Annotated in this window: 53 protein-coding genes and 2 pseudogenes (1 of these 55 running past the window's edge); 18 read left to right on the top strand and 37 right to left on the bottom strand. The window is 71.2% G+C overall.

Annotated features, from left to right (window positions below):
* Positions 1–318 carry the 3' portion of a MerR family transcriptional regulator gene (locus E6R18_RS10625; protein WP_136316617.1) on the top strand. It extends 414 nt beyond the left edge of the window, so 318 of the gene's 732 nt are visible here — the last part of the coding sequence; its start codon lies off the left edge, out of view; its stop codon occupies positions 316–318.
* Between the two features lie 58 nt (positions 319–376).
* Here E6R18_RS10625 and E6R18_RS10620 read toward each other — a convergent pair whose 3' ends face one another.
* The 4 genes from E6R18_RS10620 to E6R18_RS10605 are packed head-to-tail and all read right to left on the bottom strand — an operon-like array spanning position 377 to position 6,146.
* The gene (locus E6R18_RS10620; protein WP_136316616.1) at positions 377–2,548 is read right to left on the bottom strand and encodes a 3-hydroxyacyl-CoA dehydrogenase NAD-binding domain-containing protein; all 2,172 of its coding nucleotides are present in this window, start codon (positions 2,546–2,548) and stop codon (positions 377–379) included.
* A 38-nt stretch (positions 2,549–2,586) separates the two neighbouring features.
* Positions 2,587–3,801 (bottom strand): acetyl-CoA C-acetyltransferase, encoded by a 1,215-nt coding sequence (locus E6R18_RS10615; protein ID WP_136316615.1) that lies wholly within the window; start codon positions 3,799–3,801, stop codon positions 2,587–2,589.
* A gap of 51 nt (positions 3,802–3,852) precedes the next feature.
* Positions 3,853–4,995, bottom strand: a complete 1,143-nt coding sequence (locus E6R18_RS10610; RefSeq protein WP_136316614.1) for an acyl-CoA dehydrogenase family protein — start codon at positions 4,993–4,995, stop codon at positions 3,853–3,855.
* Positions 4,995–6,146: a CaiB/BaiF CoA-transferase family protein gene (locus E6R18_RS10605; protein WP_136316613.1), complete on the bottom strand. Its 1,152-nt coding sequence runs from the start codon at positions 6,144–6,146 to the stop codon at positions 4,995–4,997. Before E6R18_RS10605 ends, E6R18_RS10610 begins: the two co-directional genes overlap by 1 nt.
* A 214-nt stretch (positions 6,147–6,360) precedes the next feature.
* Here E6R18_RS10605 and E6R18_RS10600 point away from each other — a divergent pair, with 214 nt between their 5' ends.
* A complete protein-coding gene (locus E6R18_RS10600) occupies positions 6,361–7,551 on the top strand; it encodes a saccharopine dehydrogenase NADP-binding domain-containing protein (RefSeq protein ID WP_136316612.1) in 1,191 nt (396 codons plus the stop codon).
* Between the two features lie 13 nt (positions 7,552–7,564).
* Here E6R18_RS10600 and E6R18_RS10595 read toward each other — a convergent pair.
* Positions 7,565–8,224 (bottom strand): annotated as a pseudogene (locus E6R18_RS10595) (endonuclease V); the annotation flags it as partial.
* Positions 8,225–8,294: 70 nt separating this feature from the next.
* Between E6R18_RS10595 and E6R18_RS10590 the strand changes: the two are divergent.
* The 5 genes from E6R18_RS10590 to E6R18_RS10570 all read left to right on the top strand — a co-directional run bounded on the left by E6R18_RS10590 (position 8,295) and on the right by E6R18_RS10570 (position 13,352).
* Positions 8,295–8,588 carry a YciI family protein gene (locus E6R18_RS10590; RefSeq protein WP_136316611.1) on the top strand — a complete coding sequence of 98 codons (294 nt, stop codon included), beginning with the start codon at positions 8,295–8,297 and terminating at the stop codon, positions 8,586–8,588.
* A gap of 174 nt (positions 8,589–8,762) precedes the next feature.
* The gene (locus E6R18_RS10585; protein ID WP_136316610.1) at positions 8,763–9,176 is read left to right on the top strand and encodes an SsgA family sporulation/cell division regulator; all 414 of its coding nucleotides are present in this window, start codon (positions 8,763–8,765) and stop codon (positions 9,174–9,176) included.
* Between the two features lie 313 nt (positions 9,177–9,489).
* Positions 9,490–11,121, top strand: coding sequence for an ABC-F family ATP-binding cassette domain-containing protein (locus E6R18_RS10580; protein ID WP_136316609.1), 1,632 nt, complete (start codon positions 9,490–9,492; stop codon positions 11,119–11,121).
* A 126-nt stretch (positions 11,122–11,247) separates the two neighbouring features.
* Entirely contained in the window at positions 11,248–12,222 is a 975-nt protein-coding gene (locus E6R18_RS10575; RefSeq protein WP_136316608.1) for an acyl-ACP desaturase, read from the top strand.
* A 221-nt stretch (positions 12,223–12,443) separates the two neighbouring features.
* Complete coding sequence (locus tag E6R18_RS10570) at positions 12,444–13,352, top strand: chitosanase (RefSeq protein WP_136316697.1); 909 nt, start codon at positions 12,444–12,446, stop codon at positions 13,350–13,352.
* A 76-nt stretch (positions 13,353–13,428) separates the two neighbouring features.
* Here the strand turns inward: E6R18_RS10570 and E6R18_RS34795 are convergent, their stop codons facing one another.
* Positions 13,429–13,581 carry a GMC oxidoreductase gene (locus E6R18_RS34795; RefSeq protein WP_240799681.1) on the bottom strand — a complete coding sequence of 51 codons (153 nt, stop codon included), beginning with the start codon at positions 13,579–13,581 and terminating at the stop codon, positions 13,429–13,431.
* A 216-nt stretch (positions 13,582–13,797) separates the two neighbouring features.
* Complete coding sequence (locus E6R18_RS10560) at positions 13,798–14,052, bottom strand: WhiB family transcriptional regulator (RefSeq protein WP_018552499.1); 255 nt, start codon at positions 14,050–14,052, stop codon at positions 13,798–13,800.
* 358 nt (positions 14,053–14,410) lie between these two features.
* Here E6R18_RS10560 and E6R18_RS10555 point away from each other — a divergent pair, with 358 nt between their 5' ends.
* On the top strand, positions 14,411–16,621 hold the full coding sequence (locus E6R18_RS10555) for a DEAD/DEAH box helicase (protein ID WP_136316607.1): 2,211 nt from the start codon (positions 14,411–14,413) through the stop codon (positions 16,619–16,621).
* Between the two features lie 9 nt (positions 16,622–16,630).
* Here E6R18_RS10555 and E6R18_RS10550 read toward each other — a convergent pair whose 3' ends face one another.
* The 3 genes from E6R18_RS10550 to ligD form a co-directional block, all read right to left on the bottom strand.
* The gene (locus E6R18_RS10550; RefSeq protein ID WP_136316606.1) at positions 16,631–17,584 is read right to left on the bottom strand and encodes a multicopper oxidase domain-containing protein; all 954 of its coding nucleotides are present in this window, start codon (positions 17,582–17,584) and stop codon (positions 16,631–16,633) included.
* A 155-nt stretch (positions 17,585–17,739) separates the two neighbouring features.
* Positions 17,740–18,834, bottom strand: coding sequence for an ABC transporter permease (locus E6R18_RS10545; protein WP_136316605.1), 1,095 nt, complete (start codon positions 18,832–18,834; stop codon positions 17,740–17,742).
* Entirely contained in the window at positions 18,831–19,841 is a 1,011-nt protein-coding gene (gene ligD / locus E6R18_RS10540; protein ID WP_136316696.1) for a non-homologous end-joining DNA ligase, read from the bottom strand. The genes E6R18_RS10545 and ligD overlap by 4 nt, the downstream gene beginning before the upstream one ends.
* Positions 19,842–19,938: 97 nt before the next feature.
* On the opposite strand from ligD, the gene E6R18_RS10535 reads away from it, so the two are divergent.
* Entirely contained in the window at positions 19,939–21,003 is a 1,065-nt protein-coding gene (locus E6R18_RS10535; RefSeq protein ID WP_136316604.1) for an ATP-dependent DNA ligase, read from the top strand.
* A 34-nt stretch (positions 21,004–21,037) separates the two neighbouring features.
* Here E6R18_RS10535 and E6R18_RS10530 read toward each other — a convergent pair whose 3' ends face one another.
* The 14 genes from E6R18_RS10530 to E6R18_RS10465 all read right to left on the bottom strand — a co-directional run bounded on the left by E6R18_RS10530 (position 21,038) and on the right by E6R18_RS10465 (position 34,500).
* Positions 21,038–22,279: a lytic transglycosylase domain-containing protein gene (locus tag E6R18_RS10530; protein ID WP_136316603.1), complete on the bottom strand. Its 1,242-nt coding sequence runs from the start codon at positions 22,277–22,279 to the stop codon at positions 21,038–21,040.
* A 19-nt stretch (positions 22,280–22,298) separates the two neighbouring features.
* Positions 22,299–23,153 (bottom strand): hypothetical protein, encoded by an 855-nt coding sequence (locus E6R18_RS10525; protein ID WP_136316602.1) that lies wholly within the window; start codon positions 23,151–23,153, stop codon positions 22,299–22,301.
* A 32-nt stretch (positions 23,154–23,185) separates the two neighbouring features.
* The gene (locus E6R18_RS10520; protein WP_136316695.1) at positions 23,186–23,683 is read right to left on the bottom strand and encodes a hypothetical protein; all 498 of its coding nucleotides are present in this window, start codon (positions 23,681–23,683) and stop codon (positions 23,186–23,188) included.
* 111 nt (positions 23,684–23,794) lie between these two features.
* Positions 23,795–24,412 (bottom strand): hypothetical protein, encoded by a 618-nt coding sequence (locus E6R18_RS10515; RefSeq protein ID WP_136316694.1) that lies wholly within the window; start codon positions 24,410–24,412, stop codon positions 23,795–23,797.
* 23 nt (positions 24,413–24,435) lie between these two features.
* A complete protein-coding gene (locus E6R18_RS10510) occupies positions 24,436–24,957 on the bottom strand; it encodes a hypothetical protein (RefSeq protein WP_136316601.1) in 522 nt (173 codons plus the stop codon).
* Positions 24,954–26,213: an MlaD family protein gene (locus E6R18_RS10505; RefSeq protein WP_136316600.1), complete on the bottom strand. Its 1,260-nt coding sequence runs from the start codon at positions 26,211–26,213 to the stop codon at positions 24,954–24,956. The genes E6R18_RS10510 and E6R18_RS10505 overlap by 4 nt, the downstream gene beginning before the upstream one ends.
* Complete coding sequence (locus tag E6R18_RS10500) at positions 26,213–27,385, bottom strand: MCE family protein (protein WP_136316599.1); 1,173 nt, start codon at positions 27,383–27,385, stop codon at positions 26,213–26,215. The genes E6R18_RS10505 and E6R18_RS10500 overlap by 1 nt, the downstream gene beginning before the upstream one ends.
* Positions 27,382–28,494 carry an MCE family protein gene (locus E6R18_RS10495; RefSeq protein WP_136316598.1) on the bottom strand — a complete coding sequence of 371 codons (1,113 nt, stop codon included), beginning with the start codon at positions 28,492–28,494 and terminating at the stop codon, positions 27,382–27,384. The genes E6R18_RS10500 and E6R18_RS10495 overlap by 4 nt, the downstream gene beginning before the upstream one ends.
* A 1-nt stretch (position 28,495) precedes the next feature.
* On the bottom strand, positions 28,496–29,515 hold the full coding sequence (locus tag E6R18_RS10490; protein ID WP_136316597.1) for an MCE family protein: 1,020 nt from the start codon (positions 29,513–29,515) through the stop codon (positions 28,496–28,498).
* Positions 29,512–30,543 (bottom strand): MCE family protein, encoded by a 1,032-nt coding sequence (locus tag E6R18_RS10485; protein ID WP_136316596.1) that lies wholly within the window; start codon positions 30,541–30,543, stop codon positions 29,512–29,514. The genes E6R18_RS10490 and E6R18_RS10485 overlap by 4 nt, the downstream gene beginning before the upstream one ends.
* Entirely contained in the window at positions 30,540–31,847 is a 1,308-nt protein-coding gene (locus E6R18_RS10480) for an MCE family protein (RefSeq protein WP_136316595.1), read from the bottom strand. The genes E6R18_RS10485 and E6R18_RS10480 overlap by 4 nt, the downstream gene beginning before the upstream one ends.
* Entirely contained in the window at positions 31,847–32,650 is an 804-nt protein-coding gene (locus E6R18_RS10475; RefSeq protein ID WP_136316594.1) for an ABC transporter permease, read from the bottom strand. Before E6R18_RS10475 ends, E6R18_RS10480 begins: the two co-directional genes overlap by 1 nt.
* Positions 32,651–32,653: 3 nt before the next feature.
* Complete coding sequence (locus E6R18_RS10470) at positions 32,654–33,508, bottom strand: ABC transporter permease (RefSeq protein WP_136316593.1); 855 nt, start codon at positions 33,506–33,508, stop codon at positions 32,654–32,656.
* On the bottom strand, positions 33,505–34,500 hold the full coding sequence (locus tag E6R18_RS10465; protein ID WP_136316592.1) for an ATP-binding cassette domain-containing protein: 996 nt from the start codon (positions 34,498–34,500) through the stop codon (positions 33,505–33,507). Before E6R18_RS10465 ends, E6R18_RS10470 begins: the two co-directional genes overlap by 4 nt.
* Positions 34,501–35,411: 911 nt before the next feature.
* Here E6R18_RS10465 and E6R18_RS10460 point away from each other — a divergent pair.
* Positions 35,412–36,347, top strand: coding sequence for a hypothetical protein (locus tag E6R18_RS10460; RefSeq protein ID WP_168712316.1), 936 nt, complete (start codon positions 35,412–35,414; stop codon positions 36,345–36,347).
* A gap of 85 nt (positions 36,348–36,432) precedes the next feature.
* Here the strand turns inward: E6R18_RS10460 and E6R18_RS10455 are convergent, their stop codons facing one another.
* Together E6R18_RS10455 and E6R18_RS34790 are read right to left on the bottom strand one after the other, a co-directional pair.
* A complete protein-coding gene (locus E6R18_RS10455) occupies positions 36,433–37,902 on the bottom strand; it encodes a DUF6801 domain-containing protein (protein ID WP_240799680.1) in 1,470 nt (489 codons plus the stop codon).
* A 176-nt stretch (positions 37,903–38,078) separates the two neighbouring features.
* Positions 38,079–38,696: a hypothetical protein gene (locus tag E6R18_RS34790; RefSeq protein ID WP_240799679.1), complete on the bottom strand. Its 618-nt coding sequence runs from the start codon at positions 38,694–38,696 to the stop codon at positions 38,079–38,081.
* Between the two features lie 757 nt (positions 38,697–39,453).
* Between E6R18_RS34790 and E6R18_RS10440 the strand changes: the two genes are divergently transcribed.
* The 6 genes from E6R18_RS10440 (at position 39,454) to E6R18_RS10415 (ending at position 45,982) form a co-directional block, all read left to right on the top strand.
* Positions 39,454–40,668, top strand: a complete 1,215-nt coding sequence (locus E6R18_RS10440; protein WP_136316589.1) for a helix-turn-helix domain-containing protein — start codon at positions 39,454–39,456, stop codon at positions 40,666–40,668.
* A gap of 214 nt (positions 40,669–40,882) precedes the next feature.
* On the top strand, positions 40,883–41,146 hold the full coding sequence (locus E6R18_RS10435; RefSeq protein ID WP_136316588.1) for a hypothetical protein: 264 nt from the start codon (positions 40,883–40,885) through the stop codon (positions 41,144–41,146).
* Between the two features lie 105 nt (positions 41,147–41,251).
* Positions 41,252–41,725: an SCP2 sterol-binding domain-containing protein gene (locus E6R18_RS10430; RefSeq protein WP_136316587.1), complete on the top strand. Its 474-nt coding sequence runs from the start codon at positions 41,252–41,254 to the stop codon at positions 41,723–41,725.
* 4 nt (positions 41,726–41,729) lie between these two features.
* A complete protein-coding gene (locus E6R18_RS10425; RefSeq protein WP_136316586.1) occupies positions 41,730–42,944 on the top strand; it encodes an acyl-CoA dehydrogenase family protein in 1,215 nt (404 codons plus the stop codon).
* Positions 42,945–43,026: 82 nt separating this feature from the next.
* Positions 43,027–43,854 (top strand): hypothetical protein, encoded by an 828-nt coding sequence (locus E6R18_RS10420; RefSeq protein ID WP_136316585.1) that lies wholly within the window; start codon positions 43,027–43,029, stop codon positions 43,852–43,854.
* 55 nt (positions 43,855–43,909) lie between these two features.
* On the top strand, positions 43,910–45,982 hold the full coding sequence (locus E6R18_RS10415) for an MDR family MFS transporter (RefSeq protein WP_136316584.1): 2,073 nt from the start codon (positions 43,910–43,912) through the stop codon (positions 45,980–45,982).
* A 16-nt stretch (positions 45,983–45,998) separates the two neighbouring features.
* Here E6R18_RS10415 and E6R18_RS10410 read toward each other — a convergent pair whose 3' ends face one another.
* Genes E6R18_RS10410 through E6R18_RS10400 form a run of 3 tightly spaced genes read right to left on the bottom strand, consistent with a single transcriptional unit; the run spans position 45,999 to position 47,593 of the window.
* Positions 45,999–46,454, bottom strand: coding sequence for a YchJ family metal-binding protein (locus E6R18_RS10410; RefSeq protein ID WP_136316583.1), 456 nt, complete (start codon positions 46,452–46,454; stop codon positions 45,999–46,001).
* Between the two features lie 42 nt (positions 46,455–46,496).
* The gene (locus E6R18_RS10405) at positions 46,497–46,733 is read right to left on the bottom strand and encodes a DUF397 domain-containing protein (protein WP_136316582.1); all 237 of its coding nucleotides are present in this window, start codon (positions 46,731–46,733) and stop codon (positions 46,497–46,499) included.
* Positions 46,733–47,593, bottom strand: a complete 861-nt coding sequence (locus tag E6R18_RS10400) for a helix-turn-helix transcriptional regulator (protein WP_136316581.1) — start codon at positions 47,591–47,593, stop codon at positions 46,733–46,735. Before E6R18_RS10400 ends, E6R18_RS10405 begins: the two co-directional genes overlap by 1 nt.
* A 205-nt stretch (positions 47,594–47,798) precedes the next feature.
* On the opposite strand from E6R18_RS10400, the gene E6R18_RS10395 reads away from it, so the two are divergent.
* A complete protein-coding gene (locus E6R18_RS10395; protein ID WP_136316580.1) occupies positions 47,799–48,257 on the top strand; it encodes an ATP-binding protein in 459 nt (152 codons plus the stop codon).
* Positions 48,251–48,691, top strand: coding sequence for a hypothetical protein (locus E6R18_RS10390; RefSeq protein ID WP_136316579.1), 441 nt, complete (start codon positions 48,251–48,253; stop codon positions 48,689–48,691). The genes E6R18_RS10395 and E6R18_RS10390 overlap by 7 nt, the downstream gene beginning before the upstream one ends.
* A gap of 20 nt (positions 48,692–48,711) precedes the next feature.
* Here the strand turns inward: E6R18_RS10390 and E6R18_RS10385 are convergent, their stop codons facing one another.
* The 8 genes and pseudogenes from E6R18_RS10385 to E6R18_RS10350 form a co-directional block, all read right to left on the bottom strand.
* Complete coding sequence (locus E6R18_RS10385; RefSeq protein WP_136316578.1) at positions 48,712–50,052, bottom strand: 6-phospho-beta-glucosidase; 1,341 nt, start codon at positions 50,050–50,052, stop codon at positions 48,712–48,714.
* Between the two features lie 52 nt (positions 50,053–50,104).
* The gene (locus tag E6R18_RS10380; protein ID WP_136316577.1) at positions 50,105–51,682 is read right to left on the bottom strand and encodes a cytochrome P450; all 1,578 of its coding nucleotides are present in this window, start codon (positions 51,680–51,682) and stop codon (positions 50,105–50,107) included.
* An 87-nt stretch (positions 51,683–51,769) separates the two neighbouring features.
* The gene (locus tag E6R18_RS10375) at positions 51,770–52,384 is read right to left on the bottom strand and encodes an ATP/GTP-binding protein (protein ID WP_136316576.1); all 615 of its coding nucleotides are present in this window, start codon (positions 52,382–52,384) and stop codon (positions 51,770–51,772) included.
* Positions 52,365–52,736, bottom strand: coding sequence for a DUF742 domain-containing protein (locus E6R18_RS10370; protein WP_136316575.1), 372 nt, complete (start codon positions 52,734–52,736; stop codon positions 52,365–52,367). The genes E6R18_RS10375 and E6R18_RS10370 overlap by 20 nt, the downstream gene beginning before the upstream one ends.
* The gene (locus E6R18_RS10365; RefSeq protein WP_136316574.1) at positions 52,733–53,140 is read right to left on the bottom strand and encodes a roadblock/LC7 domain-containing protein; all 408 of its coding nucleotides are present in this window, start codon (positions 53,138–53,140) and stop codon (positions 52,733–52,735) included. Before E6R18_RS10365 ends, E6R18_RS10370 begins: the two co-directional genes overlap by 4 nt.
* Positions 53,137–54,765 (bottom strand): ATP-binding protein, encoded by a 1,629-nt coding sequence (locus tag E6R18_RS10360; RefSeq protein WP_136316573.1) that lies wholly within the window; start codon positions 54,763–54,765, stop codon positions 53,137–53,139. The genes E6R18_RS10365 and E6R18_RS10360 overlap by 4 nt, the downstream gene beginning before the upstream one ends.
* A gap of 343 nt (positions 54,766–55,108) precedes the next feature.
* The gene (locus tag E6R18_RS10355; protein WP_136316572.1) at positions 55,109–55,615 is read right to left on the bottom strand and encodes a MarR family transcriptional regulator; all 507 of its coding nucleotides are present in this window, start codon (positions 55,613–55,615) and stop codon (positions 55,109–55,111) included.
* Positions 55,612–56,469: pseudogene (locus E6R18_RS10350) on the bottom strand (FUSC family protein); the annotation flags it as partial. The pseudogene E6R18_RS10350 and the gene E6R18_RS10355, both read right to left, overlap by 4 nt.
* Between the last annotated feature and the right edge of the window lie 128 nt (positions 56,470–56,597).

Genomic DNA, 56,597 nt, shown 5'->3' with positions numbered 1-56,597 from the left:
GGGGACGGCGTCTACCGGCTGGATCCGGGGCTGCTGCGGCTCGGGGTGGAGCTGCTCGACGTGCCGATCGCGCACGAGACGATCCTCGCCGCCCGTACGGTCCTGATGGAGCACACCCGCTCGGCCGCGCAGGAGCTCAGCCGGCTGTTCCGGGACGAGGTGTGGAACCCGTACCGGGAGCGGGAGTCCGACCCCGAGCACGTCAAGGCGATGAAGTCGCTGTCCGCGCACATGCAGCCGATGGTGCTCCAGGCGCTGGTGACCGCCTTCCAGCGCTCCCTGAAGGAGGAGCTGCGGGCGGCGTTCACCGCACAGTGAGCGCACCGAGTGCCGTACCGCCCCGGGCGAGGGGTGGTACGGCACGCGGCGCGTCGGCTCAGTCGTGGAAGGTCTCGCCCTTCTCCGCCTTCTCCACGAGCAGCGCGGGCGGCAGGAAGCGGTCGCCGTAGCGCTCGGCGAGTTCCCTGGCGCGGGCCACGAAACCGGGCAGGCCGCCCTCGTAACCGTTGATGTACTGGAGCACGCCGCCGGTCCACGGCGGGAAGCCGATGCCCATGATGGAGCCGATGTTGGCGTCGGCGACGGTGATCAGGACGTCCTCCTCCAGGCAGCGGACGCTGTCCAGGGCCTCGGAGAAGAGCATCCGCTCCTGCATGTCGGTGAAGGAGATGTCCGTCTCCGACTTCGTGAAGTGCTCACGCAGGCCGGGCCACAGGCGGGTGCGCCTGCCCGTCTCGTCGTACTCGTAGAAACCGGCGCCGCCGCTGCGGCCGGGGCGGCCGAACTCGTCGACCATCCGGTCGATCACCGCGTCCGCGGGGTGGCCGGGCCAGGTGCCGCCCGCCTCCTCGACGGCCTTGCGGGTCTCGTCGCGGATCTTGCGGGGCAGGGTGAGGGTCAGCTCGTCCATCAGGGAGAGCACCTTGGCCGGGTAGCCGGCCTGGGCGGCGGCCTGCTCGACGGAGGCGGGCTCGACGCCCTCGCCGACCATGGCGACGCCCTCGTTGATGAACTGGCCGATGACGCGCGAGGTGAAGAAGCCGCGCGAGTCGTTGACGACGATCGGCGTCTTCCTGATCCGGCGGACCAGGTCGAACGCGCGGGCCAGCGCCTCGTCGCCGGTCTTCTCCCCCTTGATGATCTCGACCAGCGGCATCTTGTCGACGGGCGAGAAGAAGTGCAGCCCGATGAAGTCGGCGGGGCGCGCGACGCCTTCGGCCAGCACCGTGATGGGCAGGGTGGAGGTGTTGGAGCAGAGCAGCGCGTCCGGCTCGACGATGTCCTGGATCTCCTGGAACACCTGGTGCTTGAGCGCGGTGTCCTCGAAGACGGCCTCGATGACCGCGTCGCAGCCCGCGAGGCCGGCCGGGTCGCCGGTCGGGGTGATGCGGGCCAGCAGCTCGTCGCGCTCGGCCTCGGTCGTACGGCCCCGGGAGAGCGCCTTGTCGAGCAGCTTCTCGCTGTACGCCTTGCCCTTGGCGGCGGCCTCGGTGGAGACGTCCTTGAGGACGACCTCGATGCCGGCCTTCGCGCAGGAGTAGGCGATGCCCGCGCCCATCATCCCGGCTCCGAGGACGGCGACCTTGCGGACCTGGCGCTCCTCGACGCCCTTGGGGCGGCTGGCGCCGGAGTTGACGGCCTGGAGGTCGAAGAAGAACGCCTGGATCATGTTCTTGGAGACCTGGCCGGTGACCAGCTCGGTGAAGTACCGGGCCTCGATGGTCAGGGCGGTCTCGAAGTCGACCTGGGAGCCCTCGACGGCGGCGGCCAGGATGTTGCGCGGCGCGGGCATGGGCGCGCCGGCGAGCTGCTTCTTCAGGTTGGACGGGAACGCCGGCAGGTTCGCGGCGAACTTGGGGCTCGACGGGGTGCCGCCCGGGATCTTGTACCCCTTGACGTCCCAGGGCTGCTGGGACTCGGGGTTCGCGTCGATGAAGGCGCGGGCCTTGTCGAGCATCTCCTCGGGGGTGGCGGCGACCTCGTGGACCAGGCCGTTCTCCAGGGCGCGCTGAGGGGTGTACTGGGTGCCCTGGAGGAGGACCTTGAGCAGCGCGTCGGCGATGCCCATGAGGCGTACGGTGCGGGTGACGCCGCCGCCGGCGGGGAGCAGGCCGAGGGTGACCTCGGGCAGGCCGATGCGGGAGCCGGGCGCGTCGAGGGCGACGCGGTGGTGGGAGGCGAGCGCGATCTCGTAACCGCCGCCGAGGGCCGCGCCGTTGATCGCGGCGACGACCGGCTTGCCGAGGGTCTCGATGCGGCGCAGCGAGCTCTTGATCGCGGTGCCGGTGTCGAAGGCGGCCTGCGCGTTCTCGGAGCCGACCTTGATCATGTCCTTGAGGTCGCCGCCCGCGAAGAAGGTCTTCTTGGCGGAGGTGTAGATGATGCCGCGGATGGAGTCCTTCTCGGCCTCGGCGCGGTCGGCGACGGCCGCGATGGAGTCCTTGAACGCCTGGTTCATCGTGTTGGCGGACTGGTCGGGGTCGTCCAGTACGAGGGTGACGACGCCGGTCTCGTCCTGTTCCCAGCGGATGGTCGTGCTCTCGGTCATGGGTTCGTGTTCTCCGTAAGCAGGGGTGGCCGGGACGGTCAGAGACGCTCGATGACGGTGGCGATGCCCATGCCGCCGCCCACGCACAGGGTGGCGAGGCCGTAGCGCTTGTCCTGGCGCTCCAGCTCGTCGATGAGGGTGCCGAGGATCATCGCCCCGGTGGCGCCCAGCGGGTGGCCCAGCGCGATGGCGCCGCCGTTGACGTTGATCTTGTCGAGGGAGAGCCCCATGTCCCGGGCGAAGCGCAGGACGACTCCGGCGAAGGCTTCGTTGATCTCGACCAGGTCGATGTCCTCGATGGTGAGGCCGGCCTTGGCGAGGGCCTTGCGGGTGGCGGGGGCGGGGCCGGTGAGCATGATGGTGGGCTCGGAGCCGGAGACGGCGGCGGAGACGATGCGGGCGCGCGGGGTCAGGCCGTAGCGCTCGCCGATCTCCTTGGAGCCGATCGCGACGAGCGCGGCGCCGTCCACGATGCCGGAGGAGTTGCCCGCGTGGTGGACGTGGTCGATCTTCTCGACCCAGTGGTACTTCTGGAGCGCCACCGCGTCGAAGCCGCCCATCTCGCCGATGGTCGCGAAGGAGGGCTTGAGCGAGGCGAGGGAGTCGGCGGTGGTGCCGGGGCGCATGTGCTCGTCGTGGTCGAGGACGACGAGGCCGTTGCGGTCCTTGACGGGGACGACGGAGCGTGCGAAGCGGTCCTCCTTCCACGCCTCGGCGGCCCGCTCCTGCGACAGGGCGGCGAACTCGTCCACGTCGCGGCGCGAGAAGCCCTCGATGGTGGCGATGAGGTCGGCGCCGACGCCCTGCGGGGCGAAGCCGGTCTCGTAGTTGGTCATCGGGTCCATCGCCCAGGCACCGCCGTCCGAGCCCATCGGCACCCGGGACATCGACTCGACGCCGCCCGCGAGGATGAGGTCCTCCCAGCCCGAACGCACCTTCGCGGCGGCCAGGTTGACGGCCTCCAGACCCGAGGCGCAGAAGCGGTTCTCCTGGACGCCGGCGACGGTGTCCGGCAGGCCGGCCGCGATGGCGGCGATCCGGGCGATGTCGGAGCCCTGGTCACCGAGCGGGCTGACCACGCCGAGGACGATGTCGTCGATGGCGGCCGGGTCCAGGCCGGGGAAGCGGGCGCGGATCTCGTGGATCAGGCCGACGACGAGGTCGATCGGCTTGGTGCCGTGCAGGGCGCCGTTGGCCTTGCCGCGGCCGCGCGGGGTGCGGATCGCGTCGTAGACGAATGCTTCGGTACTCAAGACAGCTGCCTTTCGAGGGTGGTGGCGCGAGCCTGGTTCGGCGAGCGGGGGTCAGGCGAGCAGCGAGCGGCCGATGATCTCCTTCATGATCTCGGTCGTGCCGCCGTAGATGGTCTGGACGCGGCCGTCGGTGAACGCCTTGGCCACCGGGTACTCGGCCATGTAGCCGTATCCGCCGTGCAGTTGGAGGCAGCGGTCGGCGACGCGCTTTTGCAGCTCGGTCGCCCACCACTTCGCCATCGAGGCGTGCACGGCGTCGAGGGTCCCCTCGGAGTGGTCCACGATGCACCGGTCGAGGAAGCTCCGGGTGACCGCGCACTCGGTGGCCATCTCCGCGATCTCGAAGCGGATGTGCTGGAGCTTGGACAGCGGCCGGCCGAACGCCTCACGCTCCTTGACGTACGCGGTGGTGATCTCCAGGAGGTGTTCGGCGGCGGCGATCCCGGCGACGGCTATGCCCATGCGCTCCTGGGCGAGGTTGGTCATCAGGTGGATGAAGGCGCCGTCGCGCTCGCCGAGGAGGTTCTCCTTGGGGACGCGCACGTCGTTGAAGAACAGTTCGGCGGTGTCCTGGGACTTCTGGCCGATCTTGTCGAGGTTGCGGCCCCGCTCGAAGCCCTCCGCGCCGCGCTCCACGACGATCAGCGAGAGCCCCTTGGCGCCGCCGTCCGGGGTGGTCTTCGCGACGACGACCACGAGGTCGGCGAGGATGCCGTTGGAGATGAACGTCTTGGAGCCGTTGACCAGCCAGTGGTCGCCCTTGTCCTCGGCGGTGGTACGGATGCCCTGGAGGTCGGAGCCGGCGCCGGGTTCGGTCATGGCGATGGCGGTGATGGTCTCGCCGCTGCAGAAGCCGGGCAGCCAGCGCCGCTTCTGCTCGTCGGTGGCGAGGCCGGTGAGGTAGGGGCCGATGATGTCGTTGTGCAGCCCGAGCGCGAGGCCGGGGGCGCCGGCCCGGGTGAACTCCTCGGCCAGGACGGCGCTGTAGCGGAAGTCGGGATTGCCGCCGCCCCCGTACTCCTCGGGCACGGCGAGGCCGAGGAGCCCCTGCCGTCCGGCGGCCCGCCATGCCTCGCGCGAGACGATGCCGTCCTTCTCCCACTGCTCGTAGTGCGGAAGGACCTCCTTGGCGAGGAAGGTGCGCACGGTCTCGCGGAACGCGTCGTGCTCTTCGGTGAAGATCTGCCGCTGCATCAGTCGGTGGTGTCCTTCCGGGTGGTCCGCAGGCCGGGCACGTCCCAGTCGGCGGCGACGGCGTCGGTGTCCGCACCCGGCTGGGCCGGGCCGGTGCGCACCGATGCGGGGGTGGCCGAGAAACGGGGCGCGGGTGCGGGCTGGGTGAGTCCGCCGTGCTCGACGAAGGTGGCGCGGGCGGCGAGGTGGGGGTGGTGCGGTGCCTCGCGGAGCGAGAGGACGGGCGCCACACAGGCGTCCGACCCGTCGAAGACCTCGGTCCACTCGGCGCGGGTGCGGGTGCGGAACCGGTCGGCGACGGCGGTGCGCAGCTCGTCCCAGCGGGCGAGGTCGCCCCGGTCGGGGGCGGTGTCCGCGATGCCGAGGAGCCGGACGAACTCCTCGTAGAACCGCTGCTCCAGCGGGCCGACCGCCATGTACTGGCCGTCGGCGGTCTCGTACGAGCCGTAGAAGGGGCAGCCGCCGTCCAGCAGGTTGGAGCCGCGCCGGTCCTGCCAGCCGCCGGCCGCGAGCATGCCGTGGATCATCGTGGCGAGGTGGGCGGCGCCGTCGACGATCGCCGCGTCCACGACCTGTCCGGTGCCGCCGGGGGTACGGGCGTGCTGCAGGGCGGCGAGGACGCCGACGACGAGGTAGAGCGAGCCGCCCGCGTAGTCCCCCACCAGGTTGGCGGGGACGGTGGGCGGCTCGCCGGGCCTGCCGATCATGGAGAGGGTGCCGGTGAGCGCGATGTACGAGATGTCGTGTCCGGCACGCTCGGCCAGCGGCCCGTCCTGGCCCCAGCCGGTCATCCGCCCGTAGACGAGCTTCGGGTTGCGGGCCAGGCAGGCGTCGGGGCCGACACCGAGGCGTTCGGCGACGCCCGGCCGGTAGCCCTCGATGAGGACGTCGGCGCGCTCCACCAGGTCCAGGACGGTGGCCGGGCCGTCGGCGGCCTTCAGGTCGAGGAGCACGGAGCGCTTGTTGCGGTTGGTGAGGTCGCGGGCCGGGTCGATGCCGAGTCCGGCGCCGCCGGGGCGGTCGACCCGCACCACGTCCGCGCCCAGATCGGCCAGGAGCATCGCGGCGAACGGGCCTGGGCCGATGCCGGCGAGCTCCACCACCCGCAGCCCTGCGAGCGGGCCGCGCGGACCGTTCCCTGTTGTCGCCATCGAGCCCCCAGCGGTATGACACAACTGATGTAACATCGATGATGCTAAGAACGCGCCGCGCTCCGCACAACCCCTTGGGCCGAGCAAGCGCTTAGTTCTTCTCACGGATACTCATGGATACTCCCCCATGACCCCCCTCCCGCCCGCACACCGCCACGGCGACCGCGCTAACCTCTGCTCGCTCCGTCCGGCGCCGTCTTCCGTGGAGGCTTTCGTGAACAGGCAGAACGGGGCCGCGCGCCCCTATGACGTAGTTCTTTTCGGTGCCACCGGCTTCGTGGGCGAGCTCACCGCCGACCATCTGGCCGCCCACGCGCCGGACGGCTGCCGCTGGGCCCTGGCCGGACGCGACCGCACCAAGCTGGAGCGGCTGCGCACCCGGCTGACCGCCCTCCATCCGCACTGCGCGGGCCTCCCGCTGCTGGAGGCGGACGCGGACGACGCCGGTTCACTGCGCGCCCTGGCCGAGTCCGCCCATGTGGTGGCCACGACCGTCGGCCCGTACGTCTGGTACGGCGAGAAGCTGGTCGCCGCCTGCGCGGAGGCCGGGACGGACTACGCGGACCTCACCGGCGAGGCGGAGTTCGTCGACCGGATGTACGTGGAGCACGACACCCGGGCACGCGAGACGGGCGCCCGCCTCGTGCACGCCTGCGGTTTCGACTCCGTACCGCACGACCTCGGCGCCTACTTCACGGTCCGGCAGCTGCCCGAGGACGTGCCCCTGCGCATCGACGGGTTCGTCCGCAGCAACGCCGCCATCTCCGGCGGGACGTTCGCCTCGGCGCTCACCGCGATGGGCCGGGGCCCGCAGGTGCTGCGCGCCGCGCGGGAGCGCCGGCTGCACGAGCCGCGGCCGGTCGGCCGCCGCGTCCGCGCCCCGCTCGCCCGCCCCCGCTTCAGCGCCGAGACCGGCACCTGGGCGCTTCCGCTGCCGACACTGGACGCGCAGGTCATCGCCCGCTCGGCGCGTGCGCTGGCCCGGTACGGCCCCGACTTCCGCTACCGCCACTACGCCTCCGTCAAGCACCTGCCCGTGGCGCTCGGCGGGACGGCGGCGCTCGGCGCGCTGCTCGGGGCCGCGCAGGTGCCGCCCGCGCGGGACTGGCTGATGGGGCGCCTGGAGCCGGGCGCGGGTCCGGACGCGGAGCGCAGGCGGCGCAGCTGGTTCACGGTCCGGTTCGTCGGGGAGGGCGGCGGACGGCGGGTGTTCACGGAGGCGTCGGGCGGCGATCCGGGCTACGGCGAGACGGCGAAGATGCTCGCGGAGTCGGCACTGTGCCTGGCACTGGACGAGCTGCCGGCCACCTCGGGGCAGGTCACCACGGCCGCCGCGATGGGCGACGCGCTGCTGGCGCGGCTGCGGGCGGCCGGGCTGCGGTTCCGGGTGGCGGCGGTGCGCTGAGGTACGGGAGTCGGGCGGTCGCCTCGCGCAGGGCGCGGCGGCACAGCGCGTCGGCCCTGCGGGTGGTCTCCGGCTGGCGGAAGTCCCGGGCCAGCCGGAGGGTGTGCGCGACGGCGTTGTCCAGGCCGGTGCGGTGGCCGACGGAGACGTAGACCGGTTTGGTGCCGTCCTGGGTGCGCACCGCCCGGCCGACCTCCTCCTCCCCGTCCAGCAGCGGCGACTGGTCCCCGCGCCGGGGGCCCGGCTGCTCGTAGGTGAAGGTGAAAGGGTTCTTGGCGACGCCGATGACCGGGAGGCCGGTGAGGACGCCGAGGTGGCTGGCGAGCCCGAAGCGGCGGGGGTGGGCCAGGCCGTAGCCGTCGCAGACGACAAGACCGGGGTCACCCGGAAGCAACTCCAGGGCGGCCAGCACGGTCGGGATCTCGCGGAAGGCCAGCAGCCCCGGGACGTACGGGAAGGTGATGTGGCCTACGGCGGTGGCCTCGGCCACCACCTCCAGCGTGGCGGCGTCGAGCACGACGGCCGCCGCCGCCACGACGTCGCGCGCGTCGTCGTAGGCGACGTCGACCCCGGTCACCCGGCCGGTTCCCGGCGGCGGGCCCGGCTCGTCGAGGACCACCCGGGTGCGCAGGGCGTCCTGAACGGCCCGGGCCTCGGCCGCGTCGGCGGGCATCTGGAGTTCTGCCATGATGCCGCCAACCCTAAGCCGTGTCCCCGAACTCGCCTCCAGTAGCCTGGAGATCATGTTCGTACTTGAGCTGTCCTACACTGCCCCGCTGGACCGCGTCGACGCGTTGCTGAACGAGCACGTCGCCTGGCTCGACGCGCAGTACGCGGCGGGGGTGTTCATCGCCTCCGGGCGCAAGAACCCCCGGGACGGCGGAGTGATCCTCGCGGTGGGCGACGACCGGGCGGCGATCGAAGGGCTGGCGGCGACCGACCCCTTCGCCGTCGAGGGCGTCTGCGCGTACCGGATCACCGAGTTCATCGCCACGAAGACCTCGGACGCGCTCGCCCCGTACCGCCGGCAACTCTGACCTTTCGCACCGGAACGGACTCACCCCGGGTGCTCCGCCCGGAACGGGGCACGTGAACAGGCAGCGGTGTGCGGTGATGCAGCTCACGCCGCCTCCCGATGCACGGATCGGCGACTTCCGTCGTCTGTACGAGTGCCGGGAACCGTTCGTCCGGTCGCGAGAGGGAGCAGGTTCGTGTCCACGGTCATCGAACAGTCCGTAGAGGCCCGCATGGTGGCGTCCGCCCCGCAGATGGAGACCCTGCCCGCCGTCCTGAGCTACGACCGGGCGGACCCCTTCGCCGTGCGCATGGCGTTCCCCGCGCCGGCGACGCTGGAGGGGACGGAGGTGTCCTGGGAGTTCTCCCGGGAACTGCTCGCCGCCGGGATGGAGGTGCCGTCCGGCCTCGGCGACGTGCGGATCAGGCCGTTCGGCTACGACCGCACGGTGCTGGAGTTCCACGCCGCCGAGGGGATCGCCATGGTGCACGTGCGCACGGCGGAGCTGCGCCGCTTCCTGCGGCGGGCGCAGCAGTTGGTGCCCTGCGGCCAGGAGCGCCGGTTCCTGGACCTCGACCGGAACCTGACGGAGCTGTTCGGTTCCCGCTGACGCCGGGCCCGCGTGGACGCACGCGGGCCCGGTCCCGTTAATCGATTGCCCCCTCCCGGGGCCCCGCGTACCGTTCCCGGTGTCCTTGTTGTCGCCGAACGGAGTAGGACGTTGCTCTTCTGAGGTCTTGAGACACCGTGCCGCGCGCCGTGTCGGGTCTTCCCCGCCCGCGTGCCCGAGTGTGACCTCAGCTCTCCGAGCCGTCCTCCGTGACCAGGGCCTTCCTTCCGGACTCCCGGACATTTCTCGTGGAACGCCAGTGGCCGGTGTCTCGCCCGTTGCCCTGTCCTTCCTCGCAACCGGGAGATTCCTCATGTCCACCCCCACCGCCCACATCACCTGCTCGTCGCTCTCCTTCGCCTGGCCGGACGGCAGCCTGGCCCTGGACGACTTCCATCTCACCGTGGGCCCGGGCCGCACGGGGCTCATCGGGGTGAACGGGGCCGGCAAATCGACCCTGCTCCGGCTGATCGCCGGGGAACTGCGGCCCGCCGGGGGCCGGGTGAAGGTGGCCGGAGAGGTGGGATACCTGCCGCAGAACCTGGTCCTGGACACCGGACTGCGGGTCGACGCCGCCCTCGGCATCGCCGCGGTCCGCGAGGCGCTGCACGCGATCGAGGCCGGCGACGTCGGCGAGGAGCACTTCGCCGCCGTCGGCGACGACTGGGATGCCGAGGGGCGGGCCCGCGCCACGCTCGATGAGCTCGGCCTCGCCCACATCGGGCTCGACCGCACGATCGGCGAGATGTCGGGCGGCGAGTGCGTGCTGCTGCGGCTGGCCGCGCTGCTGCTGGCCCGGCCGGATGTGCTGCTGCTGGACGAGCCGACCAACAACCTGGACCTGTACGCCCGTCAGCGGCTCTACGCCGCGGTCGACGCGTGGCGCGGGGTGCTCGTCGTGGTCAGCCACGACCGGGAGCTCCTGGAGCGAGTCGACCAGATCGCCGATCTGCGGGACTCCGCCGTCACCTGGTACGGCGGCAACCTCACGGCGTACGAGGAGGCGCTCGCCGTGGAGCAGGAGGCGGCCGAGCGCATGGTGCGGGTCGCGGAGGCCGATGTGCAGCGGCAGAAGCGCGAACTGGCCGAAACCCAGGTGAAGAACGCCCGGCGCAAGCGGTACGGCCAGAAGCTGTTCGAGCAGGGCAGCGTGCCGAAGATCGTCGCGAGCGCCCGCAAGCACTCCGCCCAGGAGTCGGCGGGCAAGCAGCGTCTGATGCACGCCAGCCGGCTGGCCGACGCGAAGGAGCGCCTGGACGACGCCGTCGACGCGGTGCGCGACGACGACGAGATCCGGATCGAGCTGCCGCAGACCAAGGTCCATCCGGGCCAGGGCGTGCTGGTCCTGCGCGACCTGGAACTCGCCCACGGGGCCCGGGTGCGGGGGCGGTACGAGGTGCGCGGTCCGGAGCGCATCGCGCTGGTGGGGCGCAACGGAGCGGGCAAGACGACGCTGCTGCGCACGCTCGCCGGTGAGCTGGCGCCCGTCTCCGGCGAGGCCGTCGTCGGTGTCCCGCTGCGCTTCCTGCCGCAGCGGCTCGATGTGCTGGACGACGAGCTGAGCGTGGTGGAGAACGTGGCGCGGTTCGCGCCGGACGCCACGAACAACCGGATCAGGGCGCGGCTGGCGCACTTCTTGTTCCGGGGTGCGCGCGCGGACCGGGCCGCGGGGACCCTGTCGGGCGGGGAGCGGTTCCGTGCCGCCCTGGCCGCGCTGCTGCTGGCCGAACCCGCGCCTCGGCTGCTGATGCTGGACGAGCCGACGAACAGCCTGGACATGGCGAGCGCGCGCCGGCTGACGGAGGCGCTGGAGGCGTACGAGGGTGCACTCGTCGTGGCGAGCCATGACGTCCCGTTCCTGGAATCGCTGGGCATCACGCGCTGGCTGCTGCTCGACGGCGAGCTGCGGGACACCACGGCGCAGGAGGTGCGCGCCGGGCTCTGAGCGGGAGCGGGGCTCCGAGGGGCGGGCCTGAGGGGGCCGGGCTTGGCGGGGGCCTTAACGTCGCTTTAACCTACGGTCTCGTAACCTACGAGTCCGTAGGTAATTCTCCCGTCCCCAGGAGCCCCCATGACGATCACCTCTCCCCACCTCGGCAGTTCACAGGCGTGGACCGATGCCCACCTGCTGTACGCCCTCGAAGAGGTGGTGGAGAAGGAGCTCAACCGGCACCTCAAGGTCGCCAAGGACTGGATGCCGCACGAGTACGTCCCGTTCTCCGACGGCCGCAACTTCCCCGGTGTCTTCGAGGACGGCGAGGCATGGCGGGCCGACCAGTCCAAGGTCACCGACATCGGCAAGATCGCCCTCGTGGTGAACCTCCTCACCGAGGACAACCTCCCCAGCTACCACCACGAGATCGCCTCCCTCTTCGGCCGCGACGGCGCCTGGGGCACCTGGGTACACCGCTGGACGGCCGAGGAGGGCCGGCACGGCATCGTGATGCGCGACTACCTGCTGACCTCGCGCGCGGTCGACCCGGACAAGCTGGAGCAGTTCCGGATGGCGCACATGGCGGAGGGCTTCGAGTCCGACAACCGGCACTCGATGCTGCACTCCGTGGCCTACGTGGCCTTCCAGGAGCTGGCGACCAGGGTCTCGCACCGCAACACCGGGCACCAGTCCGGCGACCCGGTCTGCGACCGCATGCTGGCCCGCATCGCGACCGACGAGAACCTGCACATGGTCTTCTACCGCAACCTCCTCGGCGCCGCCTTCGAGCTGGCCCCGGACCTGACGATGCAGTCCGTGCGCGACGTCGTGGTCGACTTCCGGATGCCCGGCCACGGCATGCCCGGCTTCGAGCGGGCCGCCGCGCAGATGGCGATCGGCGGGATCTACAACATGCGCATCCACCACGACGACGTGATCCAGCCGGTGCTGCGCTACCTGAAGGTCCTCGACATCGACGGCCTGGGCCCGGAGGGCCTGAAGGCGCAGGAGGAGCTCGGCCTGTACATGAGCGGGCTGGACGGCGAGGCCGCGAAGTTCGACGAGAAGCTCGCCGCGCGCAAGGCCCGGATGGAGGCCCGCGCCCAGGGCTGACCGCACGGAAAGCCGCTCCCCGGCGCCGGGGGGCGGCTTCCGTCCTGCGGGGCGCATACCCTCCCGGACCAGCCCGCGCGCATCCGGCGCGGTGCGCATGCGCCGCGGGCACGGGAGGGGGTCCAGGGCCTTCACGGGGCATCGGTCATGGGCCGGTTGTGCCGTGCGGGGGTGGGACCCCTCCGGGGGCGTGGGGACCGTACGCTGTGCCGGTGAAACCTGTGACCCGCGTTGTTCTCATCGGTGCGCCGATAGCGATAGCCGTCTCCCTCGTCTTCAACAGCGGCGGCGACGCCGCACTGCCCGAGAACTCCCCCACCGCCGAGGCGTCGGCCGCCGGCCCCGTGAACCCCGACCCGTTCGCGGCGGCGGACGAGGAGGAGCGCCGGGAGATGAACGAGAAGGTCGAGCGGGCGCCGGCCGGTCTCGCCACTCCGGAAATGCGGGAGATCGCGTGGAAGCTGCTGGCCAGCGCGGAGGGTTCCACCCTGGACTGGCACACCCAGTACGCGACGATCGAGGACAGCGGCGACGGCACCGGCTACGCGGCGGGCATCGTCGGATTCTGCTCGGGCACGCACGACATGCTGACGTTCGTCGAGGCGTTCACCAAGGACCATCCGGACAGCCCGCTGGCGCCCTTCGTCCCGGCGCTGCGCAAGGTCGACGGCACCGGTTCGCACGAGGGCCTGGACCCGGGTTTCACGGCCGCGTGGAAGAAGGCCGCCGAAGACCCGGCGTTCCGCAAGGCGCAGGACGAGGTCCGCGACACACAGTACTTCGAGCCCGCGGTGCGGCTGGCGAAGCTGGACGGACTCGGCACGCTGGGCCAGTTCATCTACTTCGACGCCATGGTGCTCCAGGGGCCCGGCCACGAGGCGGACTCCTTCTACGGCATCCGGAAGGCGGCGCTGGCCGAGGCGGACACGGTCGCCGAGGGCGGTGACGAGTCGGCCTATCTGGACATCTTCCTGGACACCGCGCGGGCCGTGATGAAGTCGAAGAAGACCCAGCACGACACCTCGCGCATCGACACGGCCCAGCGCGTCTTCCTGGAGGACGAGAACCTGGATCTGGAGCCGCCGCTGACGTGGAAGATGTACGGCGAGACGTTCCGCATTCCGTCGTGACCCCTCCCTTCGCCGCGCCGGCCCGGCGGCCCCGGCCGTGATCCGCCGGGCGCGCGCTACCGGGCCTCCTGCCTGATCAGCTCGGCGGCCTCTCGGCGATGGCGACCGTGGGCGCGTGGGTGTGGCCGCGGGTGATGCGCGGCATCACCGAGGCGTCGACCACGCGCAGGCCCGAGACGCCGCGCACCCTCAGCCGGGGGCCGGTCACCGAGCCGGGGTCCTCGCCCATCCGGCAGGTGCCGACGGGTGGTAAAGGGTTTCCGAGCCGGTCCGGACCGCCTCGGCCAGGTCGTCGTCGCCCACCGGCCGAACCCGCCCCGACGACGAGGTAGTCGTACTCGCTCGACTCGGCCCTCTTCTCCAGGTCGACGCGGGCTCCGCGGCGATCACGGAAACCCGCAGGCCGAAGTACGCAACGCCGAGGTCTCGCGCGGGCGGGGCGGGTTCACGCCTGCTCTCGGCCAACTCTGCGCAGTCGTTCCCGCTCCTTCTCGGAGAGGCCGCCCCACACGCCGAAGCGCTCGTCGTTGTCGAGGGCGTATTCCAGGCATGCCTGCCGTCCTTCGCAGGCGTTGCAGAGCTGCTTGGCCTCCCGGGTGGAGCTGCCCGGGGCGGGGAAGAAGAACTCGGGACCCGCCTGCGCGCACAGGGCTGTCTCCTGCCAGGCGAAGGCGGGGTCGGTCGCGGTGTTGATCGGCATGGGAACCACAGTGCCCTGCCGCGATAAACGACTGATCAACGCCGCGTCAATCGGCACTCCGCCGCCGTGGCCGGAACAGCTCCCGGTCCGGCTCGCGCCCATGACGCCGGCATACGTCCCTGGCCTCGGCGTACGGCGCCCGCGAGCCCGGTCGCGCCAGGGGGCGAGAACGGCCGAATAGGACGCAGCGGCGACCGGTGCGTCCGGGGTATACGGCCCCGCCCGGCCGGTCCGCCGGGTGTCGGTGGTGCGTGGGACGATGGGGCTCGCCCGAACGGTGACGGACCGGTGGCGGTCAAGTGCTGTCCGGCCGGGGATGACGGGACGGCCCTTGGGGAGCGGGGACAGAGGGACGCAGATGACTGAGGCCGGGTCCACGGAGGGCGGGGCGCCGACCGGGCGGGCCGCCCGGGAGCTGCTGGCACGCGGCGACGGCCTGCTGGACGCGGCGCGCGGGGTGCTCGCGGACCACACCCGCTCCGTCACCGCCGTGCGCACCTTCCTGGACCCGCTGCTCGACGCCCTCGTGCGCGACGGCCTCGCCTCCATCCCCGTCTCCCGCCTCAAGGACGTCACCGAGGGCAGGCTGCGCCTGGGCGCCGTCGAGCAGGCGGGCTTCACCACGGTCGGCCAGGTCTACGGGGCGAGCCGCTACGAGCTCCGCCAGATCCCCGGGGTCGGCGCGCAGACCGCGGACCAGGCCCTGGCCGCGGCGGGCCAGATCGCGCACGCCGTGCGGGACACCGTCGCGCTGCGGATAGACGTGGACGCCCCGGACGAGGCCACCACCGCCCTGGTCGGCGCGCTGTACCGGCTGGTGGAGGCGGGCCCGGACGTGCGGCGCGCGGTGGACGGGGCGCGCCGGCTGGCCGGACGCCTGGAACCGCTGCTGACGGCGGCGGGACCGGCCCGGGGCCGGCTGCGAATGCTCTTCGCCCGCCGGCCCACCAGGGAACGCGTCCGGGAGGCCGCGGCCGGGGTCCGGGCGGTCGTGACCGACGCGGTGGAGCGGGAACTCCCGCTGCTGTTCGGGCAGGTGTCGGCCGATCTGCTGCGGGAAGCGGAGTCGCCCCTCGCCGTCTGGGTCGACTTCGAGCTGCGGTCGGCCGAGTACTACAGCCTGCTCGCCGAGATGTCGGGCTCGGGTCCGGACCGGGACGCGGCCGAGGGGTTCCTGCCATCGGGGATCGCCGACCGGGTGCGCGGGCTGCGGCTGGACGACACCCGGCTGCGGGTCTCGCTGCGCGGCTACCAGTCGTTCGGCGCGCGGTTCGCGCTCGCGCAGAAGCGGGTGATCCTGGGCGACGAGATGGGGCTCGGCAAGACCGTCCAGGCCATCGCGGCCCTGGCGCATCTCGCGGCGGGCGGGGAGACGCACTTCCTCGTGGTGTGCCCCGCGAGCGTCCTGATCAACTGGACCCGGGAGGTCCGCGCCAGGTCCACGCTGCGCGCCCTGCCGGTGCACGGGCCGCAGCGGCAGGAGGCGTTCGCCGAGTGGCGCGCGGACGGCGGGGTCGCCCTGACCACCTTCGACGCGCTGCACACCCTGCCGGACCCGGACGGCAGCGGGGTCCGGCCCGGGATGCTCGTGGTCGACGAGGCCCACTACGTGAAGAATCCGGCCACCCGCCGCTCCCGCGCGGTGTCCGGCTGGTCGGAGCGGACCGAGCGGGTGCTGTTCCTGACCGGCACGCCGATGGAGAACCGGGTGGAGGAGTTCCGCAGCCTCGTCCGCCACCTCCAGCCGGAACTGGCCCCCTCCATCAGCACCCGTCACGGCGCCGCCGGCTCGCAGGCGTTCCGCCGGGCCGTCGCCCCCGCCTATCTGCGCCGCAACCAGCAGGACGTGCTCACCGAGCTGCCCGCCCTGGTGCAGGTGGACGAGTGGGAGGAGTTCAGCGAGGGCGATCTGCGGGCCTACCGGGAGGCGGTGGGCGCCGGCCACTTCATGCAGATGCGCCGGGCGGCGTACGCGTGCCCGGAGAGCTCCGCGAAGCTGAACCGGCTGCGCGAGCTGGTCGCGGAGGCGGCGGGCAACGGCCTGAAGGTCGTCGTGTTCTCCTACTTCCGCGAGGTGCTGGAAACGGTGCGCGGGGCCCTGGGGGACGGGGTCTTCGGCCCGCTGTCGGGGAGTGTGGCGGCGGCCCGGCGCCAGGAGCTGATCGACGGCTTCGCGGCGGCGTCCGGCCATGCGGTCCTGCTGAGCCAGATCCAGGCCGGCGGCGTCGGGCTGAACATGCAGGCCGCGTCCGTCGTCATCCTCTGCGAACCGCAGATCAAGCCGACGACGGAGCACCAGGCCGTGGCCCGCGCCCACCGGATGGGCCAGATACGGACGGTCCAGGTGCACCGGCTGCTCGCGGCGGACAGCGTCGACCAGCGGATGCTGGACATCCTGGCCCGCAAGGAGCGCCTGTTCGACGCGTACGCCCGGCGCAGCGATGTCGCCGAGACGACCCCGGACGCCGTGGACGTGTCGGAGGGTGCGCTGGCCCGCCGCATCGTGGAGGAGGAGCAGCAGCGCCTCGCGGCGGTGCCGGGCCCCCGGGCGCTGCCGGCCGACGGCTGAGCCCGGGAGCTATCGGCCGACGTGTCCGGGCACCGTGCCGTCCCGGTCGGCGATGAGCAGCATCCCGCCCATGCCCCGGTCGGCGTGGCTCTGCACGTGGCAGTGGTACATCCAGGCGCCGGCGCCGACGTGTTCCCCCGCGATGACCTGGAAGCCGAAGGAGTCCGCCGGTCCGACGATCTTCGTGTCCACGATCCGGCTGGGGTCGTCGGGGCCGGTGAGCATGCCCGTACGGTTGTCCGCCCAGCGGTGACCGTGCACGTGGAACGTGTGGTAGAAGTCGCCGTGCGTGATCATGACGACTTCGAGCCGGTCGCCGAGCGTGGCCTTGAAGTCGGGGCTCTTGCCGGCCGGCGTGTTGTTGATCGACATGTCGTTGAAGACGATCGTGATCGTCTTGTCCGGCAGGATGTCGCCCCGGCGCCGGACGACCAGCGGCCCGTACAGCCCCTTGCGGATGCCGCCGGTGCCGTGGTCCGAGCCGACGGCGTGGTCGTGGTAGTGCCAGTAGCCGGCGCTGCCGGGCTGCCAGGTGCCGTCGCGGCGCAGGCCCGGGGTGTGCGTGCGCCAGGTGTACGTACGGGTGCCGCCCGGCTCGACGGTGCTGTGGTTCATCCGGGTGCCGTCGCTCGCGATGTCGTAGTCGACGCCGTGCGCGTGCAGGCCGGCCGGCACGTCGAGGGTGTTGACGAACTCGATGTGCAGGGTGTCGCCCTCGGTGAGCTCGATCAGCGGGCCCGGGACGCTCGCCCTGCCCTTCTCCAGCCCGTAGCCCAGTCGGCCGTCCGGCAGCTTCTCCACGTACATCCGGATGCGCCGGACCGCTCCCCCGGCGCTCGCCCGCCGGAGCGGGTACGGGGTGGCGGCGGCCTCGGCCGCGGGGAGGGACAACGATGTCACACCGGCCGCCGCCGCGACCCCGCCGCCCATCAGAATCCGCCGGCTGAAGCTTCTGCGGTCCATGTCGAACTCCCCACTGCGGGACGGGTGCTGCCGAGGGCTTCGCGACGGGCCGTGACGAACCCGGGCTCATCGCTTACCCACAGTAAGGAAAAAGTCCGTGCTCGTGCGCCCACGGCCGTGGGCGAGTCGCGAAATACCGCCCGTACCGCCCCGGGTCAGTCCGCCGCGACGCCCGTGGCCGCGTGCTGGGGCATGTGCTCGCGACCTCCGGGGTGCCGGTGGCGCCACACCCAGAAGACCGTGCCCGACACCAGTGACCAGGCCGCCAGCACCAGGAAGGGGAAGATCCGCTGATGGCCCTGGTAGTAGACGGCGGTGTGCTGGGCGTTGACGGAGGCGCCGGGGGGCAGCCAGCGTCCGATGTGTCCGAGCAGCGAGGGCAGCAGCGGCCAGGAGACGGCTCCGCCGGAGGACGGGTTGCCCAGGAGCACCATCACGCCCCAGGTCGGGAGCATCGCCCAGCGGCCGATCAGGGTGTTGAACATGGTGAAGACCATGCCGGAGGTGAACATCGTGAACGCCAGGATCAGCCAGGACTCCACGAAGGGCAGATCGACCGCCCCGAGCAGCCAGTCCACCACGGAGGCGATGGCGAAGGCGCCGAGCAGCGAATACGCGATCGTGAATCCGATCCGCTCCAGCGGGATCAGCCCCCGGGCGTGCACGCTGAGCTGGATGGAGCCGACAAAGCCGACGATCACGGCGGCGAGCGAGATGTAGAAGAGCGCGAGTCCGCGCGGGTCGCCCTTCTGGAGGGGTTTCACGTCCTGGACGGCGACCGGCATGTCGAGCGTGTCCCCCACCTTCACCGCGGTCTCGGCGAGCAGCTGGGCGACGGCCGCCCCGGAGGCCGAGGCCACCTCCAGCCGCACCCCTCGGCCGCCGGTCCGCACGATCGCGAAGACCTCCTGCTCCTCCAGCGCCTCGCGCGCCTCGGTGGGCGTCCGGAAGACGTGGATGACCAGGGAGGCGTCCAGGGCCTTGTCCATCGCGGCGACGAACTCCTTGCCGCGTGCGGTGTCGGGCCGGCTCACCACCGCGGTGGGAATCCGGTGCGGGGTCGGGTTGGCCATGGCGTACGTGTAGGAGCCGGCGAAGAGTCCGGCGGCGGCCGCGAGGATGAGCAGCAGGACCGTCGCCGGGAAGTACGGGGACTCCTTGAATCCGGCCCACTTCTGGCCACGGGTCAGCGGCCGGCCGTGCGCCCCGTGCGGCGCGTCGGGTCCGGGCCGCGGGTCCGGCTCGCTCATGCGTCGCCGTCCTTGTCGTGGCGGGCGCGGCTGGGCTGCACCCGTTTCGGCTCGCCGGGCATCTTCGGGTACTCGGGCGGGTAGGGCAGGTCGCCGGGGCCGCCGTCGCTCGCGTGGCGGTCGGCGAGTTCGAGCAGCGAGTCGAGGCGGAATGCCTCCTGGTCCATGTCCGCGTGGACGTCGCCGTGTTCCGCGTACCGCACGGGCATGGTGCGCAGGTCGAAGTCGCGGGGTTCGGCGTCGTCCAGCTCCTCCCAGCGCAGCGGTGCGGAGACCGGGGCGTGCGGGAAGGGGCGTACCGAGTAGGCGGAGGCGATGGTGCGGTCGCGGGCCGTCTGGTTGTAGTCGACGAAGATCCGCTCGCCCCGCTCCTCCTTCCACCAGGCGGTGGTCACCCGGTCGGGCATCCGGCTCTCCAGCTCCCGCCCCACGGCGATGGCCGCGCGGCGGACCTCGGTGAACGTCCAGCGCGCTTCGATGGGGACGAAGACGTGGACGCCCCGGCCCCCGGACGTCTTGGGCCAGCCGCGCAGGCCGTGCTCGTCCAGGACCGCGCGCAGCTCGTGGGCGGCGCGGACCGCGTCGGCGTAGTCGGTGCCCGGCTGCGGGTCGAGGTCGATGCGCAGTTCGTCGGGGTGGTCGGTGTCGCCGCCCCGGACGGGCCAGGGGTGGAAGGTGAGCGTGCCGAGGTTGGCCGCCCAGATGACGGCGGCCACTTCGGTGGGGCACATCTCCCGGGCGGACCGGCCGCTGGGGAAGGCGATCTCGGTGGTCGGGATCCAGTCGGGGAGGTTCTTGGGGGCGCGCTTCTGGTAGAAGAACTCGCCCTCGACGCCGTCCACGAACCGCTGGAGGGTGGTGGGCCGGTTGCGCAGGGCGCGCAGGATGCCGGGGCCCACGGCGAGGAAGTACTCCGCCACGTCCCTCTTCGTGTAGCCCTTCTCCGGAAAGTAGATCTTGTCCGGGTTGGACAGCCGGACCGCCCGTCCGGCTGCTTCCAGCTCCACCGCTGTGCCCGCTGCTGCCATGTCGGCCACCGTAGGCCGGGCACACATATGCCGCATATCGGGAGACTCCGCTCGCTGTACGGTTCACAATCGGTCCATGGACCTGCCGGTGATGCCGCCCGTGAAGCCGATGCTCGCCAAACTGGTGGCCCGCATTCCGCCGGGCATGCAGTACGAGGCGAAATGGGACGGCTTCCGGGCGATCGTGCACCGCGACGGCGACGAGGTGGTGATCGGCAGCCGGACCGGCAAGCCCCTGTCCCGCTACTTCCCCGAGGTGGTGACCGCCGTCCGGGACAACCTCCCGGAGCGCTGTGTGGTGGACGGCGAGATCGTCGTCGCGCACGAGGGCCGGCTGGACTTCGACCGGCTGAGCGAGCGCATCCACCCCGCCGACTCCCGGGTGCGGCTGCTGGCCGAGCAGACCCCGGCCGCCCTGGTGGCCTTCGACCTCCTGGCGCTGGGCGACGACTCGCTCCTGGACACCCCGCAGGCGGACCGGCGCAGGGTCCTGGAGGCCGCGCTCGCCGGGGCGTCGGCGCCGGTGTACCTGGCCCCGGCGACCACCGACCCCGCCCGCGCCGCGGAATGGTTCCAGCGGTACGAGGGGGCGGGGCTCGACGGCGTCGTCGCCAAGCCGCTCGACGCGCCGTACCGGCCGGACACCCGGGCCATGTACAAGATCAAGCACGAACGGACCGCCGACTGCGTGGTGGCCGGCTACCGCCTCCACAAGAGCGGCCCGGTCGTCGGCTCGCTGCTGCTCGGCCTGTACGACGGGGCGGGCGCGCTCCAGCACGTCGGAGTCTGCGCGGCCTTCCCGATGAAGCGGCGCGCGGAACTCGTCACCGAGCTGGAGCCCCTGCTGACCGGCGTCGAGGACCACCCGTGGCGTGCCTGGGCGCAGGCCGAGGCGCACGAGGGGGCACGGTTGCCCGGTGCCCCGAGCCGCTGGTCCGGGAAGAAGGACATGTCCTGGGTGCCGGTGCGGCCGGAGCGGGTCTGCGAGGTGGGTTACGACCACATGGAGGGTGACCGGTTCCGGCATACGGCCCAGTGGCGCCGGTGGCGGCCGGACCGTACGCCGGAGAGCTGCACCTACGCGCAGCTGGAGGAGGTCGTGCGCTACGACCTGGCCGAGGTGTTGTCGGGCGGCGGCTGAGCCTTCGGGTTCCGGTCCCGGCCGCCGCCCGGGCTCAGTGCGCCGTGGGCGGCAGCGTCGGCGTGGTGCACGGCTCGTCGGAGGCGGCGGGGCCGGACGAGGGTGACGCGGAGGACCCGGTGGTGTCGCCGGGGTCCGGTGCCGGGGTGGTCGTCGTGCAGCCCGGGTCGGGCTTCGTCGTGCTCGGGTCCGGGTCCGGGGTGGTGGTGGGGTCCGGGCTGGTGCCGGGGTCCGGGGTGGTCGAGCCGGGGTCCGTCGGATCGGGCGAGGGGCCCGTGGTGTCGTCCGGGTCCGGGGAGCCCGAGTCGCCCGGGGTGGGGTCGGTGCCCGGGTCCGGGTCCTGCGAGCCCGGCGTGGTCGGGCGCGTGCTGTGGCTGGGCTGCGGGCCGACCTCGATGCCGCCGCCGTCCTTGGTGCCGGACCCGCCCACGGGGTGCTTGGGCTCGTTCGGGCTGCCGGCGCCGGGGCTCTTGGGGACGACGCCCGTGCCGTCGGAGACCGGGTGGGTGCCCTTGCGGTAGAACTCCAGCCAGGAGAGCACCGTGCGCAGGTAGGTGTCCGAGTGGTTGTAGCTGAGGATCGCCCGGTCCAGGTCGGCGGAGACCGACAGATCGCGCGGCCCCGCGCAGAGGTAGGCGCCGGCGGCCAGCGCCGCGTCGTACACGTTGTTCGGATCCCGGCGCCCGTCGCCGTTGCCGTCCCTGCCCCAGTGCGCCCAGGTCGAGGGGATGAACTGCATCGGGCCGACCGCCCGGTCGTACGCCTTGTCCCCGTCGTACGCGCCGCCGTCGGTGTCCGCGATGTGGGCGAACCCGGCGCCGTTGAGGACGGGGCCGAGGATCGGGGAGAGGGTCGTGCCGTGGGCGTCGACCCGGCCGCCGGCCGCGTGCCCGGACTCGACCTTGCCGATCGCCGCCAGTAACTGCCACGGCAGCCGGCAGCCGGGGTCGCCGCGCCCGAGCGTGCTCTCGGCCTTGCGGTAGGCGGCGAGCACGGTGGCCGGGATGCCCGCCTCGGCCCACGACTGCTTGGCGGCCGGGCTCTGCTTCTTCCCCGCTTCGGGCGGCTTCGGGCTTTTCAGCGGCGGGAGTTCGGTGTGGTACGAGTCGTCGTTGGGGACCTCGGACCAGGTGACGTCCTCCGCCTCCTGACGCTGCTTCGAAGGCTCGTCGTGGGTGGCGAGCTGCGGTGCCTGGGACGCGGTGAGCGCGGCCATCGCGGCGACGGCTGCCGCGGTGCCGCCGAATCCGCGGCGCATGGTGCCGTTGAACCTCATGCGTGCTCTCCTTGGTGGGTCACCGGGTGAACGTGTCGATCGCGGAGATCCGCCAGCTGCCGCCCTTGCGGACGGCGTCCACGGCGAACATGGCCGCGGCGTACGTGGTCTCCTCGGACTTGCCGGTACGGGTGTTGCTCTGGTCGGCGAAGACCAGCAGCCGGGCCCGGTCTCCGTCGAGCATCTCCACACCGCTGTCGGTGACGGTCGTGGTGAGGACGAGCTTCTGCTTCGGCGCCTGCGCCCGGACCTCGGCGAGCATGTCCCGGTGCTGCTGGACCGCCTTGCCGGTCAGGTACTTCGCCACCGCGCTGTCCGCCTTGGCGGGCGAGGCGTAGTCGTACGAGAAGACCGCGCCGACGGCCTCGGTGATCTGGCCCTTCACCTCGCTGGTGCGGCTGATGTCGGTGAGCGCGGTGTTCTGCCGGCTGGGGTCGTCGCGCAGGCTCGCCGCCGAGGTGAACGCCCAGGCGGCGAAGGCGCCGAGCAGCACGGTCAGGGCGCACAGGACGGCGGGCAGCCGGACGCGGAGGCGGGGCAGGCGCCGGGCAGCGGCCTTCTTCCCGTCCGGGTCGCTGGCCTTCTTCCCGTCCCGGCCGCTCGCCTTCTTCCCGTCCGGATCGCTGGCCTTCTTCCCGTCCCGGCCGCTCGCCTTCTTCCCGTCCGGCTCGTCTCCGGATTCGCCTGCGGTGCCTTCGGGGAGATCGCCGGAGGCGTCATCGGAGGCTTCGTCGGGAGCGTCCTTCGCGGTGGTGCCGGAAGGCTTCCCGGGGCCCGCGGGGGTGCGGGCGGGGGCGGCCGTGGCGGAGCGCTCCGCGGCGGCGACGGTGGCCAGGCGGCGTTGGCGGTTGACCAGGTGACGGGTCGTCGACATGTCCGGGTTCCTCTCGGTGCGGGGCGGGGGTGTCAGCCGGCGGTGTTGCCGACGGGCGCCTGGCCGAGGGCGCTGAGCTTCCACCCCTCGGAGGTGCGGGTGAGCTGCCCGAGCATCCGGCTCTCCTTCACCGCGGGCTTGCCCTTCGGCGCGGTCACGGTCACCCGCAGCGCCACCATGACCCCGGCCTTCCCGGCCCGGTCGTCGAGTTCGGTGACCGCGCCGGACAGCACCTTGGCGGTGCTGACGGTCTTCGCCTCCTGGATCTGCTTCACGAACCCGTCGCGTCCGTCCACGAGTTGCTGGTGGAGGTCGCCGGTCGTGGAGTCCTCCCAGCTGTCCAGCCCCTTCGCGAGCTGTGCGTGGTCGAGCGTGTTCATGTTCTGCACGGCCTGCTCGCCCGCGGCCAGCGCCTCGTCGCGTGCCTGCGCGTACGCGGCCGAGCTGTCGTGCGCCGCCTGGTAGCGCGACACCCCGCCCCAGCCCGCGGCGCCGGCCGCCGCGACCGTCAGCACGATCGCCGCCGCCACCAGCGGGTTCCTCGTCATCCCTACCCGTGCCATTGCTGCCTCTCCCTGCCGGCCGGTCCTGCTGTGCTGTGCCGTTACGTGGTCGGTGGTGCGGTGTTTCCCCTGCCGCCGCTAGCGGGAGGTGATCTCCACGATCGTCCAGTGCCCCTCGCGCAGTCGGGCCGTGACGGACAGCTGCGCGGCCGCCTTGCTCGCGGTCTTGCCCTCCCGCTCGTAGACCTGGTCGAGGAAGACGAGCAGATGGGCGCTGTCGGGCGTCAGCCGGGTCACCCCGGCGCGTACGACATGGGTGGTGAGCGTCAGCTTCTGGTCGGCCGCCTGCTTCTCGACCTGGCCGAAGAGCGCCGCGTACTGCTGAAGTGCCTTGCCCGCGAGGAGCTTCTGCGCGGACGCCTTGGTGGCGGCGGTGCCTTCGGGGCTGTACGAGAACACCTTGCCGAGGGCGTTGGTGACCTCGCCGGCGACCTGGGTGGTCGCCGCACTGTCGGTCAGCGCCCGGTTGGAGGTGGCGGGGGTGTCGCGCAGCTGCCGGCCCGCCACGTACATCGCGGCGCCCGCCGCGATCAGGACGACGGCGAGCACCCCGGCCAGCACCCGCGGCCACCGCCGCGCCGGCCGGGGCCCGGTGTCGGTGTCGGTGTCGGTGTCGGTGTCGTCCGGGTCGTCGCCGGCCGCGCCGGTCGGCTCGTCCGGCTCCACAGCGTCCTCGATGTCCGTGTCACCGGTCACCACGTCGGTCGTACCGCCGCTCTTCACGCGCCGCTCCCTATGCCGAGCGCAGTGAGCGCCTTGATCTTCCAGCCTTCGCCGGTGCGGGCGAGCGTGGCCTCGAAGCGTTTGCGTTCGGTGCCGGCCTTTCCGGTGCCCGGGGTGACCTCGACGTCCACGGTCGCGATCATCAGGGCGGTGCCGGTCCGCTCGTCCAGTTCGGTGAGCGCGGCGTCGGTGACCTTGCCGCGCGCGGTGGCGCCGGCCTTCTCCAGGTCGGCCGCGTCCTTCTTCCGGGTCCGCTTCAGCTGGTCGTACAGCGGTCCGGTGGAGGAGTCCAGCCAGCCGGCGAGACCGGCGTCCACGCTCGCCGCGTCCTTGCCGTCCAGGGTGTTGAGCCGGGCCAGGTCCTGCCGGCCGTCCGCGAGCGCGGCGTCCCGGCTCTTGGCGTACGCCAGGTCGTCGTCGCCGCGCGCCTGTGCGTACGACCAGCCGCCCAGGCCGCAGACGAGCGCCGCGACCAGCAGCACGGCCCAGCCGCCGAGGGTGCGGTTGCGGGCGTTCACCGGCCGCCCTCCTGTCCGAGGCCCAGCAGCCCGGCCATGCCCCGTACCGGGGCCGTGCCGGTGGTGGCGCCGAGCACTCCGGGCAGCTGCCCCTGCTTGGTGTCACCGAGGGTCAGTGCGCCGGCCCTGGCCGGTTCGGGCACGGGCCCGCCCTTCGGGGCGTTCGCGCTGCCCCGGACGTCGATGCCGGTGCCGGGCGAGGCGGCACAGCGGGCCTTGGTGTTGAGCGCGGGGGCGGGTGAGAGGTCGAGCCCGTTGCGGTAGGTCGTCCCCTCGTAGCCGGCGGTGCAGGGCAGCGGCTCGAAGAAGGTGATCGACATGCCGAACCTGGCGCCGTCCTCGTCCACCGCGCTGGCTCCGGCGGCCGCCACGGCGGGGAGTTTCACGAGCAGTTCCTCAAGGCCGCGCTGCCGGGTGACGGCGACCTCGGACGTGGTGAGGAGGTTGGCGACGACGACACCGAAGCTGGGTTCGACGTCCCGCAGCAGCCCGCTGATCTGCCCGGTGGCGTCGGGAGCGGCGGCGATGAGCTTGCGCAGGTCGGTGTCGGAACCCTTGAGCTGGGCGGCCAGTTCCTTGGCGCCGGCCGCGAACCCCTTGAGGGCTTCGCCCTGTTCGACCTGGGTGCGCAGGACGGTCTTGCCGTCCTGCATGAGCCTGGTGTTGACGGGCAGCGCCTCGTCGGCGGCGTCCACGAAGTCGCTGCCGGTGTCCAGGAGGACCTGGAGGTCGTCGCCGCGGCCGCTGAACGCGGTGCCGAATTCGTCCACGACGGTGCGCAGCGACTCCAGGTCGACGGAGGAGGCCAGGTCGTTGACGCTGGTGAGGACGTTGGTCACGGGCGCCGGGACGGTGGTCTCGGCCTGGTCGATGACCGAGCCGTTCGCGAGGTAGGGCCCCTCGGTGCGGGTCGGCCGCAGGTCGACGTACTGCTCGCCGACCGCGGAGAGGTTGGCCACGACCGCCTTCAGGTCGTCGGGGATGCGGGGTGCGGACTTGTTGATCAGCAGTTCTGCCTCCACGCCGTCGTCGGTGAGTTCGATGGGTCCGACCCGGCCCACCGAGACGCCCCGGTAGGTGACGTTGGAGTGGGTGAACAGGCCGCCGGTGCGCGGGAGTTGCATCTTCACGGTGTAGTAGTCGCGCATGCCGACGTAGTGGCCGAGGTCGGCGTAGCGCACACCGAGGTAGCCGAGCACCAGCACGGCGATGATCAGGAAGGCGATGTTCTTCAGCCGGATGGCGAGGGTGATCATCAGTTGCTCCCCTTCGAGGCCGAGGGGCTGCTCGTCGTGGGCGCCGAGGTCGCGGGGAGGGGCAGCGGCAGTCCGGCGCCGGCGACCGCGTCGGCCGTGGCCGGGGTGTCCGACCCCGCGTCCGGGTCGTAGGCGGGAATGATCTGGGTGCCGGGCTCGGCCGTCAGGTCCAGGTACACGTTGAGGTAGTCGCCCTTCACGCCGCGCAGCACCTCGTCCGTGAACGGGTAGGTCATGAGCACCTGGAGGGAGTCGGGCAGGTCGTTGCCGGAGTCGGCCAGGGCCTTCAGGGTGGGGGCGATGGCCTTCAGGTCGGCGATGGTGTCGGCCTTGCCCTTGTTGATGGTGGTGACGGCCACGTCGGAGAGGGTGTCCAGGGAGCGGAGCATCGTCAGGAGCGAGCCGCGCTGCTTCTCCAGGACCTTCATGCCGGGGCTGAGCTTGGTGAGCACGGTGCCGACCTGCTGCTTGCGGGTGGCGAGGGTGGTCGAGAGCCGGTTGACGCCGTCGAGCGCCGCCGTGATGTCGCCGCGGTGGTCGTCGAGGTTGGTGACGAGGGTGTCGACCCGGTGGAGCATGGACTTGACCTGGGGTTCCTGCCCGGCCAGCGCCTTGTTGAGCTCGGTGGTGATGGTTTTGAGCTGCTGGACGCCGCCGCCGTTGAGGAGCATGGACAGGGCTCCGAAGACCTCTTCGACCTCGGGGTTGCGGTTGGTGCGGGTGAGCGGGATGCGGTCGCCGTCGGCGAGGGTGCCGCGGGCGGTGCCCTTGGCCGGCGGCCGGAGCTGGATGTACTTCTCGCCGAGCAGGCTGGACTGCTCCAGGTGGGCGTAGGCGTTGGCCGGGAGGTCGATCTTGCCGTTGACCTTCATGGTGACCCGGGCCTGCCAGCCGTCCGGGGCCAGCGAGATCTTGGTGACGCGGCCGACGGCGACGTCGTTGACCTTCACCGAGGACTGCGGGGAGAGGCTGAGCACGTCCCCGAAGTCCGCGGTGATCTCGTACGGGTGGTCGCCGAGGTCCGCTCCGCCGGGCAGCGGCACGTCTTCGATGCCGGAGAAGTGCGGGGCTCCGCATCCGGTGGCGAAGAGGGTGCAGCACAGGCCGAGCGCGACGAGTGCCGCCCCGCCCGTGGTCCCGAGGGCCGCGGGTCTGCGCGGTCTGCGGCTCATTGCTTCGCCCCCTTCTTGTCCTTGCTGTCCTTCGGGGTGCCGTAGACCGTGCCCACGGCCGGGAGCGGCAGGGCGGGCAGCGCCTGCTGCCGTTCGGCGTCCACCGGGGAGAGGCCCTTGAGTGCGAGGGCGGACTCGGTCAGCGGGCCGCCCATGCTGAGTTCGTTGAGGTTGGTCCGGCCGTTGAGGGTGCGGTGCGCCGGGTCGTAGGCGTTGAGGACGTTGCCCGCCGACAGCGGCAGGACGTCCAGCGACTCGGCGAGCGAGGCACGCTGGTCCACCAGGGTCTGGGTGATCGGGACCAGGGCGTCCACGTTCTCCTTGAGGGCGCCCCGGTTGTCCTTGATGAACGTCTTGACCTGGCCGAGTGCGGTGCCGAGTTCCTTGAGGGCGGCGCCGAGGTTCTTCTTGTCGTCGGCGAGGAAGCCGGTCACGGAGTTCAGCTGGTCCTCGGCCGCCCGGACGTTGCCGTCGTTCTCCTTCAGCATGGTGGTGAAGGTCTGGAGGTAGGACAGCGTGTCGAAGAGGTTGCCGCTGGACTTGTCGAGCGTCTTCGTCGCCTTGCCGAACTGCTCGATGGAGTCGCCGATGTCCTTGCCGTTGCCCTTGAGGTTCTTCGCCCCGGTGTCCAGGAGCCCGGCGAACGCTCCTTCGGCGTTCGCCCCGTCCGGGCCGAGCGCGGTGGAGAGTTCGGTGATGGACGCGTAGAGCTGGTCCACCTCGACCGGGGTCGCGTTGTCCGCGGCGGGCAGTTGGGCCCCGTCCGCGAGGACCGCTCCCCCGGTGTAGGCGGGGGCGAGCTGGACGTACCGGTCGGCGACGAGGCTGGGGGCGACGACCACGGCGTGCGCGTCCTTGGGCACCTGGACGCCCTTGTCGATGCGCAGGACCACCTTGACGTCCTTGCCGCGCGGCTGGACCGATTCGACCGTGCCGACCCGTACACCGAGGATGCGCAGGTCGGACCCGGCGTAGACGCCGGTGGCCTGGTCGAAGTAGGCCGTGACGACGGTCGATCCCTCGTCCTCCACGGCCATCACGCCGGAAGTGGCGGCGACGGCCACGACGACGAGGCCGGCGCCGATGCCGATGACGCGGGTGAGTCTCATCTCAGTGCCCGCCTTCCTGCTTGGGAGGCATGCATCCGGTCGCCGGGGGTGTGTTCGCGGGCAGGTAGTTCTTCGGGACGACGCCGCAGACGTAGTTGTCGAACCAGCGCCCGCTGCCCAGGGTGTTGCCGACGAGCCGGTTGTACGAGCCGGCGAGCGAGAGCACCTTGTCGAGGCTCTTGCGGTTCTTCTGCAGCACCGCCGTGACCCGGCCGAGCGCCTTGAGGGTCGGCTTCAGCTGCTTGTTGTTGTCGGCGACGAGCCCGGTGAGCTGGGTGCCCAGGTCGCGGGTGCCGGTGAGCAGCAGGTGGATGGAGTCGCGGCGGGCCTGGATCTCGCCGAGGAGCAGGTTGCCGTCCTCCAGGAGGGTTTCGAAGCCGCTCTTCTTGTTGGCGAGGGTCTTGGTGAGCTGCTTGCTGCCCTTGAGCAGGGTCGCCAGTTGCGCGTCGCGTGCGGAGACGGTCTTCGACAGGGCGGACAGTCCCTCGGCGGCGCTCTTCACGTCGGGCGGGGAGTCCTTGAAGGTGGCGGAGATCGTCTCGAAGCTCTTGGCGAGCTGCTCGGTGTCGATCTCCCCGATGGTCTCGCCCAGTCCGTTGAACGCCTGGGTGACGTCGTACGGGGAGGTGGTGCGGGACGCGGTGATGCGCTCGTCCGGGTCCTGCGCCGAGTCGCCGAGCGGGTCGACGGCGAGGTACTTGTCGCCGAGGAGCGTCTTGATGGCGATGCCCACGGTGCTGGCGTTGCCGATCCAGGCGTCCTTGACCTTGAAGGTGACCTTGACCTTGGCTCCGTCGAGGGAGACCCCGGTGACCTTGCCGACCTTCACTCCCGCGATGCGTACCTCGTCGCCCTCGCCGAGGCCGGCGGACTCGGTGAAGTCGGCGCTGTAGGTGGTGCCGCCGCCGATGAAGGGGAGCGAGTCGGCGCGGTAGGCCCCGAACCCGATGAGGGCGAGCAGGAGCAGTCCCACGATGCCCACGGCGACGGGGTTGCGGTGGCGTATCGGCTTGATCCTCATGACAGGCACCTCGGCTGGGTGATCTCGATGCCGGTCGGCGGGGTGCTGCCGTCGCTGGTCGTGACGCCGCTGACCTTGGCCTCGCAGAGGTAGAGGTTGAGCCAGGAGCCGTACGAGGTGAGGCGGCCGATGGCCTCCATCTTGGCCGGGGTCTTCTCCAGGAAGTCGACGATCTTCGGGGAGTTGTCGGCGAGGTTCCCGGAGAGCCGGCCGAGTTCCTTGATGTCGGCCTTGAGGGGCCCGCGGCCGTCCTCGAAGAGGTCCGCGGTGACCGTGGTGAGCGCGCCCATCGCGGTGACGGCCTCACCGAGCGGCTTGCGGTCGCCCGCGAAGCCGGTGACGAGTTCCTGGAGGGTGTCGACGAGGTCGTTGAAGCCGGCCTCCCGGTCGTTGACGGTCTTCAGGACCGTGTTGAGGTTCTTGATCACCTCGCCGATCACCTTGTCCTTGGCGGCGACTGTGCCGGTCAGCGAGCCGACGTGCTGGAGGATGCTGTCGACGGTGCCGCCCTCGCCCTGGAGGACCTGGACGATGGAACCGGCCAGCTGGTTGACGTCGGGAGGGGAGAGCCCTTCGAAGAGCGGCTGGAAGCCGTTGAAGAGCTGGGTCAGGTCGAGCGCCGGGGTGGTGCGCGAGAGCGGGATGGTGGCGCCCGGGGCGAAGCTCTCGCCGACGGGGCCCGCACCCTGGTCCAGGTCGATGTAGCGCTGGCCGACCATGTTGAGGTACTTGATCGACGCGGTCACCGACGCCGGGAGCTTGCGGCCCTTGCGGACGCTGAAGCCGACCTCGGCGACCCGGCGGTCGGCGACCTCGACGGACTCGACCTGGCCGACCTTGACGCCGGCGATCCGGACGCTGTCCCCGACGATGAGGCCGGTCGCGTCGGTGAACCTGGCCCGGTACGAACGGGTGTCGCCCACGCCGGTGTTGGCGATGGACAGGGCCAGGACCGTGGTGGCCAGGCTCGTCACCACGATGAAGACGATCGATTTCGCGAGCGGTCCCGCGAGGGAGCGGCGCTTCACTTGAGCTTCACCTCCACACCGCGGAAGGCCGGGCCGATGAGCACGCTGCTCCACTCGGGCAGGGCCTGCGGCCGGACTTTCAGTGAGGGAGCGACCAGTTCGTTGACGAGCCGGCTCTCCTGCGGTGAGTTGGGCATGCCGAGCGAGGCGTCCGCCGCCGGGACCTCCACCGGGGTGGCCGTCTCCGGGTCCGCCGCGGTGCCGGTGTCCTCGGCGGTCCTGACGTCGGCGGTCGGCACGGTCTGGCCGACATAGGGGATGGAGTAGCAGTGCGGTCCGCCGGTGGCGTTGTAGACCGGGGTGTCCCTGCCCGCCGCGTACTTCCCCTTGGACGGCACGGTCTTGAGCGTGACGTGCAGTCCCGGCTGGTCGGTGCCCTTGCCGAGCGCCTTGTCCATGGCCGGGATGAACCCGGAGATGGTGCGCAGGGTGCAGGGGAACTCCGAGGAGTACTTCGCGAGGGTTTCCAGGGTGGGCCGGCCGGTGGCGGCGAGCCGGATGAGGTTGTCCTTGTTCCGCTGGAAGAAGGCGGTGAGGTCGCGGGCCGACGCGGTGGTGGAGCCGTACAGGTTGGCGAGGTCGGCCTGCTGTTCGGCGAGGGTGCCACTGGTGGTGGTGAAGTCGGTGAGGGCGTCCAGGACGTCGGGGGCGGAGTCCGCGTAGAGCCGGCTCACCTTGACGAATTCCTTGATGTCCTCGTTGAGCGTGGGGAGTTGGGGGTTGAACCTCTGCAGGTGGGCGTCGAGCTTGACGAGGGTGTCGCCGAGCTGTTCGCCGCGGCCCTGGAGGGCGGTGGAGACCGCGTTGAGGGTGGCGGACAGCTTCTCCGGCTTCACCGCGGTCAGCAGGGGCAGGACGTTGTCGAGGACCTCTTCCAGCTCGATGGCGTTGCTGGAGCGGTCCTGCGGGATGACGTCACCGGCGCTGAGGGTCTTCGCCGAGGGCACGGCGGGCGGTACGAGGGCGACGAACCGTTCGCCGAAGAGGGTGGTGGGCAGCATCTGGGCGGTGACGTCGGCCGGGATGCGGTCCAGCTTGTCCGGCTTGATCGCGAGGGTGAGCCGGGCGCCGTCGCCGTCGGCCGCGATGTCGCGGACCTGGCCGACGACGACCCCGCGCAGCTTCACGTCGGCGTTGTCGTGCATCTCGTTGCCCACGCTCGACGTGCGTACGGTGACGGTCGCGTCGTGGGTGAAGTCCTTCTCGTACACCGCGACCGAGACCCAGATGAGGACGGCGGGTACGAGGAAGAAGGCGATGCCGGCGGTTCTGCGGCCGGTGGTCCTGGTGGCGCGGGAATTCATCAGCCGGCCACCTTCACGGTCGTCGTGGCGCCCCAGATGGCGAGCGAGAGGAAGAAGTCGGTGACGCTGATCAGCACGATCGCGTTGCGCACCGACCGGCCGACTGCCACACCGACCCCGGCGGGGCCGCCGGTGGCGTGGTAGCCGTAGTAGCAGTGCGCGAGGATCACCATCACGCTGAAGATCAGCACCTTGAGCACCGAAAGGAGCACGTCCGCCGGGGACAGGAAGAGGTTGAAGTAGTGGTCGTAGGTGCCCGCCGACTGGCCGTTGAACAGGACGGTGACGTAGCGGGAGGCGACGTACGAGGAGAGCAGCCCGATCGCGTAGAGCGGGATGATGGCGACCACGCCGGCGATGATGCGGGTGGTGACGAGGTAGGGCATGGAGCGCACGCCCATCGACTCCAGTCCGTCGACCTCCTCGTTGATCCGCATGGCGCCGAGCTGGGCGGTGAAGCCCGCCCCCACGGTCGCGGACAGGGCGAGGCCGGCGACGAGCGGGGCGATCTCGCGGGTGTTGAAGTACGCGGAGATGAAGCCGGTGAAGGCGGCGGTGCCGATCTGGTTGAGGGCCGCGTATCCCTGGAGGCCGACGACCGTGCCGGTGGCCAGGGTCATCGCGATCATGACGCCGATGGTGCCGCCGACGACCCCGAGGCCGCCGCTGCCGAAGGCGACCTCGGCGAGCAGGCGCTGCACCTCCTTGAGGTAGCGGCGCAGGGTGCGGGGTATCCAGAGCAGGGCCCGTACGTAGAAGGTGAGCTGGTCGCCGGATCTGTCCAGCCAGCCGAGCATCGACATGGGTCAGCTCCCCTTCGCGGGGACGATCTGGAGGTAGATCGCCGTGAGGACCATGTTCACGAAGAACAGCAGCATGAAGGTGATGACGACGGACTGGTTGACCGCGTCGCCCACCCCCTTCGGGCCGCCGCGCGGGTTGAGGCCGCGGTAGGCGGCGACGATGCCGGCGATGAAGCCGAAGATGAGCGCCTTGATCTCGCTGACGTAGAGGTCCGGCAGCTGGGCGAGGGCGGAGAAGCTGGAGAGGTAGGCGCCCGGGGTGCCGTGTTGAAGGATCACGTTGAAGAAGTAGCCGCCGAGGGTGCCGACGACCGAGACGAGGCCGTTGAGCAGGACGGCGACGAGCATGGTGGCCAGGACGCGCGGGACGACGAGGCGCTGCACGGGCGAGACGCCCATGACCTCCATCGCGTCCAGCTCCTCGCGGATCTTGCGGGAGCCGAGGTCGGCGCAGATCGCGGAGCCCGCCGCCCCGGAGACCAGCAGGGCCACGATGATCGGGCTCGCCTGCTGGATGACGGCGAGGACGCTGGCGCCGCCGGTGAAGGACTGGGCGCCGAGCTGCTGGGTGAGCGAGCCGACCTGGAGGGCGATGACCGCGCCGAACGGGATGGAGACGAGGGCGGCGGGCAGGATCGTGACGCTGGCGACGAACCAGAACTGCTCGATGAACTCCCGGACCTGGAAGGGCCGTCGGAAGGTCTCCCGGCTCACGGTCCCGGCCAGGGCGAAGAGCCGTCCGGTCTCGCGCAGCGGTGCGGTGAGCCTGCTGGGGCGCGGGGCCTCGGGCGCCTTCTCGGGCTCCGGGACGTGGTCCACCGGCTCCTCGGGGGGCCGTACGGGCATCGGGGCGGTCACAGGCGTCCACCGCCCGCGGCCGGGCTGTAGCTGTTGAGGATGGCGGTACGGGCCGCCTCCGGCAGCTGCCCCACCATCGACATGACCCGCTCCCGGCGGCGCAGGGCGCCCTGGCGGACCGGCAGGCCGGGCGAGGGCTCCAGCTGCGGGACGACGGTGCGCGGGGCGTTGGCCGAGCTGATGCCCTGGCCGTAGCCGTGTCGCTCCTCGGCGGCGAGGGTGGCGGCGTCCTTCTCCTCGGACATGCCGATGGGTCCCTCGCAGCGGCCGGCGAGGAACTGGTTGACGACGGGCAGGTCGCTGGTGAGCAGCACCTCGCGCGGCCCGAAGGTGACGAGGTTGCGGCAGAACAGCATCCCCATGTTGTCCGGCACGGTGGAGGCGATGTCGAGGTTGTGGGTGACGATGAGCATCGTCGCGTCGATCTGGGCGTTCAGGTCGACGAGGAGCTGGGAGATGTAGGCGGTGCGGACCGGGTCGAGACCGGAGTCGGGTTCGTCGCAGAGGATGATCTGCGGGTCCAGGACGAGGGCCCTTGCCAGGCCGGCCCGCTTGCGCATGCCGCCGGATATCTCGCCGGGCAGCTTGTTCTCGGCCCCGAGGAGGCCCACCACGTCGATCCGCTCCATCACGATGCGGCGGATCTCGAATTCCTTCTTGCGGGTGTGCTCCCGCAGCGGGAAGGCGATGTTGTCGAAAAGTGACATCGACCCGAAAAGGGCGCCGTCCTGGAACATGAGACCGAAGAGCTTGCGGGTCTCCATGATGTCGCGCTCGGAGCCGTTCACCATGTCGACGCCATTGACGAGAACGCGACCGCGTTCAGGTTTGAGCAGGCCGATGATGGATTTCAGGAACACCGTCTTTCCCGTACCGGACGGGCCGAGCATGACACTGACCTCGCCTGCGGGAAGCGTGAGCGACACATCCTGCCAGATGTTCTGCTTGCCGAAAGACTTGGTGAGTCCCTCGACCACTACTTCGATTCCCATCCCACCTCCTGCATGCGCTCACGAAGTGACAGAAGTGCACCAAGGGGCGCACGTTAAGTTCACCTGCACCGCCAGGACAAGCCCTTGAACAGCCCATTCGCAAAGATCCGGCCCGTTTGTCATCCGATGACAGATCACGGACCCGATCTTGTGAACAACTGCGCACTCTCATCCGTCGTTGCAGGCCGGGACCCCGCGGCCCAGAGGGGTCTGCGCCGCGGGGTTCCGGAGGAGGAGCTCCGCCGGCGTGAAGATTCCTGGGGCCGATGCCCTCCTGGACCGGAAACCCGGACACTGGGGATGTGCCTGGGTCGCCTCCCGACGGGTGAGCAGTCTCCGGACGCACCGGAGGAGTTGCTGACGGAGGCGACGTTACGGCCGAGTAACCTGCCCCGCAATACCAGGTCATCAAGTTTTCGCGCGAGAGCGCAAAGCCGTCCGCCCTTTCGCACCGGCTGAGCAAGGCGGCCGGAAAAACTGTCTCCGAGTGACAAGTTCCGCCATCGGCCGGCCTGGGCAGGGTCGGTGCACGGATCGCCGAGAAGCGCTCGGGACCGGCTCGAATACACAAGTGGGAGGCGGAGTTCCGTATATGGTGCCGGTGGTCGGCGGTACGGAGCCCGCGAGGGCGTACGCACGATGTGACAAGAAGGCCGGATCTCGTACTCACCCGGGGAAGAGATGCCCGTCCCGCCCACAGATTCTCATACGGCGGCATTGTGCCCCGGTGTTTCCCGCCAGTAACCTCACGGCTCGGTGAAGGGAATTTCGCCTCGGCACGGCCCGTCGCGATCCCGGCACCCGCATTCCGCATTCCGCATTCCGCGCTCAATTCCGCTGCGCACCGAGCATCTCCGGGTTCACCGGGCCGCCTCGACGGCGGCCGCCTCCCATCGGAAAAAGGGGAAGACATGAGAACTGACTCGAACCGGGTACGTCTGGGGCTGCTGGCCTCCTTCACCGCATTCGCCGCCGTCGCGTCGATGGGTTCGGCCACGGCCGCCACGACGCTGAACGGCAGTTGGGCACCGTTCAGCCGCTGCCCGGTGGACGACCCCGCCATGCTGGCCGCGGACGGAGCGACGGACACCGCCATCTGTGTGTCGTCCCACTCGGCCAGCGGCTCCATCAAGCTCGGCAACACCGAGGTGCCGGTCGGCGCCAGCGACCTCCAGCTCGGCGTGGTCACCCACCCCGGTGGCCTGTCGACCGTGGTCTCCCCGGCGGGCGGCGCGCTCGTCGCGGACTCCGCGAAGGTGCCGGGCGGCCTGCTCGGCCTGATGTGCCCCAGTGGCGTCCCCGTGGTCACCGGCATCTGCAACACACTCAGCGACGTCAACCTGAACCGGGTGACGGCGACCATCGAATCGGTCAACACCCCGACCGGCTTCCAGCTCGTGGCGGGCACGACGACAGGGAAGCCGATCGTCACCCTGCCGGTCCGCATCCACCTGCAGAACCCGCTCCTCGGCGACAAGTGCTACATCGGCTCCTCCTCCGACCCGATCCTGCTCAAGCCGCAGAACCTGACCCAGCCGGCCATCAGCAGCGAGAAGTTCGCCGGCGACGGCACCCTGGACACGACCGGTCCCATGAACCGGCTCAACCTCCTGGGCGCCACCCAGACCGACACGACGTACGCGGTCCCCGGCACCAACGGCTGCGGTCTGCTCGGCGCGCTCAACTGGGCCGTGAACCTGAAGACGGGCCTCCCGTCGGCCTCCGGCAACAACAACGTCACGCTGAACGACGCGCAGACGTACGTGGCGACGATGAACAAGCCGCGTGACGCGGCGCCCAACGCGGGCAAGCTGCTGTCTCAGTACTGGCACTCGGCGGCGCGGTAACCGCCCTCGGGCCCGAAACCCCGAAGGGGCCACTCTCCTTGCGGAGGTGGCCCCTTCGGTGTGCGCCGGTCGGGCAGGGCTTCGGTCAGGGCTTCGAGCCGGGCAGTTCGGGCAGCGGGGGCGGGCAGTACGACCTGGTGGGGTTCGCCGGAACACAGGTCGGGGCCTGGTTCATGAAGACCCGGTTCCCGGGGCCCGAAAGGGAGGCGGTGAAAAGCGGGTTCAGGTCCTCACCACCCGTACCGCAGCCGGTGAAGGGCGGGATGTCGACCTCGCCCTCCAGGACGCCGCCCAGAGCGACGTTGGTGTAATCGGCTCCCCCGTCCAGCGCCACCTTGAACGGCTTCGACGTCCGGCAGTTGCTTCCCACGTCCAACGGAGTGCCGTTGACCTTGACATCGTGGAGGCGCAGCGACTGCTTGAAGTAGGCCGTGGAGAACGCCACCCGACTGGCGCCGGAACCGTAGTTGCCCGTCGAGATGGTGATGGGGCCGTTCTCGAACGAGACCTTCGCCGTCACCGGCTGGAAACCGAAAGTGAGGAAGGTGGATTCGGCGTCCGGAAGGTCCAGGTTGGCGAGCGAATCGATACGGAGGTACGCCCCGCCCGGCTTCTGCGCCGATCGCGACGCCGTGCGCTTGGACGCAAGGACGCTGATGAGCGCCGGGTTGTCGGGATCGTTGATGATCATGGCCCCGTTCAGCTTGTACACGTTGGCCAGACCCAGTGCGTAGGCGCAGCTGAAGGTCCCTCCCGTGGGGAGGTCCGTAGGGATGACGGGATCGCCCGGCGGAGGCTGCGGTGCCTCACTCGCGTCCATCTCCCCCACCGGCGGGTCGACAGGGCAGAAGTCGGTGTCCTCGTCATCGGCGGCCGGCGGTTCCAGCGTGATGTCCTTCCCCTTCACCCGGCCGGAACCGCCCGCCGACGTGGTGGGTGTCTCGGGGGTTCCGGACGGTCCGGTGCCGGAGCCGTCCGTCACGTGCGTGGTCGCCAGATGTCCGTCCTCCCCCTCCTTCAGCCGGCAGGTCAGCGTGGCAAGGGCCGGTGCGGTCTCCTCGGCCGTCGCCGTGGCGGACAGCAGCTCGACCGTGAACTCCCCGACCGAGAAGTCGACGTCGCCCGAGGATCCGAACGTCACGTAAGGGACCTCACCGGAGTGGACGAGCGCTACGTCACCGTCAGCGGGAAGCGAAGTGCTCTGAGCGGTGAGCTCCCAGGGCGCCTCGGCCGACTCGCCGTTCTGGGCGACCTTCACCTTGAGCGCCACCCGGCTCACGACGGCCCCGGTGCCTTCCGGCAACAGCCCGGCGAGATCCGCCCGCGAGAGCGTGAGGGTGAGCGTCACCGGCCCCGGCTGTACGGGCCGGCCCGCCTCGCCGGTCGCCGGGACGTCCACCGATACGCCGACCGTGGCCGCGGCCGCCGTGCCGCTGTCCTCGGGTCCACAGGCCGCCGCGAGGCTGAGGGGCCCAGGACTCTCGTCGGCGGCCGAGCCTCCCCCGGACAACAGCCCGGCGAGCAGGGCGAGACCGGCGACGGAAGCGACCCGCACGGAACGCCCCGCACGGGTCACAGGTATCTGGGTGTGCATATCGGGCCTGTCCTCCACGGGGTGCGATCGGTAGTTCGTACTGCGGTTGCGCCCGAGCGCGCGGCGCCCGAACGAGAAGGCCGGGCCGACCGCGGAAAGGCTCCGCGGTCGGCCCGTACCCGTGTGCTCCTGCGGCCTTACGGCGTGCTGATCACCGGCGACGTGCCCGTCGAGGTCACCTTCACGTGGTACGAGGCGTTGAACGACGCCACGTCGTCGTCGTTGACCAGGCCGAGGCAGTCGGCGTTGGACGCGACCAGCTCGGTGCCCGATCCGTCGATGACCAGGTCACCGGTGCTGTTGTCGTAGTACCCGTACACCTTGCCGGTGAAGTCGGCGCTGCAGGCGAAGCCCTCGATGTGGGCGGAGATGCCGGTGACGTTGCCGTTGACCCGGTTGGCGTTCGAGGAGTTCACACCGGTGACGTTGATCGTCCACGGCGTCGCGGTCATGGTGACGTCGAAGTCGAGCCCGCCTACCGTGCAGTTGGTGAAGCTGATGTTGCCGATGGTGGCCATGTTGGCACCGGTGGAGCTGCTCGCGTTGACGGTGCCCGAGGACACGTCGGAGGAGTCACACTCCAGGTTCGCGAACGGGACGTCCAGCGTGGGGTAGGCGGCGTGGGCGGTGTACGCGCCGCTCGGGGTCGCCGACCACGTGGAGGTGGTGCCGGCGGAAGCCGAGGTCACCGCCATCCCGAGGGCTGCGCTGGCGGCGGTGACGACGATGGCGGCTCTACGTGCAAGGGTGTTCACGGATCCGGTTCCCTTCGAGGGTGTGTGACCGACACCGGGGGCCGCTTCCGGCCGGGTCAGCGGTGCTCCCGGAGCGGGGGGTCACAGGACAGGAATGCGGCAGTCCGGCCTGACCGACTGCTCGACCTCTTGCGTTCGGCGATGACGCTACGGGTGAGTAATGTTGCTCCGCAACACATCGGAACAAAGAATCTCCGTAAACCGCCTTCTCTGTGGAGAATTTGCTGCACCGCGAGTACGGCGCACCGATTTTTTATCGAGAAGTGAGCGGTTTCGCCGGTGCACGGGTGCCGGGCCTTGCTCACCGGATGACGGACCGGCCCCTCGCCTCCGCCCAATGTGCCATGTCACAGCCCTGGGACGCGGCCCCGTCCGGCCCCTGCGGTCCGTGCGCCCCCCGCCCCGGCCGCTGCGCCGGACTGCACCCCCACTGCACCTGTCTGCGCAGTGGAATTCAACGTGAATAGCACACGCGACATTGTCTGCGCGTGCGGGCCACAAACACAGTCGCATTTTCGGAATTCCGTTTCCCGCTCCAGCACCCCACGAGCGCGCCACCATCCCGGCGCGAGCGCCGCACCAGCGGCCGGCCCGCCGATACGTGCCCCCTGCATTTCGTCTTGTCCTGCCTGTGTTCAGGGCCACAGCCTTGGACTATGTTCGGCAGCCGATGTCGGTACGCACCTGACGACGGATGGGAGCGCTCTCCCGTCCGTCCACCCCCCATCGGGCGCCGGAGAGCAAGGGGTCAAAAGGTATGCCGGGAGTTGCACAGCCCTCGGAGCTGGGAGAGCCACTGGGACCGCTGCCGCAGGAGTTCGCCGCGATCGTGCGGCCCGAACTCCCGAGTCTCATCAAGGAGATCGGCCTTGAGGTCACCCGCGCCTACCCCGAGTACGCGCGGCTCCTGGACGGCCCCTACGGCCAGGGCATCCGGGTCGGCGTGGAGCAGAGCATCTCCGTCTTCGTGGACCAGGTGGCCGAGCCGGCCGCGCCCTCCGCGCTGCGCGACGAGATGTGCCGCAGGTTCGGCAGGTTCGAGGCGTACGAGGGGCGCAGCCTGGACCAGTTGCAGGGGGCGTACCGGCTGGGCGCGCGGGTCGCGCTGCGCCGGGCGAAGAAGATCGGCAGGCGCTACAACCTCTCCCCCACGATGATGCTGACCTTCGCCGACGCCCTGTTCTCGTACGTCGATGAGCTCGAAGCCCTGTCGCGCGAGGGGTACTTGGAGGTGAGGTCGGCCTCCGACGACCACACGGACACGCTGCGGCGCAGGCTGCTGCACCTGATCCTCGCGGGCCGGCCGGTGCCCCGCGTCGCCATCGCGGAGCTCAGCGAGCAGACCGGCTGGACCCTGCCCGACGAGGTGACCCTCGTCGCGGTGCGCCCCGCTCCGGATCTCGACCGGCTCGGGATCGACCGGGACATATTGGTGGACTTCAGCGACCCGCAGCCGCACTTACTGATCCCGGGACCGTTCGACGACATGCGAAGACGCATGCTCGAACACGCGCTCCCGGGTGCTCACACGGCCATCGGCCTGACCGTCCCCGCGTCCCTGGCTTCGGACTCGATCCGCTGGGCCCGGCGGGTGCTCGAACTCGTGGACGCCGGCGTCATAGACGATGCACCGGCCATCCTCTGCGAGGACCACCTCATCACCCTGTGGCTGCTCTCCGACCCGGTCCTCCTCGACCAGCTCGCGCGCCGCGAACTCGCCCCGATGGCCAACATCAGCGCCAACCGGCGCGAACGGCTCATCGAAACGCTGCGGATCTGGCTCGACACCCGCGGCACCGCGGCCCAGATGGGCGAGCTGCTCGACGTACATCCCCAGACCGTCCGCTACCGGATGCGCAATCTGGAATCGATCTTCGGTGACCAACTGGTCGATCCGGAGGCCCGGTTCTCGACCGAGACCGTGCTCCGCGCCATGCAGCTTCGGGCCCGCAGCAACGACACACCCATCTGAACAGCGCGACGCGGCCTCGATCGGACGAGTACCTCACGCGAAGTCAACCTACCTGCCGGTAAGGGGAAATAGCCGGTCATTCCCAAACGGTTGCCACACGGAGACGTTCTCAACGAGAAACCCGGAACTGCGTCCCGTTATATGGAGAGGAGCCGGCCGCCCACCCGGCGGCCCGGCACCCGACCTCCTGGCCACCATCGAGAGGGAACCCCCTATGACCGCCTCGCACTTGCTCGTCCCGGTCCCGATCCCGGACCGCATCGCCGCACTCATCGGCTCCTGCATCCCGGCGCACATCCTCCGGGCGGAGTTCGACGCCGCCTGTGCCGCGCGCGAGGTCCGCAGGTTCCGGGGGCCCCGGCTCGGCGTCGAGGACCAGGCCGACCGCGAGCAGGCCCTCTCGGAGCTGGCCCGCGCCAACAAGGTGCTCGCAGCCCACCACCCCCGCCTGGTGGTGCGCCCCGGCAGCCCCTGGTGACTCCGCGACCCCGCACCTCACGCAGTGTCCCGCCGGGCCTTGCGAAGGGGTCGCCGGGCCCTTACCTTACTCAAAAGTAAGTTTACTCCAGAGTAAGGAACTGGCGTGGCCGACAACAGCACCGGCAGGGTCATCGACGAACTGGCCGCCCTCGACTTCGCGGCGGTCTCCCCGCCCGAGTTCGCGCGGATCGTGAAGGGCCTGTCCGCCAAACAGCTCGGCGAGGCCATGCACGGCGAGCTGCGCGCCCGGGTGCTCGGCGAGGTCTTCGGCCGGATGGGGCAGCAGTTCCGCCCGGAAGCGGCCGGCCGGCTCACGGCGCTGATCCGCTGGAAGATCACCGGCGACACGGACGTGGTCTACGAGACCTCGATCGCGGACGGCACCTGCGCCATCAGCGAGGGCCGCTCCGACGCCGAACCGCGCACGACCCTGGTCATGGCGGACGCGGAGTTCCTCAAGCTGGTCTCCGGCAACGCCAACCCCGTGACGATGTTCATGATGCGCAAGCTGAAGGTGGCCGGTGACGTCGGCCTGGCCTCGGGCCTGACCCGCTACTTCGACATCCCGAAGGCGTGAGCCGATGAGCTACTTCTCCCTCGCGCTCACCGAGGAGCAGCAGGACCTGCGCAACTGGGTGCACGGCTTCGCCGCCCAGGTGGTGCGCCCGGCCGCCGCCGAGTGGGACGCCCGTGAGGAGACGCCCTGGCCGGTCATCCAGGAGGCCGCCCGGATCGGCCTCTACGGATTCGAGTCGCTGGCCGACATGTACGGCGACCCGTCGGGGCTCTCCCTCCAGATAGCCAACGAGGAGCTGTTCTGGGGCGACGCCGGCATCGGCATGGCGCTGTTCGGCACCTCGCTCGCCGTCGCCGGGATCTTCGCCTCCGGCACCCCGGACCAGCTCGCCGAGTGGGTGCCCCAGTGCTACGGCGACGAGGACGACCCGAAGGTGGCGGCGTTCTGCGTCTCCGAACCGCAGGCCGGCTCGGACGTCTCCGCGATGACCACGAAGGCCCGTTACGACGAGGCGAAGGACGAGTGGGTGATCTCCGGCCAGAAGGCGTGGATCACCAACGGCGGGATCGCCGAGGTCCATGTGGTCGTCGCCTCGGTCGACCCCTCGCTCGGCGCGCGCGGACAGGCCGCGTTCATCGTGCCGCCCGCCACCAAGGGTCTTGAGGCGAGCCGCACCATCAAGAAGCTCGGCCTGCGCGCCTCGCACACGGCGGACGTCTTCCTGGACGAGGTACGGGTGCCGGGGCACTGCCTGCTCGGCGGAAAGGAGAAGCTGGACGCCCGCCTCGCCCGCGCCCGCGAGGGCGGCACCGCCAAGGGGCAGGCCGCGATGGCCACCTTCGAGGTCAGCCGTCCCACCGTCGGCGCCCAGGCGCTGGGCATCGCGCGGGCCGCGTACGAGTACGCGCTGGAGTACGCCGGACAGCGCGAGGCGTTCGGCCGGACCATCATCGAGAACCAGTCGATCGCGTTCGCCCTGGCCGACCTGCGCACCGAGATCGAGGCCGTGCGGCTGCTGATCTGGCAGGCCGCGTGGATGGCACGCAACGACCGCACCTTCGACGCCGGCCAGGGCTCCATGTCCAAGCTGCGCGCGGGCGAGCTAGCGGTGGCCGCGACGGAGAAGGCCGTCCAGATCCTCGGCGGCGCCGGGTACAGCCGGGAGCATCCGGTCGAGCGGATGTACCGGGACGCCAAGATCTACACGATCTTCGAGGGGACCAGCGAGATCCAGCGCCTGGTCATCGCCCGCGCGATCTCGGGCCGCCACATCCGCTGAGCGGCGGGGGCGGCGGGCGGGCGTCCGGCCGGGACCGCGAGGATGGGCGCGTCCGCCCGCCGTCGCACCCAGGGGGAACGCCATGCCCGCCGCCCCGCGCCCGTCCGTCCTCTTCGTCACCGACCTCGCCTACGAGGCGCGCGGCCGGCGCTACTGCGACGAGGACATCCACCTGACGTCACGGCTGCGCGAGGACTTCGACATCGCGCTGTGCCACCCGCGCGACGCCGCAGCCCTGCTCGACGGGTTCGACGCCGTCGTCGTACGCAACAGCGGCCCGGTGCTGCACTACCAGGAGGCGTACGACGCGTTCCGCGCGCGGGCCCGGGAGCTGGGCGCCCGGGTCTACAACCCGCTGACCGGCCGCGGGGACATGGCGGGCAAGCAGTACCTGGTCGACCTGAGCCGCGCCGGATATCCGGTCATACCCACCGTGGACCGGGCGGCGGACCTGGGGCTGCTGCCTGAGGCCGAGGGCTACGTCGTCAAGCCGAAGCTGGGCGCGGACTCGGTCGGGCTGCGCTTCGTGACGACGCCGGAACCGGACCCCGGCGCGGACGGCGCGCTGTTGATCCAGCCCCGGATCGACTTCCGCTACGAGGTGTCCTTCTACTTCGTGGACCAGGACTTCCAGTACGCGCTGCACGCCCCGCACCCCGAGCGGCGGTGGGTGCTGGAGCCGTACGCGGCGAGCGCGGAGGACCTGGCGTTCGCCCGGTCGTTCGTGGAGTGGAACACGCTCAGCCACGGCCTCCAGCGCGTCGACGCCTGCCGGACGGCGGACGGCGGCCTGCTGCTGGTCGAGCTGGAGGACCTCAATCCATATCTCTCGCTGGACCGGGTAGCCGCCCCCGTACGCGAGGCTTTCGCCGCCCGGATGACGGCGTCGCTGCGGGACCTGCTCGGCTGACACGTCCGGGCGTCCCCCGCATGCGGGTGCCACAGCGCGATGTGAGGGTGCAAAGGTGACCACTGCCAGCGAGACCGCCCCCGCCGTGCAGAGTGCCGCGGCGCCGCCCCTGCTCGATCCCCGCCGCCGCAACATCGTCTTCGCCACGATCGTGCTGGGCATTCTGCTGGCAGCCCTGGACCAGACGATCGTGGGCACCGCGCTGCCCACGATCGTCTCGGACCTCGGGGGCGCCGCCCATATGTCGTGGGTGGTCACCGCCTATCTCCTCGCGGAGACCGTGGCGACGGTGCTGGTCGGCAAGTTCGGCGACCTGTTCGGGCGGAAGATCGTCTTCCAGCTGTCCGCCGTCATCTTCATCACCGGCTCGTTCCTCTGCGGCCTCGCGACCAACATGACGCTGCTGATCGTGTGGCGCGGCCTCCAGGGCATCGGCGCCGGCGGTCTGATGGTCACCTCGATGGCGTTGATCGCCGACGTGATCCCGCTGCGCGACCGGGGCAAGTACCAGGGCGCGATCGGTGCCGTCTTCGGCGTGTCGACCGTGATCGGTCCGCTGCTCGGCGGGCTCTTCACCGACCATCTGACCTGGCGCTGGGCCTTCTACGTCAATGTGCCGATCGCGATCGTGGTGGTCATCGCGGCGGCCCGTACGATCCCGTCCGTCAAGGCGGCCGGGCGGCCGGTCATCGACTACCTGGGCATCGCGATGGTCACCATCGGGGCCAGCGCCCTGATCCTGGCGACGAGCTGGGGCGGCAACCAGTACGCCTGGGGCTCCTCGGTCATCATCGGCCTGTTCGTCCTCGGTCTGGTGGCGCTCGCGGGCTTCTGCCTCGTCGAGTTCCGGGCGAAGGAACCGATGCTGCCGATGCGGCTGTTCGGCAACCCCGTCTTCACTGTCTGCTCGATCCTCAGCTTCATCGTCGGGTTCGCGATGCTCGGTGCGATGATCTTCCTGCCGACGTATCTGCAGTACGTGGACGGCGACTCGGCGACCCTGTCGGGCGTCCGGACCCTGCCGATGGTCGTCGGTCTGCTCGCCGCCTCCATCTTCAGCGGCAACGTGGTCAGCAAGACCGGCCACTACCGGATCTTCCCCGTCATCGGCTCCCTGGTCATGGCGGCAGGGCTGTTCCTGCTCTCCCGGATGGGCCCGGACAGCGGGGTCTGGCTGGAGTCGCTGTACATGGTGGTGCTCGGCATCGGCATCGGGCTCTCCATGCAGGTCCTGACCATCGCGGTGCAGAACACGGTCGACTACGCGGACCTGGGCACGGCGACCTCGGGCGTGACCTTCTTCCGTACGCTCGGCAGCTCCTTCGGCACCGCCGTCTTCGGGACGATCTACGCCAACGCGCTCGGCCCCCACCTGAAGGACGGGATCGCCTCGGCCGCGCGGGCCGGCGGCGACCCCGCCGTCCTGGCGAAGGCATCCCAGAGCCCCGAAGGACTGCACGCCCTGCCCGGCGCCCAGTCGGCGCCGCTGGCCCAGGCGTACGCCGACACCCTGCACACGGTGTTCCTGTGGACGGTGCCCGTCGCGCTGCTCGGATTCGTCGTGGCGCTGTTCCTGAAGCAGGTGAAGCTGCGGGACACGGTACGGGCCGGCTCCACCGACATGGGTGAGGGCTTCGCCTCGCCGAACACCGGGGACTCGGCCCGGCTCCTGGAGTTCTCGGTGGCCAGGGTTCTGGGGCGGGTGGACCCGCAGACGGCGCGGCGGATCGTGGCCGAGTCGGACACCCGGCTCGACATGGCGGGGGCCTGGGCGGTCATGCAGGTCGAGCTGTTCACGCGGATGGTCGGGCACGCGGGGCTCCGGCTGATCGCGGCCCGGCACCGGATTCCGCCGGAGGTCCTGGTGCCGGTCTTCGACCGGATGATCGAGGAGGGTTTCCTCACCGGGGACGGCCATCTGTTCACGCACACCGCGGCCGGCAGCCGCGAGGCCCGGACCATCACCGACGCCTGGGCCCGCTGGCTGCACGAACAGCTCGGCGAGGCCGGCGAGCGCCCCGACGACACCCGGCTGCGCGCCGCGGTCGACGTGATCGCCAAGCGGCTGCTGGCGGAGGACCTGACCCAGGAGCTGTCGCCGTTGGCACCGGCGGGCGCGCCCGTCTGACCGTGTCCCGCGTCGGTCAGACGGCGAAGACGGCGGACTCGTAGACCCAGGCGCCCTCGAACCGGACGAAGCGGCTCTTCTCGTGCAGCGAGCCGGGGTGGCCGCCCGCCGTGTAGTGGGCCCGGAAGGTGACGGTGCCGGTGGTGTGGAAGGCGCTGCCCTCGGTCGTCTCCAGAACCTCCAGGCCCGTCCAGCGCTGGTCGGGGTCGAGGTCGAGGACGTCCGGCCGGTGGTCCGGGTGCCAGGTCCGCAGCAGATACCCGGCGTCCCGGACGACGAAGGCGGCGTACCGCGAACGCATCAGCGCCTCGCACGTCGGCGCCGGGGCGCCCGCGTGCAGCCGGCCGCAGCACTCGGCGTAGGTCGCGGGCAGCCCGCAGGGGCACGGCGAAGCCGCGGTGACCTGGGGGGCGGAGGTGGTGCGGGGGCCCGCGGCGGCCGGGCGCCGGGGGCGGGAGGTGCGTCGGGACATGGGCCCATTGTGACGTGCGGGAGGCCCGGCCCGCCGTGCGGGTCAGGTCAGCAGGAAGTCCGCCTGACCGGCCTTGGCGCCCTGGATGAAGGCGGCGATCTCGTGGTGGCTGTAGATCAGGGCCGGGCCGTCGGGGTCCGCGGACTGGCGCATGGCGATTCTCCCGTCGGCCAGCTTCATGGCCTCGACGCAGTTGCCCCCGTTGCCGCCGCTCCAGGGCTTGTACCAGCCTTCGGAGCCGAGGTCAGCGGCCGGCATCCCGTTGTATATGGGTGTCATCACAGCTCCTTGCGGAAGTCCCGGAGGAGTTCCTTCGTGCGTTGTGCAGTCGCGGCCTGGGCCGCCATGCGGTCCATGACCTCGAGGTAGGAGGCCACCTCCGGGCGCGCGTCGAAGTAGACGGCTCCGGTCAGGTACTCGCTGTAGACCATGTCGGGCAGTTCGGGCACGGCGAACCGGAAGAGCACGAACGGGCCGTACGTCCCCGGGTGGTGGCCGGTGGAGAATTCCGCGATCTGCAGGGTGACATTGGGCATCGCCGTGGCTTCCAGGAGCTTGTCCGCCTGGGCGCGCATGATCTCGGCGCTGCCCACGGGACGGCGCAGGACGGTCTCGTCCATCACCACCCACAGGCGCGGGGCGTCCGGCCGGGTCAGCAGGGACTGCCGCTCCATCCGCAGCGCCACGTGGCGCTCGATGTCCTCGGGCCTCGTCTGGCCGACCGCCCCGGTACGCATCACCGTGCGCGCGTAGTCCCCGGTCTGGAGCAGTCCGGGCACGAAGTGCGGCTCGTACATGCGCAGCAGGCTCGCCGCGCCCTCCAGGCTGACGTACATGCTGAACCAGTCGGGCAGCACGTCGTGGAAGCGCTGCCACCAGCCCGGCCTGTTGGCCTCCTCCGCGAGCTCGACGAAGGCGTCCGCCTCCTCCTCCGGGATCCCGTACGCCTTCAGCAGGACCTGCACATAGGGAATCTTGAGCGCGACCTCGGCGGTCTCCATCCTGCGTATCGTCGCCGGAGCGACGCGCAACACCTTGGCGGCCTGGTCCCGGCTCATGCCGACACGCTCCCGCAGATCCTGCAGACGCTTGCCGAGAACGACCTGGCCCACGGTCGGGGCGGACCGCGGTTCGCTCACTTCAGACCTCCCCATGCGCTGTATGCGTGCAGTGTGCCATGCGTGTCCCGGCAAAGACACAGCCACTCTGGAATTTTCAGAGTGCCCCTTGCCAAGTGTTCTCGACAGGGGGAGAGTTGGTCTGCGAACCAGTTGACCAGTCATGCCCGCGACCTTTTCCGAAGATCGCGAAGCGTGACGCAGCCCCCACTGTGAGGATTCGGTCGTGGCACCTGGCAGTGCGCTCATCCCCCGGCACATGGACCTCAGCCCGGGGACCGAAGCGCTCCGGTACTGCTTCGCGCTGCCCGCGCACCCCGAATCGGTCGCCGGTGCCCGGCGTCTGACGAAGGCCCGGCTCGGTGAGTGGCGCACGGGCGGCGACGCACGTGAGGCGGCGGTCCTGATCGTCTCCGAGCTGGTGACCAACGCCGTGGTCCACACCGCCAGCGCCCAGGTCGTGTGCGAACTGCGGTACCTCGCCGGCGGTCTGCGCATATCCGTACAGGACCAGGGGCACCAGCCCGGTGGGCCGAGACTGGGCCGGGGCGCCGACGACGAGCACGGACGCGGCCTGCTGCTCGTCGACTCGCTGTCGAGCGCCTGGGGCACACACGACGCCCGGGACGGCTCGGGCCGCATCGTCTGGGCAGAACTGCCGCACGGCACGGAGCACTCATGCTGAAGAACGCCATGCACCACCTCCTCGGACACCGCCGCACGCGCGAGCCCGGCCTCTCCCCCGGCCCCGGCCGGGTCCATCTGCCGCTGCCCACGAGCCTCTCGGCGAGCCTGGGCTGCGACGCGGTAGGGGTGCCCGCCCGCTACGGCTTCCGGCTGATGTCCCATCTGCCGCGCACCGGCTGCGTCTTCGCGGACGCCGAGCGCTGGTGGTGGATCGTCCCGGCCGGTTCCGACCTCGACCTGGACTGGCCCGAGCAGGCGGCGTACGCGCGCGGCACCTGCGTGCCGGCCGTTCGGCCCCGGCTGATCCACCAGCCCGACAGCCGTACGCCGTACACACCGCCGATCCCGCTGTTCCTGATGGTCTGCCAGGTGACCGGGGTGACGCCGTCGTGGACGCAGGCGATCGGGCCCCGGGCGGTCTCCGCCCCCTGAGCGGGCCCCGGCGCAGGCTTCTAACGCAGGTACGCCAGCCCCGGGTGGGCCTTCGTGTAGCCGTCGACCAGCCGGTGCGCGACGGAGACCGAGTCCACCAGGGGGTGCAGGGCGAAGGCCCGTACCGCGTCCGCGCGTGACCCGCTCGCCGCCGCGTCCAGCACCGCGCGCTCCACGGCCTTGACCGAGGTGACCAGGCCGACCGCGTGGTACGGCAGCGGGTCGGCGGCGACCGGGTGGGCGCCGTTCGCGTCGACCAGGCACGGCACCTCGATGACGGCGTCCGCGTCGAGCACCGCGAGCGTGGACCGGTTGCGGACGTTGAGGATGAGGGAGGTCCGTTCGTTGCGTGCGACGGCCCGCATCAGGGCGAGTGCGACCTGTTCGTAGCCGCCGGAGTCCAGGTCGCTCTCGTCGCGCTCCCCGGCGCCGGCCACGTCCCGGTTCTCGGACATGTAGGTCGCTTCGCGCTCGGCGCGGGTGCGGTCCCAGGTGGCCAGGGCGGGGGTCGTCGGGTCCTTCATCCGGCCGTAGAACCCCTCCTGCTGCTCCCGCAGGAAGGCGCCCCGGGTCTGCTCCGCCTGCTGGTAGGCGCGGACCGCCTCGCGGTTGAAGTAGTAGTAGTGCAGGTATTCGTTGGGAACCGCGCCCAGCGAGCGCAGCCAGTCGGTGCCAAAGAGCCGGCCCTCCTCGAAGGAGCCGAGCAGTCCGGGGTCGGCCAGCAGGCGCGGGAGTTCGTCCCGGCCCTCGACGTACAGCCCGCGCACCCAGCCCAGGTGGTTGAGGCCGACGTAGTCGATGCGGGCCAGGTCCGGGTCGGCGCCGAGGACCCGGGCGATGCGGCGGCCGAGGCCGACCGGTGAGTCGCAGATGCCGATGACGCGGTCGCCGAGGTGGCGGGACATGGCCTCGGTGACCAGGCCGGCCGGGTTGGTGAAGTTGATGACCCAGGCCCGCGGGGCGAGCCGGGCGATGCGCCGCGCGAGATCGACGGCGACCGGCACGGTCCGCAGCCCGTACGCGATGCCTCCGGCGCCGACCGTCTCCTGGCCGAGGACGCCCTCGGCCAGCGCGACCCGTTCGTCGGCGGCCCGGCCCGCGAGGCCGCCGACCCGGATCGCCGAGAAGACGAAGTCGGCGCCGCGCAGGGCCTCGTCCAGGTCCGTGGTGGCGGCGACGGCGGGCGCGTCCGGGATGCCCTCTGCCTGCTCGGCGAGGACCCGGGCGACGGCGGTGAGCCGGTCGGTGTCCGGGTCGTAGAGGGTGACGGCCGACACGCGGCCCTCGGCGTGGTCGGCGAGCAGCGCCCCGTACACCAGTGGAACCCGGAATCCGCCGCCGCCCAGAATTGTCAGCTTCACGCTTCCGCATGGTACGTGGGCCGGCCCTTCGCCGGGCGCCCCGTCGCCGCCGTCAGTCGCCGTTCCACCAGCGGGTCACGACGCGCCACAGCCGGATGGACGCGCCGGGCCTGCGCTGGCGGGGGACCTGTCCGGCCGCCGCCTCGCCCGTCGTCCCGGTCAGCGCTTCCGCCGATCCGTCGGCCGTGGTGGTCGCCCCGGACGGGCCGGCGGCGGACGGCGCGTGGGCCGGGTCGGCGGGGGCGCGGACCGGGGTCGGCGCGGCGTGCCGTACGGCGGACTGCACCTCCCAGTCCTGGCGGGCCGGGTTGGGCTTGCCCATGGAGGGCGGCTCCCGGTCGTCCTGCGGGGCGCGCGGCGCGAACTCGGCGGGGAGTTCGGCCAGGTGACGGCTCACGAGGTGGCCGACCCAGCGCAGTTCGCTCTCCTCGACCACGAGTTCGAGGTCGGGCAGGCGCATCAGCAGGGCCTCGACGCCGACGTCCGCGATGGCGCGCCCGATGTCCTGCCCCGGGCACTCGTGGGGCCCGCCGCTGAACGCGAGGTGCGCGCGGTTGCCCTCCATGTCGGCGTTGAGGTCGGGACGCACCACCGGGTCGGTGTTGGCCGCTGCGATGCCGACGATCAGGGCGTCGCCGGCCCTGATGCGCTGTCCGCCCAGTTCCGTGTCGCCGACTGCCCAGCGGCCGAGGATGGCGGCGAACGGCGGCTCGTCCCACAGGGTCTGCTCGACCGCCTCGGGCACGGTCATGTGCCCGCCGCTGAGCCGGGCCCGGAAGCGCGGGTCGGTGAGGACCATGCGCAGCACGTTGGCGATCAGGTTGGTGGTCGTTTCGTAGGAGACGATGAGCATGAGCCGCAGGTGCTCGGCCACCTCCTTGTCGTTCATGTCGGCGGGGTGCTCGACGAGCCAGGTGGCGAAGTCGTCCGCGGGTTCCCGGCGGCGGCGCTCGACGAGGCGGTTCAGCGTGTCCACCATGTAGGCGTTGCTCTGGACAGCCGTCGCGGTGCCCCGGATCATGTCGCGGGCGGCCTGGACCATCCGGTCGTTGTACTCCTCCGGCATGCCGAGGATGGCGCACATGACCATCATGGGCAGCCGTTCGGCGAATTCGGCGACCAGGTCGGTGCGGCCCTTGCCGCAGAAGTCGTTGACGAGCCGGTTGCTGTACCGGTTGACGTGGCGTCGGACCCCGCGCGTGTCGATGCGGGCCATGGAGTCGGTGATGGCGCCGCGCTGCCGCTCATGGGTGGCGCCGTCCGCGAAGGCGCAGATCGGCTGCCAGGCGACCTGTGGGGCCAGCGGGTGGTCCGGGGCGATGGTGCCGTCCTGAAGCGCCCGCCAGTGGCGCGAGTCGCGGGAGAACTGCGAGGGCGTACGGGTCATGTGCAGGTTCTCGCTGTGCCCGAGGACCAGCCAGGCGGGCACGTCGCCCTGCAGCAGGACCGGGGCCACCGTGCCGTGCTCGGCGCGCAGCTTCTCGTACAGGCCCCGCGGGTCCTGTTCCGCCTCGGGGCCGTAGAGCCGCCGCAGACCTCCGGGGCCGGGGCCCAGGCCGTGGGCCGGGCATTCGGGGGGCGGGACCGGCCCGGTGTCCCGGCCGTGTTCGTAGGGGAAGGGGGTTGTCACGATCGCTCCAGGGGTCAGGCCGCAACGGGCCGGACGGATGGGGTGCGCGGTGGGGGCGCGCGAACGGGTGCGGGTGGGGTGTGCGGGTCAGCCGAGCGGGAGGGCCAGGCTGTGCAGGTAGCGCATCAGGGTCATCAGCACATCGCGGCTGGAGACGCGCAGCCGGGCGTCGCAGTCGATCATCGGGACCTCGTCGGGCAGGTCCAGGGCGCTGCGCAGCGCCTCGACGGGGTGTTTCGGCGCGTCGGGGAAGGTGTTGATGGCGACGACGAACGGCACGCCGCGCTCCTCCAGGCGCCCGATGACGTCGAAGCTGACTTCGAGCCGGCGGGTGTCGATGAGGACGACGGCGCCGAGCGCGCCTTCGAACAGGCCGTTCCACAGGAACCAGAAGCGTTCCTGGCCGGGGGTGCCGAAGAGATAGAGGATGAGCTCCTCGCTGATGCTGATCCGGCCGAAGTCCATGGCGACGGTGGTGGAGGTCTTGCTCTCCACCCCGTAGTTGTCGTCCACGCCGACGCCGGCCTGCGTCATCGTCTCTTCGGTCGTCAGGGGCCGGATCTCGCTGACGGAGCCGACCATGGTCGTCTTGCCGGCCCCGAACCCTCCGACGATCACGACCTTCACCGCGGCGGTTGCCGTGGTGGGCAGGACGTCCTCGCTGCGGGGGCCCGTGATCGTGTCAGAGTTTCTGAAGTCCATGCATCACCGCTTCGAGGAGGGACCTGTCCGGGAGGGTCGCGCGGACGATCGGGGCACGCGATTCGATCAGCCCGGTAGCGAGGAGTTCGGTGAGGAGCGAGGTCACCACGCTGAACGGCAGGCTGAGGTAGGCGGAGAGTTCCGCGACGGATAACGGGGCATGGCAGAGCCGGAGGATCACTGCCTGCTCGGGCTGGACCGTGGGGGACGGCTCCGACTTCGAGACGATCATCGTGACCAGGTCGAGCGCTGCCCGCTCGCTGCCGTCGGGATCGCCGGTGATGATGTAGAGCCGTTCCGGATCGCTCAGCGCCGGGTCGGCTTCGCGGCGTTCTCGTCGGGGAGCCTTCATACGGCCTGCCCGTCGTGGCGGGGCGGGCTCGTGAGGTGGGCGCCGATCCGTACGACCATGTCGCGCATCCGCGCCCCGACGAGCCCGGCGTCCACCGTCTCGCCCGCGAGAACCGCCAGGTAGGCGCCGGTGCCCGCGGCCATCAGGTAGAAGAAGCCGCCGCTGACCTCGATGACGACGAGTTTCATCCGGCCGTCGCTGTAGGGGATCTCGGAGGCGACGGCCGCCGCCAGGCTCTGCAGTCCGGCGCACGCAGCCGCGAGCCGGTCCGCGACGTCGGGGTCGCCGCCGTGCCGGGCGATGCGCAGCCCGTCCGCGGAGAGCACGACGATCTGGTGGATGTCGGGGACGTCGTCGGCGAGCTCTTTGAGCATCCAGTCCATGTTGCCCCGCTGCTGGATCACTTCAGGTCTCCCTTGTCCCACGCGTCGTCAGAGTCATCGTCCGTCCTGGAGTCCTGGGGCACCCCGTTGGCGGCCTTGGTGAACGCCTCCAGCCAGATCCCGGGCGGCGGTTCCTTGCCGTTGTCCTGGCCGCCTCCGGGGCCGTAGTGGTGGCCGTTGCCGTTGGTCCGGCCCGCGGTGGGGTCGGCGGACTGGGCGGGGAGGTTGTGCGAGCCCAGCGGTGCGCGGCCCCGGCTGCGGCGCTGCGGGAGCCCGCCCGCGGTCCACTCGGTCACGACGGGCACGTCGTCCTCCATGGCGACGGCCGGGGTGACGGGGCGGGGGGCGGGGGCGGAGGCCACGGGTCCGGTGGCGGGCCGGGCGGCCACGGGGCTCGGCTTGCGGCGGTTGCTGCGGGCCGGGACGACGTGCTTCATGTTGTCGAGGTCGATGTCGCTGGTGGGCCGCGAGGTGGCGCCGATGCCGTGGGCGATGCCGGGCGCGGGGCCGGTGGTGATCATGGCGCGGGGCACGATGAGCACGGCCCGCACGCCGCCGTACGCGGACTGCCGCAGCGAGACCTGGAGGTCGTACATCCGGGCGAGCCGGCCGACGACCGCCATGCCGAGGCGGGGGGATTCGCCGAGGTCGTTCATGCTGGACCCGGCCTGCGCCCTGGCGAGCATGTTCTCGGCCCGTGCGCGGGCCTCCTCGCTGAGGCTGACGCCGCCGTCCTCGATCTCGATGGCGATGCCCGTCTGCACCTCGACCGCGGTGACGTGCACCCGGGTCTGCGGCGGCGAGTAGCGGGTGGCGTTGTCGAGGAGTTCGGCGCAGGCGTGGATGAGCGGTTCGACGGCGGTGCCGATGATGGCGACCTTGGCGATCGAGTGCAGATCGACGCGCGGGTACTCCAGGATGCGCGACATGGCGCCGCGCAGCACGCTGAACAGCGGTACGGGCTTGGGCCACTGGCGGCTGGGGCGGGCGCCGCCGAGTACCGCGATGGAGTCGGCGAGGCGGCCGATCAGCGCGGTGCCGTGGTCGATGCGGAGCAGGTCGTCGAAGACGTCGGGGTCGCGCCCGTGGTACTCCTCCATCTCCCGCAGCTCGCTGGCCTGGCGGTGGACGATCGCCTGGACGCGGCGGGCGACGTTGACGAAGGCGCGCTGCGCGGAGTCGCGGGTGGCCTCCTCGTTGTCGATGATGTCCAGCACGGTGTAGACGAGGGCGCGCTGCGCGTCGGGCAGATGGCGGTAGACCGGGTCGGCGTCCACGACGTCCCGCAGCACCTCGTCGGGCGAATTGCCCACGCGCAGACGGTGGATGGCGGCCGGCAGCAGTTCCTTGCTGATCCGTACGGTCTCTTCGTCGTGGTCGGCGATGCGCCGTTCCAGCGCGGTGACGCGCCGCTCGTACTCGGCGCGCCGGCGGCGGATCGTCCGGCCGCGGCGGGCGATCTCCACGGCGAGCGCGGCGACGACGACGGTCGCGAACGCTCCGCACCAGACGACTGGTATCCGCGCGGGCTCGGCAACCAGCGCCGCGGCGGCGGCGGTCGCGCCCGCCATCACGACGACGGGCAGCAACAGGGCGCGGGCGACGGGGGCTTCCCGTTCGGCCGGCGGTGATTCAACACGGACCATCTGAACCTCTGGCGGTTGATTCGGCTGTATTCCGGAGATTCGGCGCCTGTGGGGCAGTTGGGAACAAGCGCTCGAATTCATCTCAACTCGGCTTCACTGTGCGTGAGCTTAGTCAGATCGAATCAGTGCTTCCGCACATTCCTCCAACCCCCTGCGCGAGCGCTCCCGCGGTAATACACTCACGAGTTTTTGCACGCAGTGCCTTCACGCGTGTGCGGGGAGTGACGGCAAGGAGGAATGAGGAAGAATCGCCCCGCAGAGCGACAGATGGGCACATGCGATCGAAGATGCCCGTACGAGTGGTGCCGAAGCGGGGCGCGCGCCTGCCGTGCGCCCTCACGGGTCAGTGGCGTGCGCCGCCGATGCGCCCTTCCAGCTGGACCAGCAGCTCGCTGAGCTGTGCGCTGAGCAGGTCGCGGGACCCGGCGTCGAGGCCGGAGAGCACCGCGCGTTCGTACGCGAGCTGCCGGGGCAGCAGCCCGTCGACCAGCTCGCGTCCCTCGTCGGTGAGGCGCACGTAGGCGACCCTGCGGTCCCGTTCGTCACCGCGGCGGGCGATCAGGCCGCGTTCCTGGAGGACCCTCAGGCGCTTGGTGACGGCGGCCCCGGAGGAGAAGGTCTCCCGGGCCAGTTCGCCGGGGGTCAGCTCGCGGCCGGTACGGCGGACGGCTCCCAGCAGGTCGAACTCGGCACGGGTCAGCCCGGCCGCCCGCAGCGGGGCGTCCTCGGCCTGCTGGAGCAGGGCGGAGCAGCGGTTGATGCGGCCGATGAGCTCCATCGGGCCGGTGTCCAGCTCCGGGTTCACGGCCTGCCACTGCCGTACCACCGAGGCGACGATGTCGTCGGTCACACCGCTCCGTTCTCCTGGGCGGGGACGGTCGGCCCCCGCCGTTTCGCTGTCGCGGCGAGCGTACGGTGTCCGGCCTGCTCGGCGGCGAGCACCGCCTCCTGGGGCAGGTCCCGCTGCCACCACTCACCGGCCGCGGCGTCGTCGGCCTCGCGCAGCTCGACCAGGGAGCCGGTGAGCCTGCGGCGGGCGGCGTCGAGCGCGGCGGGGGCGGGCTCGGGGGCCGCGAGGGTCCGTACCGCCTGGGCGCGGGCCTCTTCGGCGGCGGCCAGCGCGCGTTCGACGCGGCCGGTGGCGCGGCGGTTGGTGACGAGGACTGCGGCGAGGAAGCCGACGGCGGCGCCGATCACGGTGTCCAGGACGCGGTCGCCGATCAGCTCGCCGGCCGGGTGGCTGCCGGCGTACTCCAGGACGAGCAGCGCCATCGGCGTGACGGCGACGGAGCCGAGCCAGTAGTTGCGGGTGATCAGGGCCTCGGCGGCGAAGCCGAAGAGGAGGCAGAAGCCGATGAGGGCCAGCGGGGCGGTCCGGGCGGCCGGGAGGACCGCGGCGAAGACCAGCACGCCGATGAGGTTGCCCAGGGTGCGCTGGAGCGTCCGGTTCCAGGAGAGCGTGACGTTGGCCTGGTAGAGGGAGGCCGCGGTGACGATCGCCCAGTACGGGCGGCCGACGCCCGCGGCCCAGCAGACGTAGCCGGCCAGGGCGCAGCCGACGAGCGTGCGGACGGCGACCGGCAGCAGCGGGGAGCCGGGGGCGAGGCCGCGCAGCAGTGCGCGCGGCGAGCTGCCGCGGGCGGCGCGTTCGGCGTCGACGCCGAAGAGTTCCGCGGCGGTCCCGGGGGCCGCCGGCGGGGCGGGTCGGGCGCCTCCCTGGTGAGGACGTACTCAGCGAGGTTGTGCATGCGCAGCCCTCCGGACGTGGGCGCGAGCGGCGCGCAATAGAGGCTTCCCACCAGGCAGCCGCCCGACGGACGGAGCGTGCCGTC

Source organism: Streptomyces sp. A1277 (assembly GCF_004795015.1).
Classification (GTDB): Bacteria; Actinomycetota; Actinomycetes; order Streptomycetales; family Streptomycetaceae; genus Streptomyces.
This window is presented reverse-complemented; position numbering and strand designations above follow the sequence as displayed.

Coding starts and splice junctions, on each gene's coding strand:
- E6R18_RS10620 (WP_136316616.1), bottom strand. CDS start 2,548: ATGACCGAGAGCACGACCATCCGCTGGGAACAGGACGAGACCGGCGTC.
- E6R18_RS10610 (WP_136316614.1), bottom strand. CDS start 4,995: ATGCAGCGGCAGATCTTCACCGAAGAGCACGACGCGTTCCGCGAGACC.
- E6R18_RS10605 (WP_136316613.1), bottom strand. CDS start 6,146: ATGGCGACAACAGGGAACGGTCCGCGCGGCCCGCTCGCAGGGCTGCGG.
- E6R18_RS10590 (WP_136316611.1), top strand. CDS start 8,295: ATGTTCGTACTTGAGCTGTCCTACACTGCCCCGCTGGACCGCGTCGAC.
- E6R18_RS10580 (WP_136316609.1), top strand. CDS start 9,490: ATGTCCACCCCCACCGCCCACATCACCTGCTCGTCGCTCTCCTTCGCC.
- E6R18_RS10575 (WP_136316608.1), top strand. CDS start 11,248: ATGACGATCACCTCTCCCCACCTCGGCAGTTCACAGGCGTGGACCGAT.
- E6R18_RS34795 (WP_240799681.1), bottom strand. CDS start 13,581: ATGGGCGAGGACCCCGGCTCGGTGACCGGCCCCCGGCTGAGGGTGCGC.
- E6R18_RS10560 (WP_018552499.1), bottom strand. CDS start 14,052: ATGCCGATCAACACCGCGACCGACCCCGCCTTCGCCTGGCAGGAGACA.
- E6R18_RS10555 (WP_136316607.1), top strand. CDS start 14,411: ATGACTGAGGCCGGGTCCACGGAGGGCGGGGCGCCGACCGGGCGGGCC.
- E6R18_RS10550 (WP_136316606.1), bottom strand. CDS start 17,584: ATGGACCGCAGAAGCTTCAGCCGGCGGATTCTGATGGGCGGCGGGGTC.
- E6R18_RS10545 (WP_136316605.1), bottom strand. CDS start 18,834: ATGAGCGAGCCGGACCCGCGGCCCGGACCCGACGCGCCGCACGGGGCG.
- E6R18_RS10535 (WP_136316604.1), top strand. CDS start 19,939: ATGGACCTGCCGGTGATGCCGCCCGTGAAGCCGATGCTCGCCAAACTG.
- E6R18_RS10530 (WP_136316603.1), bottom strand. CDS start 22,279: ATGAGGTTCAACGGCACCATGCGCCGCGGATTCGGCGGCACCGCGGCA.
- E6R18_RS10525 (WP_136316602.1), bottom strand. CDS start 23,153: ATGTCGACGACCCGTCACCTGGTCAACCGCCAACGCCGCCTGGCCACC.
- E6R18_RS10505 (WP_136316600.1), bottom strand. CDS start 26,213: ATGATCACCCTCGCCATCCGGCTGAAGAACATCGCCTTCCTGATCATC.
- E6R18_RS10500 (WP_136316599.1), bottom strand. CDS start 27,385: ATGAGCCGCAGACCGCGCAGACCCGCGGCCCTCGGGACCACGGGCGGG.
- E6R18_RS10495 (WP_136316598.1), bottom strand. CDS start 28,494: ATGAGACTCACCCGCGTCATCGGCATCGGCGCCGGCCTCGTCGTCGTG.
- E6R18_RS10490 (WP_136316597.1), bottom strand. CDS start 29,515: ATGAGGATCAAGCCGATACGCCACCGCAACCCCGTCGCCGTGGGCATC.
- E6R18_RS10480 (WP_136316595.1), bottom strand. CDS start 31,847: ATGAATTCCCGCGCCACCAGGACCACCGGCCGCAGAACCGCCGGCATC.
- E6R18_RS10475 (WP_136316594.1), bottom strand. CDS start 32,650: ATGTCGATGCTCGGCTGGCTGGACAGATCCGGCGACCAGCTCACCTTC.
- E6R18_RS10465 (WP_136316592.1), bottom strand. CDS start 34,500: ATGGGAATCGAAGTAGTGGTCGAGGGACTCACCAAGTCTTTCGGCAAG.
- E6R18_RS10460 (WP_168712316.1), top strand. CDS start 35,412: ATGAGAACTGACTCGAACCGGGTACGTCTGGGGCTGCTGGCCTCCTTC.
- E6R18_RS10440 (WP_136316589.1), top strand. CDS start 39,454: ATGCCGGGAGTTGCACAGCCCTCGGAGCTGGGAGAGCCACTGGGACCG.
- E6R18_RS10435 (WP_136316588.1), top strand. CDS start 40,883: ATGACCGCCTCGCACTTGCTCGTCCCGGTCCCGATCCCGGACCGCATC.
- E6R18_RS10425 (WP_136316586.1), top strand. CDS start 41,730: ATGAGCTACTTCTCCCTCGCGCTCACCGAGGAGCAGCAGGACCTGCGC.
- E6R18_RS10420 (WP_136316585.1), top strand. CDS start 43,027: ATGCCCGCCGCCCCGCGCCCGTCCGTCCTCTTCGTCACCGACCTCGCC.
- E6R18_RS10410 (WP_136316583.1), bottom strand. CDS start 46,454: ATGTCCCGACGCACCTCCCGCCCCCGGCGCCCGGCCGCCGCGGGCCCC.
- E6R18_RS10405 (WP_136316582.1), bottom strand. CDS start 46,733: ATGACACCCATATACAACGGGATGCCGGCCGCTGACCTCGGCTCCGAA.
- E6R18_RS10390 (WP_136316579.1), top strand. CDS start 48,251: ATGCTGAAGAACGCCATGCACCACCTCCTCGGACACCGCCGCACGCGC.
- E6R18_RS10375 (WP_136316576.1), bottom strand. CDS start 52,384: ATGGACTTCAGAAACTCTGACACGATCACGGGCCCCCGCAGCGAGGAC.
- E6R18_RS10370 (WP_136316575.1), bottom strand. CDS start 52,736: ATGAAGGCTCCCCGACGAGAACGCCGCGAAGCCGACCCGGCGCTGAGC.
- E6R18_RS10360 (WP_136316573.1), bottom strand. CDS start 54,765: ATGGTCCGTGTTGAATCACCGCCGGCCGAACGGGAAGCCCCCGTCGCC.